The sequence below is a fragment of the Eubacterium sp. BIOML-A2 genome (assembly GCF_009680135.1).
In the GTDB taxonomy this organism is placed as follows: Bacteria; Bacillota; Clostridia; order Lachnospirales; family Lachnospiraceae; genus Faecalicatena; species Faecalicatena contortus_B.
The window spans coordinates 1-57,671 of record NZ_WKZK01000008.1 but is presented as its reverse complement, the minus strand read 5'-3'; the positions used below and the strand labels follow the sequence as shown (position 1 = coordinate 57,671).

54 protein-coding genes and 1 pseudogene (1 of these 55 running past the window's edge) are annotated in these 57,671 nt (G+C 47.5%); 43 read left to right on the top strand and 12 right to left on the bottom strand.

Annotated elements, in window-relative coordinates:
* The 5 genes from GKG43_RS04770 to GKG43_RS23660 all read right to left on the bottom strand — a co-directional run.
* A protein-coding gene (locus tag GKG43_RS04770) for a diol dehydratase reactivase subunit alpha (RefSeq protein ID WP_129878794.1) crosses the window boundary here: on the bottom strand, positions 1 to 423 show its 5' end (the start). The gene continues 1,395 nt to the left of window position 1, outside the view; 423 of the gene's 1,818 nt are visible here — the first part of the coding sequence; it begins with the start codon at positions 421 to 423; the stop codon falls past the left edge of the window.
* Positions 420 to 812, bottom strand: coding sequence for a diol dehydratase small subunit (locus GKG43_RS04765; RefSeq protein WP_025654177.1), 393 nt, complete (start codon positions 810 to 812; stop codon positions 420 to 422). The genes GKG43_RS04770 and GKG43_RS04765 overlap by 4 nt, the downstream gene beginning before the upstream one ends.
* Positions 813 to 1,484 carry a propanediol/glycerol family dehydratase medium subunit gene (locus GKG43_RS04760; RefSeq protein ID WP_050639427.1) on the bottom strand — a complete coding sequence of 224 codons (672 nt, stop codon included), beginning with the start codon at positions 1,482 to 1,484 and terminating at the stop codon, positions 813 to 815.
* Between the two features lie 11 nt (positions 1,485 to 1,495).
* A complete protein-coding gene (locus tag GKG43_RS04755; protein ID WP_050639428.1) occupies positions 1,496 to 3,160 on the bottom strand; it encodes a propanediol/glycerol family dehydratase large subunit in 1,665 nt (554 codons plus the stop codon).
* Positions 3,161 to 3,552: 392 nt separating this feature from the next.
* The gene (locus GKG43_RS23660) at positions 3,553 to 3,741 is read right to left on the bottom strand and encodes a Fic family protein (RefSeq protein ID WP_334291933.1); all 189 of its coding nucleotides are present in this window, start codon (positions 3,739 to 3,741) and stop codon (positions 3,553 to 3,555) included.
* 75 nt (positions 3,742 to 3,816) lie between these two features.
* On the opposite strand from GKG43_RS23660, the gene GKG43_RS04745 reads away from it, so the two are divergent.
* From GKG43_RS04745 to GKG43_RS04715, 7 genes are all read left to right on the top strand, one after another.
* Complete coding sequence (locus tag GKG43_RS04745) at positions 3,817 to 5,703, top strand: AAA family ATPase (protein ID WP_055151606.1); 1,887 nt, start codon at positions 3,817 to 3,819, stop codon at positions 5,701 to 5,703.
* Between the two features lie 75 nt (positions 5,704 to 5,778).
* Positions 5,779 to 5,958, top strand: coding sequence for a hypothetical protein (locus GKG43_RS04740; RefSeq protein WP_055151603.1), 180 nt, complete (start codon positions 5,779 to 5,781; stop codon positions 5,956 to 5,958).
* Positions 5,959 to 6,168: 210 nt separating this feature from the next.
* Positions 6,169 to 7,479, top strand: a complete 1,311-nt coding sequence (locus GKG43_RS04735; RefSeq protein ID WP_050639431.1) for an amidohydrolase — start codon at positions 6,169 to 6,171, stop codon at positions 7,477 to 7,479.
* A gap of 95 nt (positions 7,480 to 7,574) precedes the next feature.
* Positions 7,575 to 8,960, top strand: a complete 1,386-nt coding sequence (gene amrA / locus GKG43_RS04730; RefSeq protein ID WP_055151600.1) for an AmmeMemoRadiSam system protein A — start codon at positions 7,575 to 7,577, stop codon at positions 8,958 to 8,960.
* Positions 8,953 to 9,780: an AmmeMemoRadiSam system radical SAM enzyme gene (gene amrS, locus GKG43_RS04725; RefSeq protein ID WP_055151597.1), complete on the top strand. Its 828-nt coding sequence runs from the start codon at positions 8,953 to 8,955 to the stop codon at positions 9,778 to 9,780. Before amrA ends, amrS begins: the two co-directional genes overlap by 8 nt.
* Before the next feature lies 1 nt (position 9,781).
* Positions 9,782 to 10,246 (top strand): YaiI/YqxD family protein, encoded by a 465-nt coding sequence (locus tag GKG43_RS04720; RefSeq protein ID WP_055151595.1) that lies wholly within the window; start codon positions 9,782 to 9,784, stop codon positions 10,244 to 10,246.
* The gene (locus GKG43_RS04715; RefSeq protein ID WP_055151593.1) at positions 10,243 to 10,818 is read left to right on the top strand and encodes a cyclase family protein; all 576 of its coding nucleotides are present in this window, start codon (positions 10,243 to 10,245) and stop codon (positions 10,816 to 10,818) included. Before GKG43_RS04720 ends, GKG43_RS04715 begins: the two co-directional genes overlap by 4 nt.
* A gap of 11 nt (positions 10,819 to 10,829) precedes the next feature.
* Here the strand turns inward: GKG43_RS04715 and yaaA are convergent, their stop codons facing one another.
* The gene (gene yaaA / locus GKG43_RS04710; RefSeq protein WP_055151591.1) at positions 10,830 to 11,627 is read right to left on the bottom strand and encodes a peroxide stress protein YaaA; all 798 of its coding nucleotides are present in this window, start codon (positions 11,625 to 11,627) and stop codon (positions 10,830 to 10,832) included.
* 681 nt (positions 11,628 to 12,308) lie between these two features.
* Here yaaA and GKG43_RS04705 point away from each other — a divergent pair.
* Positions 12,309 to 14,351, top strand: coding sequence for a histidine kinase (locus GKG43_RS04705; protein ID WP_055151589.1), 2,043 nt, complete (start codon positions 12,309 to 12,311; stop codon positions 14,349 to 14,351).
* The gene (locus GKG43_RS04700) at positions 14,326 to 15,072 is read left to right on the top strand and encodes a response regulator (RefSeq protein WP_055151586.1); all 747 of its coding nucleotides are present in this window, start codon (positions 14,326 to 14,328) and stop codon (positions 15,070 to 15,072) included. Before GKG43_RS04705 ends, GKG43_RS04700 begins: the two co-directional genes overlap by 26 nt.
* Before the next feature lie 36 nt (positions 15,073 to 15,108).
* On the opposite strand, the pseudogene rhuM reads toward GKG43_RS04700, so the two are convergent.
* Positions 15,109 to 15,390: pseudogene (gene rhuM, locus GKG43_RS04695) on the bottom strand (RhuM family protein); the annotation flags it as partial.
* 193 nt (positions 15,391 to 15,583) lie between these two features.
* A complete protein-coding gene (locus GKG43_RS04690; RefSeq protein WP_055151583.1) occupies positions 15,584 to 15,931 on the bottom strand; it encodes a hypothetical protein in 348 nt (115 codons plus the stop codon).
* 251 nt (positions 15,932 to 16,182) lie between these two features.
* Between GKG43_RS04690 and GKG43_RS04685 the strand changes: the two genes are divergently transcribed.
* The 7 genes from GKG43_RS04685 to GKG43_RS04655 all read left to right on the top strand — a co-directional run bounded on the left by GKG43_RS04685 (position 16,183) and on the right by GKG43_RS04655 (position 24,565).
* The gene (locus GKG43_RS04685; protein ID WP_050639442.1) at positions 16,183 to 17,499 is read left to right on the top strand and encodes an extracellular solute-binding protein; all 1,317 of its coding nucleotides are present in this window, start codon (positions 16,183 to 16,185) and stop codon (positions 17,497 to 17,499) included.
* Between the two features lie 127 nt (positions 17,500 to 17,626).
* Positions 17,627 to 18,571, top strand: coding sequence for a sugar ABC transporter permease (locus GKG43_RS04680; protein ID WP_050639443.1), 945 nt, complete (start codon positions 17,627 to 17,629; stop codon positions 18,569 to 18,571).
* A complete protein-coding gene (locus GKG43_RS04675) occupies positions 18,571 to 19,401 on the top strand; it encodes a carbohydrate ABC transporter permease (protein ID WP_050639444.1) in 831 nt (276 codons plus the stop codon). Before GKG43_RS04680 ends, GKG43_RS04675 begins: the two co-directional genes overlap by 1 nt.
* 6 nt (positions 19,402 to 19,407) lie before the next feature.
* Positions 19,408 to 21,297 (top strand): beta-L-arabinofuranosidase domain-containing protein, encoded by a 1,890-nt coding sequence (locus GKG43_RS04670; protein ID WP_055151580.1) that lies wholly within the window; start codon positions 19,408 to 19,410, stop codon positions 21,295 to 21,297.
* A gap of 9 nt (positions 21,298 to 21,306) precedes the next feature.
* Positions 21,307 to 23,211, top strand: a complete 1,905-nt coding sequence (locus tag GKG43_RS04665) for a beta-L-arabinofuranosidase domain-containing protein (protein ID WP_129878792.1) — start codon at positions 21,307 to 21,309, stop codon at positions 23,209 to 23,211.
* A 570-nt stretch (positions 23,212 to 23,781) separates the two neighbouring features.
* Positions 23,782 to 24,384, top strand: a complete 603-nt coding sequence (locus GKG43_RS04660; protein WP_055151574.1) for a Maf family protein — start codon at positions 23,782 to 23,784, stop codon at positions 24,382 to 24,384.
* Entirely contained in the window at positions 24,377 to 24,565 is a 189-nt protein-coding gene (locus GKG43_RS04655; RefSeq protein WP_050639448.1) for a DUF6472 family protein, read from the top strand. The genes GKG43_RS04660 and GKG43_RS04655 overlap by 8 nt, the downstream gene beginning before the upstream one ends.
* Positions 24,566 to 24,613: 48 nt before the next feature.
* Here GKG43_RS04655 and GKG43_RS04650 read toward each other — a convergent pair whose 3' ends face one another.
* Complete coding sequence (locus tag GKG43_RS04650) at positions 24,614 to 25,180, bottom strand: SprT family zinc-dependent metalloprotease (RefSeq protein ID WP_347562929.1); 567 nt, start codon at positions 25,178 to 25,180, stop codon at positions 24,614 to 24,616.
* Positions 25,181 to 25,241: 61 nt separating this feature from the next.
* Here GKG43_RS04650 and GKG43_RS23655 point away from each other — a divergent pair, with 61 nt between their 5' ends.
* The 5 genes from GKG43_RS23655 to GKG43_RS04625 all read left to right on the top strand — a co-directional run bounded on the left by GKG43_RS23655 (position 25,242) and on the right by GKG43_RS04625 (position 31,689).
* A complete protein-coding gene (locus GKG43_RS23655; protein WP_129879536.1) occupies positions 25,242 to 25,934 on the top strand; it encodes a response regulator transcription factor in 693 nt (230 codons plus the stop codon).
* Positions 25,927 to 26,916, top strand: a complete 990-nt coding sequence (locus GKG43_RS04640; protein WP_050639451.1) for a HAMP domain-containing sensor histidine kinase — start codon at positions 25,927 to 25,929, stop codon at positions 26,914 to 26,916. Before GKG43_RS23655 ends, GKG43_RS04640 begins: the two co-directional genes overlap by 8 nt.
* 310 nt (positions 26,917 to 27,226) lie before the next feature.
* Positions 27,227 to 27,907, top strand: coding sequence for an ABC transporter ATP-binding protein (locus GKG43_RS04635; RefSeq protein WP_050639452.1), 681 nt, complete (start codon positions 27,227 to 27,229; stop codon positions 27,905 to 27,907).
* Complete coding sequence (locus GKG43_RS04630; protein ID WP_129879538.1) at positions 27,904 to 30,396, top strand: ABC transporter permease; 2,493 nt, start codon at positions 27,904 to 27,906, stop codon at positions 30,394 to 30,396. Before GKG43_RS04635 ends, GKG43_RS04630 begins: the two co-directional genes overlap by 4 nt.
* A 354-nt stretch (positions 30,397 to 30,750) precedes the next feature.
* Positions 30,751 to 31,689: a hypothetical protein gene (locus GKG43_RS04625; RefSeq protein ID WP_055151565.1), complete on the top strand. Its 939-nt coding sequence runs from the start codon at positions 30,751 to 30,753 to the stop codon at positions 31,687 to 31,689.
* Positions 31,690 to 31,849: 160 nt separating this feature from the next.
* Here GKG43_RS04625 and GKG43_RS04620 read toward each other — a convergent pair whose 3' ends face one another.
* The gene (locus tag GKG43_RS04620; RefSeq protein WP_055151562.1) at positions 31,850 to 32,626 is read right to left on the bottom strand and encodes an IclR family transcriptional regulator; all 777 of its coding nucleotides are present in this window, start codon (positions 32,624 to 32,626) and stop codon (positions 31,850 to 31,852) included.
* 555 nt (positions 32,627 to 33,181) lie between these two features.
* Here GKG43_RS04620 and GKG43_RS04615 point away from each other — a divergent pair.
* The 8 genes from GKG43_RS04615 to GKG43_RS04580 all read left to right on the top strand — a co-directional run bounded on the left by GKG43_RS04615 (position 33,182) and on the right by GKG43_RS04580 (position 41,881).
* Complete coding sequence (locus GKG43_RS04615) at positions 33,182 to 34,099, top strand: dihydrodipicolinate synthase family protein (RefSeq protein ID WP_050639466.1); 918 nt, start codon at positions 33,182 to 33,184, stop codon at positions 34,097 to 34,099.
* 118 nt (positions 34,100 to 34,217) lie between these two features.
* Positions 34,218 to 35,573, top strand: coding sequence for an extracellular solute-binding protein (locus tag GKG43_RS04610; RefSeq protein WP_173020076.1), 1,356 nt, complete (start codon positions 34,218 to 34,220; stop codon positions 35,571 to 35,573).
* Positions 35,574 to 35,765: 192 nt separating this feature from the next.
* A complete protein-coding gene (locus GKG43_RS04605; protein ID WP_050639469.1) occupies positions 35,766 to 36,629 on the top strand; it encodes a sugar ABC transporter permease in 864 nt (287 codons plus the stop codon).
* Complete coding sequence (locus GKG43_RS04600; protein ID WP_173020075.1) at positions 36,626 to 37,450, top strand: carbohydrate ABC transporter permease; 825 nt, start codon at positions 36,626 to 36,628, stop codon at positions 37,448 to 37,450. Before GKG43_RS04605 ends, GKG43_RS04600 begins: the two co-directional genes overlap by 4 nt.
* Before the next feature lie 101 nt (positions 37,451 to 37,551).
* On the top strand, positions 37,552 to 38,820 hold the full coding sequence (locus tag GKG43_RS04595; protein ID WP_129879544.1) for a lactate racemase domain-containing protein: 1,269 nt from the start codon (positions 37,552 to 37,554) through the stop codon (positions 38,818 to 38,820).
* Between the two features lie 2 nt (positions 38,821 to 38,822).
* On the top strand, positions 38,823 to 40,277 hold the full coding sequence (locus GKG43_RS04590) for an NAD(P)/FAD-dependent oxidoreductase (RefSeq protein ID WP_055151548.1): 1,455 nt from the start codon (positions 38,823 to 38,825) through the stop codon (positions 40,275 to 40,277).
* Between the two features lies 1 nt (position 40,278).
* The gene (locus GKG43_RS04585) at positions 40,279 to 41,517 is read left to right on the top strand and encodes an FAD-dependent oxidoreductase (RefSeq protein WP_129879546.1); all 1,239 of its coding nucleotides are present in this window, start codon (positions 40,279 to 40,281) and stop codon (positions 41,515 to 41,517) included.
* Positions 41,507 to 41,881 carry a DUF1667 domain-containing protein gene (locus tag GKG43_RS04580; protein ID WP_050639474.1) on the top strand — a complete coding sequence of 125 codons (375 nt, stop codon included), beginning with the start codon at positions 41,507 to 41,509 and terminating at the stop codon, positions 41,879 to 41,881. The genes GKG43_RS04585 and GKG43_RS04580 overlap by 11 nt, the downstream gene beginning before the upstream one ends.
* A 252-nt stretch (positions 41,882 to 42,133) precedes the next feature.
* On the opposite strand, the gene GKG43_RS23650 is transcribed toward GKG43_RS04580, so the two are convergent.
* Positions 42,134 to 42,355: a hypothetical protein gene (locus GKG43_RS23650; RefSeq protein WP_050639475.1), complete on the bottom strand. Its 222-nt coding sequence runs from the start codon at positions 42,353 to 42,355 to the stop codon at positions 42,134 to 42,136.
* A complete protein-coding gene (locus GKG43_RS04575; RefSeq protein WP_083487019.1) occupies positions 42,346 to 43,005 on the bottom strand; it encodes a YwaF family protein in 660 nt (219 codons plus the stop codon). Before GKG43_RS04575 ends, GKG43_RS23650 begins: the two co-directional genes overlap by 10 nt.
* 830 nt (positions 43,006 to 43,835) lie before the next feature.
* Between GKG43_RS04575 and GKG43_RS04570 the strand changes: the two genes are divergently transcribed.
* The 14 genes from GKG43_RS04570 to GKG43_RS04505 all read left to right on the top strand — a co-directional run bounded on the left by GKG43_RS04570 (position 43,836) and on the right by GKG43_RS04505 (position 57,585).
* Positions 43,836 to 44,546, top strand: coding sequence for a F0F1 ATP synthase subunit A (locus GKG43_RS04570; protein ID WP_129879548.1), 711 nt, complete (start codon positions 43,836 to 43,838; stop codon positions 44,544 to 44,546).
* 74 nt (positions 44,547 to 44,620) lie between these two features.
* Positions 44,621 to 44,845: an ATP synthase F0 subunit C gene (atpE, locus tag GKG43_RS04565; RefSeq protein WP_025654373.1), complete on the top strand. Its 225-nt coding sequence runs from the start codon at positions 44,621 to 44,623 to the stop codon at positions 44,843 to 44,845.
* 21 nt (positions 44,846 to 44,866) lie between these two features.
* Entirely contained in the window at positions 44,867 to 45,370 is a 504-nt protein-coding gene (gene atpF / locus GKG43_RS04560) for a F0F1 ATP synthase subunit B (RefSeq protein WP_050639517.1), read from the top strand.
* A complete protein-coding gene (gene atpH, locus GKG43_RS04555; RefSeq protein ID WP_330377533.1) occupies positions 45,348 to 46,016 on the top strand; it encodes an ATP synthase F1 subunit delta in 669 nt (222 codons plus the stop codon). Before atpF ends, atpH begins: the two co-directional genes overlap by 23 nt.
* Positions 46,013 to 47,530, top strand: coding sequence for a F0F1 ATP synthase subunit alpha (gene atpA / locus GKG43_RS04550; protein WP_050639478.1), 1,518 nt, complete (start codon positions 46,013 to 46,015; stop codon positions 47,528 to 47,530). Before atpH ends, atpA begins: the two co-directional genes overlap by 4 nt.
* A gap of 1 nt (position 47,531) precedes the next feature.
* Complete coding sequence (atpG, locus tag GKG43_RS04545; protein ID WP_055151533.1) at positions 47,532 to 48,422, top strand: ATP synthase F1 subunit gamma; 891 nt, start codon at positions 47,532 to 47,534, stop codon at positions 48,420 to 48,422.
* Positions 48,423 to 48,479: 57 nt separating this feature from the next.
* Entirely contained in the window at positions 48,480 to 49,862 is a 1,383-nt protein-coding gene (gene atpD / locus GKG43_RS04540) for a F0F1 ATP synthase subunit beta (protein WP_129879550.1), read from the top strand.
* A 21-nt stretch (positions 49,863 to 49,883) separates the two neighbouring features.
* Positions 49,884 to 50,306: an ATP synthase F1 subunit epsilon gene (gene atpC / locus GKG43_RS04535; protein ID WP_347562108.1), complete on the top strand. Its 423-nt coding sequence runs from the start codon at positions 49,884 to 49,886 to the stop codon at positions 50,304 to 50,306.
* Between the two features lie 545 nt (positions 50,307 to 50,851).
* Positions 50,852 to 52,471, top strand: coding sequence for an EAL domain-containing protein (locus GKG43_RS04530; RefSeq protein ID WP_050639481.1), 1,620 nt, complete (start codon positions 50,852 to 50,854; stop codon positions 52,469 to 52,471).
* 15 nt (positions 52,472 to 52,486) lie between these two features.
* A complete protein-coding gene (locus GKG43_RS04525; RefSeq protein WP_055151522.1) occupies positions 52,487 to 53,116 on the top strand; it encodes a 4'-phosphopantetheinyl transferase superfamily protein in 630 nt (209 codons plus the stop codon).
* On the top strand, positions 53,113 to 53,901 hold the full coding sequence (locus GKG43_RS04520) for a M15 family metallopeptidase (protein WP_050639483.1): 789 nt from the start codon (positions 53,113 to 53,115) through the stop codon (positions 53,899 to 53,901). The genes GKG43_RS04525 and GKG43_RS04520 overlap by 4 nt, the downstream gene beginning before the upstream one ends.
* A gap of 350 nt (positions 53,902 to 54,251) precedes the next feature.
* The gene (locus GKG43_RS04515; RefSeq protein ID WP_050639484.1) at positions 54,252 to 54,590 is read left to right on the top strand and encodes a P-II family nitrogen regulator; all 339 of its coding nucleotides are present in this window, start codon (positions 54,252 to 54,254) and stop codon (positions 54,588 to 54,590) included.
* A 139-nt stretch (positions 54,591 to 54,729) separates the two neighbouring features.
* Positions 54,730 to 55,980: an ammonium transporter gene (locus GKG43_RS04510; RefSeq protein WP_129879552.1), complete on the top strand. Its 1,251-nt coding sequence runs from the start codon at positions 54,730 to 54,732 to the stop codon at positions 55,978 to 55,980.
* A gap of 567 nt (positions 55,981 to 56,547) precedes the next feature.
* On the top strand, positions 56,548 to 57,585 hold the full coding sequence (locus tag GKG43_RS04505) for a hypothetical protein (RefSeq protein WP_082202799.1): 1,038 nt from the start codon (positions 56,548 to 56,550) through the stop codon (positions 57,583 to 57,585).
* Positions 57,586 to 57,671: the final 86 nt, after the last annotated feature.

The following is a 57,671-nucleotide window of genomic DNA, read 5'->3' as shown; positions in this document are numbered from 1 at the left end:
ATAAGAATAGGTTTGGGGAGCCGCGACAATATATTGTGTACCGGGTATCCCGCGGGACAGGTTCTCAATCAGGAGAATCTCCCCTACTGCCTGTCCGGCTCCTGCAGGAGTGGAAGGATTGTGCCCGATCATGGAGGAATCCGTTATGATAGTCTCTGTCAAAGTCTCCATCGCAGTATCACCGATCACGGGCGCGGCCTCGTTCAGCCGGATCAAAGAAATGTCGCTGATCTCCCTTCCGATCCTGCCCATGGCCTGCTTCAGAGCCGCTTTGATGGCATGGGTATTCGCGACAGTTCCCTTCGTCCCGGTGGTGGGGCAGGAGGCGCTTGTCAGAAAGTGAATCGTGCCGTCGGACGCACTTTCCCCGACGCAGACTTCAGTTGTAGAATTCCCAATGTCAACTCCAGCGATATAACTCAAAGCAGAATCCCTCTTTTCTCATAAACTTCTGCGGCCTCCATAACGAGGCGCGCACAGTTTCTTGCGTTATATTTTTCAAGAAGCTCCTGTGCCATCAGAACCAGTTCTAACTTTGTAGAACGGTTGGGGCGCAGCTTATCATACATTTTCAAAATCACATCATCCGGTACATCGACCAGTTCGGCCGCGCGCTCAAAATTCTTTTCCATGGGATCATTGCCGGCCTCCCGAGCAACCTGTCCCTGTGCTTTTAACACCTCTTTTGATATCTTGATGTCATCGGCGGAAACGCGGTTTTTCATCACTTCATCCAGCGTAATATCAGTCAGCTTTTTACCGGTCCTGGATGTAATCTTTTCTTTTTCGTGTTCTCCTAATGGGTATTGCATCTACTTTACCTCCCATTCGATTATTCCGACTTCAGGGTCCAGCTGTTCCGTCTCGGCTATGTGCATCAGGGCAGCCTTGACCTGGTATTTAGGACGGGACATTGGATCGTTGGTGCAGGGGATGGGAACAACCTGTTCCCCTTTTACATATTTGGCGGCATTTTTACCGATCTTTCTGTAAGTGTCCAGATCCATCAGAGGCGCCTGGGGGAAAAGCTCCAGATTGGAGAGCGGGTACAAATCCTTCTGGTGGATGACGGTGGTTCCTTTTGACTGGATACCGATGCCAATGCCGGAGCCGGACAGTTTTGCGGCCTCCAGGGCCATGAAACATACATCCGAGGTGTCCAGGATCTTTACTACCCTTGGCACCATGCCTTCCTCTTCAATCCCTGCCTTCACGTTCTTCAATACATCGTCCAGCGGGATGCCGCAGATCGTCTTCAAAATTTCTTTTTGAAATGCAGCGCCGACCCCGATGACGACTTCCTTGGGGTCTGACCCCTTTGCGGCCCTTGGGTAAGACGCATAGGATGTCTTTATTTCATTGATTCTTTCGCGTCCTGCCATAGAGGGCACGGCAGCCGGTGCAGGCGCGGCGTCCTTTTTCTGCTTTATCTCAGCGAGGACAGCATCTGTTATCTGTTTTACTAAATCTTCATTCATCTGCATGCTCTTTCCTCCTATATATCCTGCGGATTGATAATATGAGGAATCTTTTTGATTTCCTCCCAGCGTTTGCCCTCGACACGGTAGCCTGTACCGGGGCCCATGTAGTCATTCGGTGTATTAACGCCGGAGAGCACATGGAAATCTCTGTCCAGGATCGCAGCGGTCTGCATATAGTCGCCCGCAACGCGCTGTTTCAGCATATTCAGGACGCTCTCCGCAAGATCCCGATAGCCGGATTCTGCAAGGGCCTTTACCACATCTACGCCGGTAATGCCGCGCTTGAGTACGTCCTCGGCGGACATCAGGTCTGCCGTTACGTCCCGGGGGAGCGTGTCTTTACTTCCGTGGGCATAGGTGACCGCCTCCACCTGTTCGTCGGAGACAGGCGTAAGCCCCAGCTGTTTGAACACGGCCTGTACGGCCTTTCCGGCTTTGCGTCTGACCTGGATGACTTCTTCCTCCGTGACCGGGCGGAGTCCGCCGTCAACCTGCATATCTCTCTGCAAAACGTTATAGTCATCAAAATCCTCTGCATCAAAGTTAGAACCCGCAAACATATTGTCGTAGTTGGGCTCTGCCGCATAGCCGGAAAATATAAAATCGGTTCCCGGCAGGAACTGGAGCATAGTTCTTGCGGTTCTGCGCATATCCGAATTGGAAAAGCTCTGGTCATTGGAGGATGCACATTCCAGGCCCAGCAGTGCAGCAACCAGGTTCTCGCTCATCACCTCCCGGATTCCTCCCGGAACAGCTCCGGGTACCCCGATACAGCTGACAGAACCATTCTGGATCCCCTGACTGCCAGCACCTTTTGTGGCGTAAAGACAGCGGCATTCCAGATACAACATGGATTTTTTCTCACTGTTACCCATCAGCACCTCGGAGCCGGAGCCGGAAGTAAAGCGTACTTTCAGACCGCGGGAAGCGTATGCCGAGTTCAAAAATGCTTTGGAGTAAGGAGTGTCGTCCCCGTCAATAAATACTTTTTCTGTCCCATACACAGAAAGTGTCTCCGCATATGTAGTCAGTCCTCTGATACCAAGTTCCAGTTCGGTGGCTTCCTCGGCGGAGCACTGCGTCAGAACACCGGGGCGTCCGGCCTGGGATCCGATCAGGAGCGCCATAGCGCTTAAGGGTGCATATCTGGCAACACCCATGGTGGTCTCTTCCTCTGCAAATCCTCTCAGGGCTCCTTCTGCGGCGTCCGCTGCGATCTGAACCGGGTCGTCCTTCAGATTGGTAATATGGGCCTGATTGCCGGGAGTTCTGCGCGCGCGCATCTTCTGCATACCCATCATCAGCTCTACAACGTTGAGGCAGTTCAGCACCTCGACCATCTTGGCGGGGGTGATGCCGCTTACAATCTCCAGAATCTCTTTTCTGGATACATGGATGTCCACAATCATTCTGGCGATATCCAGGGACGGGATAGTCATAGACATCTCGGCTCTCTGGATGCTGATGGCATAATCCGCAATAAACTGGTCTATAAAATCGAAATCTTCTCTTTTCTTTCCGTCCAGTTCTATAATTCTGCCATTTTCAATCTTAATGGAAGGCTTGGGATCATACGGGCTGTTCATCGCTGCAAAACCCATCTCCGGCCATTCGTTAATATAACCGTCCATATTAACCGGACGGCGGTCCAGTGTTTCAATACGTTTTGATCTCTTCATTTTCTCTTCTCCTAAGGAATTAGATTCCAGATAGTCTACAGTGCCTTTATTATACAACAATCACAGGGAATTAGCAATGAAATATTGAGAAAAATCCATGAAAAGCCACAAAAAAACAATGAAAACCACAAGAATCAACAAGGAGATGGCTAAGTTATGATATTTAGTAGGTGGAACTCATGACGGGAGTAACTTCGTTACTTTGAGCAGGGAGTGCTATGCAAGGCTTCATGTCCAGAGCGTGTCCAAGGGCATAAAAATAGCCACTCTTACGAGTGGCTATTTTATTAAAGCTGGTGATCCAGTATCCATTTTAATAATCCTTCAAAGGATAGTTCGCTTGAAGCAATTTTCAAAATCGTATCGGACAGCTCTCCCTGCGTGTACTCCAGCTAAATTCGGTTGAGGGCAAGGAACACGAGCATGGCATGTGCGCCAATTCGTTTATTTCCATCAACGAAAGCGTGATTTTTTACAAGGTCAAAGCCGAGGCGTGCAGCTTTCTGCTGAATCGATCCCGTTGAATGCGCAGGCCCTAAGAAGGTAAGTAGATTTATAGGAATGAATGTGCTAAAATACAATCATATAAATTGCAGAAAACTTAAGCACATATTAGTAGCATATATATAATAAATTGTGGAAGGGAGGTGCCTGAAATGCGGATTACCAGTCTGCGGATCAGAAATTTTAAATCCATCCGCAACATGTACATCGAGAATATTGACAATGCCCTGATTCTGGTGGGGCAGAATAATACCGGGAAGACAGCCGTGCTGGATGCTGTCCGCGCGGTGGGAGGCTCCTACCGGATCCAGCCGGAAGATTTTCAGGAGAACAACTCGAATATCGAAGTGTTTGTCTCTCTGGAATTTCTGGAAGAAGATCTGATCCGCCTGCAGAAAAATGGGGTGGTCAGCCAGTACAGGCGCTTCGGAGCATGGGAGGCGGATTTTAGGAGGAAGCTGCCTTCCTTCGATGATAAGGGCATCCTGACCTTTGAGTTTGTGGCCAATAAAGACGGGCGTATCCGCTACAGTGACGGCGTAAAAAAGAACAACCCATATATAAAGGAAGTATTTCCACAGATATATTACATGGACACACAGAGAGACCTGAATCAGCTTCAGGGGGACCTGCTGATGCTGCAGGAGGATGCGCTTTTGAAAAGAATGCGGTCGGGCTGCTGCATTTTCGACCAGGCAAAGCTCTGCAGCCACTGTTTTGCGTGCATCGGTCTGATTAACCAGAAAAAACCGGAAGAGCTGGATGCCTTTGAGGCGGCAAAGCTGCTGGATTACAAACTTTATCAGCTGAATCTGAATGATTTCGCGGGGAAGGTGAATGAGAACTTCCGGAAAAACGGCGGGCAGGATGAGATTATCTATTCTATGAACAGGGACGTAGAAAGGATGCTTCTGGTGACCGCAGAGATCCGGGGCAGGGAGAAGAGAGCGAACCGGCCGGTATCGCAGATGGGGAAGGGCATGCGCAGCGTCTATATGCTGTCTCTTCTGGAAACTTATGCGGAAGGGGCGGACCGGGTTCCCAGCATTGTGATGGTGGAGGAGCCGGAGATTTTCCTGCATCCGAAGCTGCAAAAGGTATCGGGTGAGATCCTGTACAGACTGTCCCGGAAAAATCAGGTGATGTTCTCCACCCACTCCCCGAATCTGCTTCCGAACTTCAGCAGCAGGCAGATTCGGCAGATAGTGCTGGGGGAAGACGGCTGTTCAGCAATCAGGGAGAAGACCGATATCAGCGCAATACTGGACGATCTGGGCTATACGGCCAATGACCTGATGAATGTGAACTTTGTATTTATCGTGGAGGGCAAACAGGACAAAAGCCGGCTGCCCCTGCTGATTAAAAAATATTATTCAGAGACATACGACGAGGAAGGAAATCTCTCCAGAATCGCCATTATCACAACGAACAGCTGTACGAACATCAAGACCTATGCGAACCTGAAGTATATGAACCAAATCTATCTGAAAGATCAGTTTCTGATGATCCGGGACGGGGACGGCCAGGATCCGGAAAAGCTGAAACGGCAGCTCTGCCGCTACTATGAAGAGAGAAATACGGAGGACGCGGATAAGCTCCCCCGGGTTACCCCGCGGAATGTACTGATTCTGCACTACTATTCATTTGAAAATTATTTTCTGAATCCAAAGATCATGGCAAAACTTGGCGTCATAGAATCAGAAGAGGCATTCTATGAGATATTTCTGGAAAAATGGAAAGAATATCTCTACAGAATCCGGAGCGGGAGGAAACTCACGGAGGTACTGGGAAGAGAGATAGCCTGTGTGGATGATGTGAAAAACCATATGGAAGAAATCCGTGTATACATGCGGGGCCACAATCTGTATGACATTTTTTACGGTAGATACCGGGAGCAGGAACAGGAGCTGCTGACCAGATATATCGAGCTGGCCCCAAGAGAGGACTTCCGGGATATCCTGGACGCCATTGACCGGTTTATCTATTTTGAGAGCAGAAAGAAAAATTTACAGGGCCCTGTGGGGGCGAACCGTGTTTGAAACAAAAAATCACGTTAAGTTCCTGCAGTAGCTCAAATATACTCAAAGGGAAACGTACAACAGGAGGAGGAAACGATGCTGACATGTTTTTATATCGTAGAGAAAATCGACGGAGATTATGCAATGCTTAGAAGAATTGACGAGACAGACCCGGCGGCGGAGCCAAAGATGGTGGCCAGGGCACTTCTCCCGCCGGAGATTCGGGAAGGGAGCCGGCTGCTGTACGAATATCTGCAGTACAGCATTGCGGAGTAAATGTAACAGTTCAAAGAGGTCTGCGCATTTACTGCGCAGATCGTACGAAAACATAGTGGCTGCAGGCATCCAGCCCCTCGCCGCAGGCGAATTTAAATGGGCTGGATGCGTAACAGTTCGGGCTTGCCTGAACTGTTACGAGTAAATACCACGTAAACTGGGACAACATCTTGCAGCAAGCAGTTTTATGACACACTCAAGGGAGGCAGAATGAAAAGCGCAGAAGCATGGGAAGTATGGTTTGAACAGAATAAAGAGGAAATGATACAGACAGCGGATGATATTTTCCGCCATCCGGAACTGTCCGGGCAGGAGGTCTATTCTTCAGGGCGGCTGGCCGCTTTTCTGGAAAAACAGGGATTTTCCATTCAGTGGAAGATCGCAGGATTTGAAACCGCTTTTATAGCACAGTGGGGTAGCAATAAGCCGGTCATCGGATATCTGGCGGAGTACGATGCCCTGCCGGGGCTTGGACAGGAACCGGTTTCGGAGTGCCGCACCGACGGCGGTCCGGGGCATGGATGCGGGCATAATCTTCTGGGAACGGCCTGTGCGGCAGCAGCCTGTGCACTGAAGGCGCAGATGGAAGCTGCGGGCGTGGAAGGGACGATCCGGGTATACGGCTGCCCTGCAGAAGAGATTGTCATCGGGAAAATCAAAATGAATGAGGCGGGTGTCTTTGACGATCTGTCCGCTGCTGTCACATGGCACCCTTTTGACAGAAACCGGGTAAGCTACGATATCTGGCAGGCCCAGGACGTGAAGAACTATGCGTTTTACGGTACGGCAGCCCATGCCGCCAAACATCCCGAACTGGGGCGCTCTGCCCTGGACGCCGCGGAGCTGATGAATGTGGGGGTCAATTATCTGAGGGAGCATGTGGCGGATGATGTGCGGATGCATTATACTTACACAAATACTGACGGTCCGGCAAATATTGTGCCTGACTATGCATCCACCAATTATTTTATCCGTTCCGGCCGCAGGGACCGGACGGAGGATGCTTCCCGCAGGGTGGATGACTGCGCACGCGGGGCGGCTCTGATGACAGGGACGAGAGTCGAGATTGAGCTTGTGACCTCCAACAGGGAGATGAAGGTGAACCGGGCGCTGGCAGAACTGTTTTACGAGGCCATGGAACAGATTCCCCTTCCGGAGCATACGGAGGAAGAGCTGGAGTTTGCCCGTAACATAAGCGAAGCGGCAGGACTAAAAAACGACGGCGTTTATTTTACAGAGCTGGAGCCTCTGGAGGAGGAACCGGTACTTCTGAACATCGGAACTGACGTATCGGATGTGAGCCACACCGTGCCCACGGTGATGCTCAGTGCGGCGGTGATGTGTAAAGGTACGCCGCTTCACCATTGGACCACAACGGCCCAGGCGGGGATGAGTATCGGGCAGAAAGGGATGCTGTACGTGGCAGAGTGCATGGCGCTTGGCGGCTGGATGCTGATGAGAGAACCCGGGCGGCTGGAACAGGTATGGAGGGATTTTTCGGATGATAAGGCCGGGGAATAAATAGGAATATCGTAACGGAAAAAAGAGAAAGCAGACAAATGGAAACGGTTCAGGCCCGCCTGAACTGTTTCGACAAATCAGAAGGAGGGAGCGCTATGGGAATTATGGCGGCATTTATGGTTCCGCATCCGCCGCTGATCGTACCGGACATCGGCAGAGGTGAGGAGCATAAGATTCAAAGCACGGTGGATGCATATGAGAAGGTCGCCCGGCGGATCGGGGAACTGCAGCCGGAGACGATCGTATTGATTTCGCCCCATCAGGTCATGTATGCGGATTACTTTCATATTTCACCCGGAGAGGGGGCGAAAGGGGACTTTGGCCAGTTTGGGGCAGGCCAGGTGAAGCTGGAAGCTGCATATGATACAGAGTTCACAGCGTATCTGGGCAGCCTGGCTAAGGCTGGAAAACTGCCGGCAGGAACCTTGGGAGAGCGGGATAAGTGCCTGGATCATGGTACTATGGTGCCCCTGTATTTTGTGAACCGGTACTGGACAGGATACAAACTGGTAAGAATAGGGCTTTCGGGATTCCCGCTGATCAGACATTATGAGCTGGGGCAATATATCGGCAGGACCATAGAACACCTGGGCAGAAAGACGGTACTGATTGCCAGCGGAGATCTGTCACACCGGCTGAAGGCGGACGGGCCTTATGGCTATCAAAAGGAAGGCCCGGAGTACGACGCCCGGATCATGGATGTGATGGGCAGAGGCGCATTTGAGGAGCTGCTGGAGTTTTCCGAAGACTTTTGTGAAAATGCGGGAGAATGCGGACACCGAGCATTTACAATTATGGCCGGGGCTCTGGATGGGATGGCGGTCGCGGCAGAGCGGCTTTCTTACGAGGGGCCTTTCGGCGTCGGCTACGGTGTGTGCGCTTATGTGCCCTTCGGGCAGGATTCTGAGCGGAAGTTTAAAGCGCAGTTTGAGGCAGAGGAAAAAGCCCGGATTCTGGAAAAGCGGGAACAGGAGGATGCCTATGTGCAGCTTGCGAGGCGTACGATAGAGGAATATGTGCGCACAGGCAGAAAGATACAGGCGCCAAAAGGGCTGCCCCGGGAACTGTACAGCCAGCGGGCCGGCGCTTTTGTGTCAATCAAGGAAGACGGGCAGCTTCGGGGCTGTATCGGAACCATTCAGGCAGTACGCAGCTCGCTTGCTGAGGAAATCATAGACAATGCAATCAGCGCTTCCTCCAGGGATCCCAGATTTCCTGCGGTGGAGCCGGAAGAACTGGACAGGCTTGTAATCAGCGTGGACGTACTGGGGGAGACAGAGCCGGTGGCTGCCCCGGATGAGCTGGATGTAAAACGATATGGGGTTATCGTGTCAAAAGGGCAAAAGCGGGGGCTTCTGCTTCCGAATCTGGAAGGCGTGGATACCGTGGAGGAGCAGATTGATATCGCAAAGAGAAAGGCCGGCATCGGCAGGGACGAAGAGGTACGCCTGGAGCGGTTTGAGGTGGTTCGGCATGAATAAAGCTTGTCAGGTATGTATGCACCATTGCAGTCTGGGGCCGGGGCAGACCGGATTCTGTCTGGCCAGAAAAAATGAAAATGGAGCGGTCATATGCGGTAACTACGGCCGGGTAACCTCCATGGCCCTGGATCCGATCGAGAAAAAACCGCTGAAAATGTTCCGCCCGGGGAGCAGGATTTTATCGGTGGGCAGCTATGGATGCAACCTGCGGTGCCCTTTCTGCCAGAATTACGAGATATCCATGGCGGATGAGGCCGCTGCGGGCGCATTGTATATTTCACCGAAGGAGCTGGCCCAAAAAGCGTTGGAGTATAAAGCTGCCGGCAATATCGGCGTGGCGTTCACCTACAATGAACCGCTGGTCGGCTGGGAGTATGTGAGGGACACGGCAAAGCTGGTGAGAGAAGCGGGGATGGTGATCGTTCTTGTCACCAATGGCTCTGCAACTCTGGAAGTGCTGGAAGAGCTGCTGCCGTTTACGGATGCCATGAATATTGACCTGAAGGGGTTTCGTGCGGACTATTACCGGAAGCTGGGGGGCGATCTGGAGACGGTGAAGGCGTTTATCCGGCATGCGGCAGCATCCTGTCATGTAGAGATCACAACGCTGATTGTGCCGGAAGAAAATGACAGCCTGGAGGAAATGGAAGAGGAAGCGCAGTGGATCGCATCTTTAGACGGGGAGATTCCTCTGCACGTAACCCGTTTCTTTCCACGATATCATATGGAAAACAGAGGGCCCACGGATATAGGCCGGGTGTACCTTCTTGCAGAAACGGCGCGTAAGTATCTGAAAAATGTATTTGTGGGGAATTGTTAATATGAAAATAATAGTAGATGCAGATGCCTGTCCGGTGATCGGGATCGTGGAAGCCGAAGCGCGGCAGAATGAGCTTCCGGTCATTTTGGTCTGTGACACGGCACACCTGTTCCATTCAGATTACAGCCAGGTTGTAACGGTGGAAAAAGGCGCGGACTCCGCTGATTTTAAAATTGTTACTATGGCGGAAAAAGGAGATATTGTAGTGACGCAGGATTATGGTGTGGCCTCCATGTGCCTCGGAAAGGGCGTATTCCCGATCCACCAGAGCGGAAAATGGTATACAGCGGAGAATATCGATCAGATGATGTTTGAGCGGCATATAGCCAAAGAGGTCAGGAGAAAGACCAGGAAGAATCATCTCAAAGGGCCGAAAAAGCGGACGCAGGAGGATGATGACCGCTTCCGGGCGTCCCTCAAACGGCTGATTGTGAAAGGAAAGAAGGAGGCGGGAGAAACAGAATGAAGTTCTATGACATTTCGAGGGAATTATTTGGCTCCGCCGTATATCCCGGAGACCCGGCGCCTGAATATGAGCGTCTGATGCAGGTGAGAACCGGAGACGCGTGTAATCTCACATACCTGAAAATGTGTGTACACAACGGAACCCATATGGATGCCCCCAGACATTTTCTGGATGAGGGCAGGGCAGTTGACGAGCTTCTGCTGGAGCAGGTTATGGGCCCGTGCAGTGTCGTAGAATATGACGGCATACTGGACGCAGAGCAGGCGGGGAAGATCATAGCCGGGAAAGAGAAAAAGGTATTATGGAAAGGCAGCGTTGTTTTCACGGAGGATGCGGCCAGAGTATTTGCGGAGGCGGGCATGGAGCTGACAGGTGTAGAAAGCCTGACCGTGGGCCCCGAAGATTCGCCGGCCGGAGTGCATAAAATCCTGCTGGGTGCAGGAATGGCCATACTGGAAGGCCTGTATTTGTGTGACGTGGAGTGCGACGAATACTTTCTGTGCGCCCAGCCGTTAAAGCTGGGCGGATGCGACGGAGCCCCGTGCCGGGCGGTGCTGATAGAAGGTATTTGAATAGCAGGCTTTTATATCATCATATCATCTGTCTGGCATTCAGGTGCCGGATTCTTCAGAAAAACATATTCCGTCTCCGAGGAAAGTTCCGGATGAAAACGATAATCCAATCGATCAAACCTGCGTATCTCGGAAATATTTTCTATGTACTGTTCAGACATCCAGCGGACCATCTCTCCGCGCGCCATCTTCGCCTGAGTACCTTTCATCTTTACTTTCCCATTTATAATCTCACCAAAAATGCAGGTCACCTGAGAATGCGGCGCTCTGACGTATGGCAGAATCGTTTTACTATATTCGGCAGAAGCCAGATTCAGGATCTGAACAGAATCAGATTCCCCGTCTTTCCCGGTCAATAAGTCATACATCCTGCTGCCCCAGAACCGATAAAGATCCCGTGCTTCCTCTGTTTCTAATTTAGCCTGCATCTCGAGGCGGTAAGGGATCACCCGGTCGGCAGGCTTCAGAATTCCATAGAACCCGGATAAAATATAAAGATGATCAGAAACATAATCCCACTGCGAATCCGAAAAAACCTGTGGAGCCATATACTGATACTGGATTCCTTCGTAAGCAAGCAGTGCAGGGCTGGAAGCACGATTCGGAGAGAAAGAATGAAGACGTTCATAATTCTGTTTGGCAAGCCTGTCGCTGCAATGCCACAATGTCTGCAGTTCTTCCAGCGGCATCCCCTTCAAAAGCGTATGTAGATATCCGGTTTCCTCCAGAAAGACCGGATCCGTAAGCTTAAAACTAAATTCATCTATAAGGTTCATTTTTTTAGCAGGTGAAATAATAATCTTTAACATTTCAATAACCTCGTATGAGCTATATTCTCCTTTATTCATCCACGGTGCGGGTGGTTTGGAATAAGCGGAAGATATATAATTGACAGAATCCGTAATATTGACTATAATATACTTAACAAGACAGCCGGAGGGTGAATGCACCTCACCCACCCCGGCGAAAGATATTAAGAAATAGCCGTTTACTTTCTGAGGGTAGGACGGCTATTTTTTATGTTTGTCATAGAAACTTTTTACAAGGGTGATAATTGCAATAATCATCAGCACAAATGTAAAGAGGTTATCATATGTAACGTACATAAGCACCACCCCTTCCTCAAGACTCGGAACAGGTGGGAGCACGTCCCCGGCTGCCTTATTAAGTATATTATTGTCAATGTGCTGTATTAGAACAAATGATCCGATCAGGATATTTCTCCCCAGTCCTGTGGTGTGTAAAAACTTGGCTGTTCTTTTAGAGAATGTTATTTAGAACAGACCGATTCTTTGTCTTGTCTTTTGCTCTTTATAAATTCAATATACCGCACAATATGTTCTTAATATCTCCCATATTTTTTACCTTCTCAAAAAAGTTTAACATTTTAAAGTTAGAAACTCAATGCTAAAATATCCTTTTCCCCCAGACTCGCTTTTCAAAAAGTTTTCTGCTAAAATATGATTCAGAGATCCACAGGAGGTGAGGTCATGTTAAGCAAAGCCAAGGAGCTGTATCTCCGTTTAATCAAAGGCAAACTAGTCAACCAGATTATTTTCGTAATAGGAATCATCTGTTTCATACAGATCATCATAGTCTGTCTGATGTATTTATACATGTATCATTCCAGAGAAGAAGAAATTATATCAAATAATATGCAGATATTACATCAGGCAAACACAAATTACTTTTCCGGGATCGTGGATGATTTATCTGTTGCATCAAAAGAAATGTTTTATGATAAAATATTCTGGGAAAGCGGCGGAGAGGAATCGGTCAGCGAAGATAACCAGATATACAATATTCTTGCAAGTAAATATAATTCGGCAAGCGATATCGACAGTATTTATTTATATTCCAGTGCATCAAACAAATTTTATATAATGGATGAAGTTTCGTTTAACCATATTCCTATTAAATCAACGGAGAATACGCTGTACATATTAAACGGTCATGATCTGGAAGAGATGCCCTGGTATACTGCGGCGGAAACGAGTAATGCATTGGCGGTAACGGTGTCAAAAGAAATCCGGTACGATGAGAAAGATATCATTTGCTTTTCCAGATATATACAGTATCCTTTAAAGAATGACGATTATTATTTTGTTATCTCCGTAAATATCAATAAGAGCAGGCTCGATACACTTTACAGACAGTTTAACAGCGAGGAGGAAGAGTTATTAATATTTGATAATGACCTTCAGTTAATCTACGACAGCGAAGAGCGGGAGGAGAAAGCGCTGAACAGCTTAAAGGATGCAGTCAGTATTCATGACGAATCCGGATATTGGTTCAGACAGAAGATCGATAATAAAAAATGCATTGTAATCGCGGATAAATCCCAAAATGAAGGCTGGACAATGGTAAAGATTGTGCCGGAAGACCAGATTATGAAAGGGATTAAAACACAGTTTATCAGCAACTGCATACTTGTGCTTATGATTTTCGGCCTGGGAATCCTGGTTTTATACTATATAATCAATCGTACTATGAAGCCGATAGAGAATCTTGCAGGTACCATGCGGCATTATAAACAGGGGGAAAGCTACGAGGAGCCGCTGCTGGCAAAGAGAAGCGATGAAGTGGGAACCCTTTATTCCAGCTTTGAGAAAATGAATCTGAGAATCAATACCCTGATCGAATCGGAATATCAGAGCCAGATTCAGGAAAAGCAGGCCAAATTAGAGGCGCTGCAGGCGCAGTTAGACCCGCATTTTTTATATAATACTTTGCAGACAATCAGCGGAATTGCAATTGAGAATAATGTCTTGGAGATCGAGGAGATTAACAATGCACTAAGCGGGATTTTAAGATACAGTCTTAACAACAGCAAGAGCATTGTGAAGGTATCCGAAGAAGTCAGAATTGTCCGGGATTATATGGACATTCAAAAATACCGGTTTGGTGATAAGATCAGCCTGGAGATTAAACTCTCGGAAAAGGCTCTGGATATGCTGGTTCCGGTGTTTACATTACAGCTTCCTGTAGAAAATGCCATCAAGCATGGGATGGAAAAAACTACAAAAGCAGTTCATATCTGTATTTATGATATAATTAGAGAAGACGTATACCCAAGGACATACCGTAACACAAGCCCTGCGGGCGGTGTATCAGCAAAGTTGAAAAATAAGGTATACCCAAGGGCACCCCGTATTTCATACCCCTGCGGGGCGAATTTTCGGCTAAAGCTAAAAAATAAGGTATCCCCAAGGGCACCTCGTATCTCAGGCCCCTGCGGGGCGGATTTTCAGCTAAAGCTGAAAAATAAGGTGTGTGAATTTTATATTGAAGACAACGGCGATGGCGTTGAGACTGAACGGTTAAAGGAAATTCAGAATATGCTGAATAGCAAAGGAGGGGCGCCAGCGAATGGATACGAGCAAAAAGGGCTGGTGAACCTTAACGAACGTATCCGGCAGCAATTTGGCCCGGCATATGGGGTAAGTATTGAACAGCGGGACGGAGGCGGTATTCGAGTGAAGATTAAGGTGCCAGGAGGGAAGGCAGATGCTGAGAGTAGTAATTGCAGATGATGAACGGATTATCCGTCGGACAATACGCCTGATTGGTAATTGGGAAGAAAACAATATGGAGATTGTTGGAGAGGCACAGAATGGGCTAGAGGCTGTTGAATTAATCAAGACTAAGACCCCGGATGTGATCCTGCTGGACATGAAAATGCCCGGCTGTTCCGGAGACCAGGTTCTGAAGTTTATAGCGGAGGAAAAGATGAATCCGTCGGTTATCGTCATCAGCGGTTATGATGACTTTCAATATGCCAGAATCGCTTTAAAATATGGCGCGGTAGATTATATCTTAAAACCAATTAACCGGAATGAACTGAACCAGGCACTGAAAAAGATCTGTGAGCAGCACGCAGACGAGAGCGGCGGAGCAGGTATTGAGCGCAGGAAAGATATTGTCGGGCAGATAAGGGAACGGATCGATGCGGAATATGCCCGGGATATTTCACTGAGCAGCCTGGCTCAGGAGTACTACATGAATAAGGATGTATTGTCCAGGCTATTTAAGAAAAAGTATGGAGTAAATATTACCAGTTACATAAACGAGGTAAGGCTTGCACAGGCAAAGGCATATCTGGCGGCAGGCTATAACATTGCGGAGGCAGCAGAGCTTGTTGGCTATCACGATTGCAGCTATTTCAGCCGGGTATTTAAAAAATACTGCGGGGTATCTCCAAAGCAGTTTATTCTTGAAGGGGATAAGGCTCCTATATCTATGGATGGCGGGTAAGCAATAATTTTCACTCTTTGTTGTATTAACGCCTGCTTTTTTCAAAAGATCGTCATTCATGGCAACGCCTTTGAGCAAATATTCCTTCAGAACGGAATTTGCCAATATGCGAAACTGTGTACCGCGCAGAGATTTTATCTTATATCCGACAGAAATAATGAAATACAGATTATAGTAATCCACATGATAGGTTTTACCATCTTCCGCAGTATGGGCAAATTTTGCCCATACTGATTCTTTTCGTAATTCACCCTTATTAAAAATGTTTCTTATATGCTTGCCAATTACACTTCTGTCTCTTTGAAACAGTTCAGCCATCTGTTCTCTGGTGAGCCAGACAGTTTCAGTGCTCATCTGTACATCTATTTTTGTTAAACCATCTACCGTCTGATACATAATAATGTCGGAATCTTGAGGTTGTATCATTCATTGCTCATTTATATGCCTCTTTTGTTATCATTCTTAAAATATAACTCTCATTCTCAAATTCGGGACAATTCTAAGTTATATGTTAGACGACATTCTCGCCCAGAATTATTTTAGGCATTGTGGTTAGGCATCGATTCCAACGTTTATAAAATTTCTCTATACCAAGCTTAGATACCCTTGCATGAACTTCTTCATTTTCCAATACCCAGTATAAAACATATGTCACCTTACCTACATTTCTTGTAAGACGAATAGGCAATTCCCCCTCTTTAACCGAATTAAAATCTTTTTGGCGGTGAGTGCGTTTTATGTAATGAACATCAATTACACCGTCTTGTTTCAGATAGAATTCAGCTACTTCCTTCATAAGCGTCTCTATTTCATCTAACTTGGTTAATTTAGCTTCATAGATACATATTTCATTAAACATAACTCACCTCTGCAATTTCTAATGTTTTTTCAATTAGTTATCATTCGCTTGAAGTATAAAGAATCCCCACATTGCCTGCCTTCAATAAATTCAGTATACCAAATTATCAACAAAAAATGATGAATGATTTGATAATTTTTTGCATTGTCAGTTTTGTCCTAAAAACAGTCGATATTGTCTATGTATTTCATAAGGAGTTAAATATATGATAATAATAACAAAACAAAGCGAAACCAAAAGGAGGAGGACAAATGAGGAAAAAGAAATTATTATCATTGGGAATTGCACTCGCGATGATCACGGGGCTGGCTGCAGGCGGATGCGCCCAAAAGGGAAGCGGCAGTACATCAGACAGCAGCGGCGCCCAGAAACAGGAATCAAGTGAACCGGTAGAGCTTGAATTTTTATTCGGGGATCCGAACAGGACGGAGATATTCAGCCGTATTGTTGAAGACTTCAATAACAGCCAGGATGGGGTTCACGTTACATTCAATGCAACCGGCACAAACCATCTCGAGGAGTTGATGACCCGGCTGGCGGCCGACGATGCGCCGGATCTGACAAGCCAGCTGCAGGGATTTGAACTTGCCAGTTATGTAGATGCAGGATATATCAAAGATATCAAGGATGAGCCTTTCATGAAATACATCCGGGACACAGAACTGGATACGGTCACGATTGAGGACGGGGTATATGGAATCCCGATGGATACGCAGGCATGGGGCGTTTTCTACAATAAGGAGTTATTTGAACAAGCAGGCATTGCGGACGTTCCGGTGACAGTTTCGGAATTAAAAGACTGCGTAGAGAAGTTAAAAGCATCCGGGATCACTCCGTTTGCCGCGGGCTATGCAACAGAATGGACCATTGGCCAGTTCCTGGGATATGGGGCATCCTCCATCCTGACGCCGGCTGCGGTAGAGTTAGGGGATGACTATAAGAAAGGAAACTGGACCTTTGACCAGCCGGGTATCGATCAGGCGTTTGACGTATTGGATCTGGTAGCAGACAATACACAGGACAGGCCGTTTGATACAGATGTGTCGGGACAATACGCCGCTTTTGCGAAAGGGGATGCAGCCATGATGCTGCAGGGCAACTGGTCGATTCTCCAGATCAGAGAACTGAATCCGGATATCAAAATGGGGATGTTCCCACTTCCGATTTCCGAGGATAAAGAAGACTTGTTGTTCCCGAAACAGTACGGATTTGTAATCAATGTATTAGCGGCATCCGAGGAGGATCCGGCAAAAGCTGATGCGATCAATCAGTTTATGGAATATTTTCTGAACCCGGAAAACGGCGGCGGCTACTATTATGATGAAATCGGTGTTCCAACAGCTAATGCTACAGCGGAGCCTGAATTAGATGAAGCATCCGAGATTCTGCAGACATATCTGCAGGATGAGAAAACAGTCTTTACTTATTATGCATATGAGCCGGCCGGATTTGATGCGGAATCATGGAAAGTTACTGTACAGTACCTGAATTCCGGTACAAAAGACCACAAGAAATTAATTGAGGATTTTGACAATGCATTTAACAAGTATGCGGATGCATTAGATTAGTTGATGATTCGTGACAGTTTAGGCTTGCGTGAACGGTTACGTCGATTCAGAGGCTGCAAAATTGGGCTTACGTAAAACCGTACAATTTTGCAGCCTTTTGATAACGAACGGAGGAGATGTGCAAGACATGAGGAGCAGAAAGAGGAAAAAAAGAGAGGTATACCAAAGGGCACCCCGTAATTCATGCCCCTGCGGGACGAATTTTCAGCGAAAGCTGAAAAAAGAGGTTTTAGATTTTATCAGATTTGTTTTTCCTATGTTAATACTATATGTACTTTTTTTTATACTTCCGTTATTTCAGACTATTGGTTATTCATTTACGAACTATAACGGAATTAATCCAAACAAAGAGTTTACGGGATTATCGAATTATGCAGATATATTGAAAGACGAACTTTTTTATAATGCCATGGGTTTTACTGTGAAATCGGCTGTTCTGCTGATTGTTCTGGCCAACATCGCAGGTTTTCTGTTCGCCCTGGCGTTGAATCGGAAAATCAAAAGCAGGAATGTTCTGAGGGCCATCATTTTCTGCCCTTTTATTTTTAATAATGTAACGGTCGGTTTTATCTGGCAGTTTTTATTGGGTAGATTTATGACGGATTTATATCCGCTGACCGGCTGGGGAATATTTAATACGGGCTGGCTGTCCGATGAACGGCTTGTATTGTACTCGGCTGCGGCTGTTAAGTTGTGGCAGTGTATTGGATATTTTATGGTAATTTATCTTGCCGGGCTGCAGCTTCTTCCGCAGGATCCGGTAGAGGCTGCGGTGATTGACGGGTGCAGCGGCGCTAAGATGATCCGGTACATTACGCTTCCTTTAATGAAGCCGACGATTTTTGTCTGCTTATTCTTGTCTGTCACGGAGAGCCTGAATATGTTCCCGCTGCTTATGAGCCTGACAAACGGCGGGCCGGGACATGCATCGGAGAATATTGCCTTATACATATACAACGAGGCGTTCAAGAGCCACCGGATGGGATACGCTTCTGCATTAGCGGTTGTATTGACGATTGTAATGGCGGTCATTGCCGGCCTGCAGATGAGACTGACAAAGGAGGAAGACTGATGGCAGAAAAAAAACGTACGAATAGGATGATTGCAGTGATTCTCTGGTTGATCTGCGCAGCGATGTTTCTTCCCATGGTTTTTGTAATCATGAATTCTTTTAAAACATTCGGGCAGGTTGTCATGGAGCCGCTTGCTTTGCCGGAATCCTGGAACCTGGATAACTTTAAAGAGGTTATGAACACCGGCCATTACGCAAAAATATTTGGGAATACGATCTATTTCGCGGTGTTAAGCGGGGTTATTGTCATAGGGCTTGGAGCAATGGCCGGATATAAGCTTGCGAGAATGAATAATAAAATCGGACACATTACGTCGGTTGTATTTATGATTGCCATGATGCTTCCATTTCCGGTCATTATGATTCCTCTGGCCGTGACAGCTTCAGATCTTCATATTACCAATAACCTGACGCTGATCTCAGTACTGAATGCCGGTTTCTCCTGTTCGCTGGCGGTGATTATGTACACCCAGGCCGTAAAATCCATACCGAGAGAACTGGATGAGTGTGCCTATATGGATGGCTGCAGCGGATATCGTTTCTTTTTCCAGATCATCTTCCCGCTGTTAAAACCGATCAACGGAACCGTGGCAGTACTCTATTTTATCCGATATTGGAATGATCTGATGCTGCCTATGATTCTGATCTCGAAGAAAGAATTATATACGATTCCACTGTCACAGTTAGCATTTTATAACCAGTTTACTCAAAATAGATGGAATCTTCTGCTGGCCTCCGGGCTGATGGCGATTATACCGGTTGTCATCATATATTTATTTGCACAGAAAACGATCATAAACGGCATAGCAGCCGGGGCTGTGAAAGGATAGGTGCGTATGTATAAAGAGACAAGTATAAAAGATGTTAAAATAACAGGCGGTTTACTGCATGAAAAAAGAATGCTGGCTGCCGGTAAAACCATCCCGTATATTAAAAAAGCACTGAACGATGAGATAGAGGGGATAGAACCAAGCGGGGCATTTGAAAACTTCAGAATTGCGGCCGGTGAGTCTGACCGGGAATTCTACGGGCTTGTATCCCAGGACAGCGATGTCTATAAATGGATGGAGGCGGCCGCATTGGCCCTTCAATATGAAAATCAGGAGACGCTGGCTGCTTTTGATGAGGCCGCGGATCTTTTAAAGAGAGCGCAGCAAAAAAACGGATATTTAAATACATACTATATTATTCATGGTTTGAAGGACAAATGGCATTATCTGAAAGAGTCCTGCCAGTTATACTGTGCAGGCCATTTAATCGAAGCGGCGGTATCGGCGCATCAAGTGCTGGGACGGACAGATTTACTGGAGATAGCAGAAGCGTATGCGGATTATATTGATCATTGTTTTGGACCGGAGGCCGGGAAAATCAGAGGCTATGACGGTCATGCCGAAATTGAGCCTGCACTTTACCGGCTGTATGAGGATACAGGAATTGACAGATATAAGAGACTGGCGGATTTTTTTGTGGAGGAGCGCGGCAGGAAACCATACTTTTTTTCGGAAGAACCGCGGAATACGAACGTGGGGAACAACCTGGTATATGAGCTGGATGAAAGCGATTACAGGCATTCCCAGTCACATTTGCCGATACGTGAACAAAATGAGGCGGTCGGACATGCTGTAAAGGCAATGTATTTTTATACTGCTGCGGCAGATAAGGCAAGGCTGGATCACGATATGGATTTGTTTCAGCATGTAAAGAAGCTGTGGCGGAATGTGACAGAGGAAAAGATGTATTTGACAGGAGCTATTGGGTCATCTGCGTATGGGGAAAGCTTTACATATCCATATGACCTGCCCTCTGATTTGATGTATGGGGAGACCTGTGCATCGATCGGGTTGTTTCTGCTGTCTTATCATTTGCTGCTGATAGAAAATGACTCCCAATACGGTGATATTATGGAAAAAACTCTTTATAACGGCATCCTGGCAGGGATCTCGGAGAGCGGCACTGAGTTCTTCTATACAAATGCACTGGAAATCGATCCGGAAAGATGTGAGAAGAGGCAGGATTACTCGCATCTGAAATATGAGCGCCAGCCATGGTTTGACTGCCCTTGTTGTCCGCCGAACATTGCCAGGCTTTTAATGGGACTTAATAAATATATTTATACGGGTGATGAGCACAATTTTAATATCCATCTTTTCATAAACAGTGAGGCGGATATGAATGGCTGGACCGTAACACAAGATACCGTATACCCCAGAGCGGGGGAGATCAGGATCCGGGTGAGAAAGGCGGACAGCACGCCCGGAGTTCTGAGAATCAGGGTGCCGTCCTGGTGCGGGAAGATACGGATTAAAAAGAACCGGCAGGAAATACACCCGGTGATCAACAGAGGATACGCTGAAATCGAGCAGGAATGCTGGATGGAAGAGACTGAAATTCAAGTAGATATGGAAATGCTGCCCCGGAAAGTGTATGCGTCCCTGCAGGTACATTCTTTGATTGGGAAGGCGGCTGTGATGCGGGGGCCTGTGGTATATTGTGCCGAAGAAGCTGATAACGGGGATCTGAGCGGGCTGTTTTTTAAGAGAAAGGGAAACTTGTCGGGAGACGTGGATTTAATTTATGCGGAGGGATACCGGTGTACGAAAAAAGAGACCGGATTATATGGATGTGAGCCCCCGCAGTTTGAAGATAATGCTATTTGTCTGGTTCCTTATTACCATTGGGGAAACAGGGGAAAGGGCGGAATGTGTGTATTTATGAAAGAAAGGTGATTTGATGTTATGAAGCAGACAAAAATGGAAATCAGGGACGTTTTCTGGAGCGGGCAGATTGAAAAAATGTGCGAAAGCATCATACCCTATCAATATGAAGTACTAAGCGATGCTGTCCCAGGGATACCCAAGAGCCATGCAATTGAGAATTTTAGAATTGCGGCAAAGCTGGCGGATGGTGAGTATGCAGGCATGTTATTTCAGGACAGTGATGTGGCCAAATGGATAGAGGGCGCGGCATATTCCCTTAGAATAAAGGAGAATCCCAAGCTGGAATCCGAGATTGATGAACTGATTGAAATCATAGGACGGGCGCAGCAAAGCGATGGTTATCTTAATACATATTACACTTGCGTGAGAAAGGGGGAACGGCTTACCAATATCGCACACGGTCATGAAATGTACTGCGCGGGCCATCTGGCGGAGGCCGCGGCCGCGTATGCAGAAGCGACGGGAAAAGAACGGCTGCTGCAGATTGCAGAGCGTTATATGGATTGGTTTATGGAAAGAATCGGTCCGGAAGAGGGGAAACTGCATATCTACCCCGGGCACCCGGAATTGGAACTGGCGCTGTACAGGCTTTATCAATATACCCAAAAAGAAACATATTTGGATTTTATGAAATACCTGTTATTAGAACGGGGAAAGCAGCCCTCTTTCTTATTAAACGATTCCGGATTCGGTGAACAATTTAAGGATAAATGGTTTGGACTGGAGTATCACCAGGCACAGAAACCAGTGCAGGAGCAGCGCGAGGCGGTGGGGCATGCCGTCAGGGCCATGTATTTGTATTCCGGTTTAGCGGATCTGGCATACGAAACAGGAGATGAAAAGACCATCCGGGCACTGGATGCGCTGTGGCAGGATGTGACAAAGCGAAAGATGTATATTACGGGAGCAGTGGGAGCGGATGAGCATGGAGAGGCATTTTCGGTTCCATACGATCTTCCAAATGACCGGGCATATGCAGAAACCTGTGCGTCAATCGGCCTGGTGTTCTGGGCAAGACGGATGCTCCGTCTGAAGCTGGACAGCCAGTATTCGGATATTATGGAACTGGCATTGTACAATGGGGTATTGAGCGGTATGTCTGACAATGGCAAAGAGTATTTTTATGTAAACCCTCTTATGCTGAATCCCCGTGAAGCCGATCAGAGATACGACCTGAGGCATGTGAAAACAAGCAGGGTAACCTGGTTCGGATGTGCGTGCTGTCCGCCAAACGCGGCAAGAACCATCACGTCATTAGACAAATATGTTTATGATTATAATCAGGAAGAAAATCAGTTAGCCATTCACCTCTATATTGGCGGAAAAATATATTTGGAAGAGGGGGGCCTGTGGGAGATCACGGGAGATTATCTGGGAGTCGGAAGACTGGAAATAAAGTATTCCGGCCAACAGAAAGAAATGTCTGTAAGACTCAGGAAACCTGGCTGGAGTAAGAGCATTGGCGTATTGGTCAATGGAGAAGAAATACAACCGGAAGAAGTTACAGGATATATGGGAATAAACAAGGCGTGGCGTGATGGTGACGTCATTCAACTTCAATTTGACATTCAAAGCCGGTTTGTATATGCAAATCCCAAGGTATCTGCTGACAGCGGCAGAGCAGCGATATTGCGGGGCCCCATTGTTTACTGCCTGGAGGAAGCTGACAATGGAGAAGACCTGAATGCGCTGATCGCAGAATCGATTTGCGGGACACAGGAAATGGGACAGGAAAGAGAAGGCAGAGAAGAGATTTACCCGCCTGTTTATATACGGGGGTATCGGGAATATCAGAATTCGGGCAATCATGAACTGTATTCATTTGAACAGCCGGAGAGAAAAAAAGTCACCATGAAGGCGGTTCCTTATGCACGGTGGGGGAACCGGGGGATTGGGGAAATGCTGGTTTGGGTTAGGCGTTGACTAGCTTTGGGTTGGGCGATGGATGGGGGCGCAAAATGAAGGGCTAGCCGAAAGCCTGCCAAATGCACATATGCCGCCTCGAAGTGCGGACACGAACCTAAGAAATTCTAGGAAGCCGGCAGCCGAAAAAGCGGGGTACAGGCGGCACATCACGAGAAATCCGATGATTTCTCGCGCTGGGCCGCCTAATTTTGTGATTCGGTGATCACAAAATTTCCCCGCTTTTTCGGCTGTCGGCTTCCAAGAATTTCTAAGGATCGTTTTAGCACTTTGAGGCGGCATATATGCATTTGGCAGGCTTTCGGCTAGCCCTTCATTTTGCTGGGTTCATCCAATCGGGAGGAAAGCTTGTCTACTGGGGGGCTCCTTAAGTGGGGCGGCGTATTGATTCGTTTGGTGGAACATATTGTACTCATTCATTTACTATAAAATAAGCGTATTCTATTTGCACCAGGGAATATTATAAACAAAGGGCGTACTGTAACGAAGGGCGTACCGTAACAAAGGGGTTTCGCAGAGTATTTGTACGTGATACAATGGTGCTATTGAAAGTTATGGGAGGCATATGTTATGAAGAGGATTGTACTGGGCTCTGCATCACCCCGGCGAAGGGAGCTGATGACGCAGATTGGGCTGGAGTTTGAAGTCGTGGTAAGTGATAAAGAGGAGCGTTATGATAGTACGGTTCCCCAGGAGATTGTGAAGGAACTGGCTTTGATGAAAGCGGAGAATGTGGCGGCTGAACTTGGTGCAGAACATGGATTGAGGGATACGGTTATTATTGGGGCGGATACGATCGTGGCTGTGGACGATAAGATATTGGGGAAGCCAAAGGATGAAGCTGAGGCATTTGAGATGCTGACGGAACTGCAGGGCAGGGCGCATCAGGTGTTTACCGGGACGGCCATTTTGGATTATGATGAGGACGGAGTGTGTCAGACTTTGAATCATGTGGTTGAGACCAAGGTTTATGTACATGCTATGGAACGGGACGAGATTCTGTCATATATCAAGAGCGGGGAGCCCTTGGATAAGGCAGGCGCATACGGGATACAGGGGGCATTTGCGGCTTATATTGATAGGATAGAAGGGGATTATTATAATGTAGTGGGTCTGCCGGTTTCTTGTTTGTACCAGCAATTGAAACAGATCGGAGGGGGTTACGTTGAATAAGCGTGAGGCATCAAACTGCGAATACTGTATGAACTATGAATATGATGAGGATTATGAGTGTTACGTCTGCATACAGAATCTGGATGAAGACGAAATGGTTCGGTTTGTAAAAGGGGATTTTCATGAGTGCCCGTATTACAGGCATGGGGATGAGTATAAAATCGTAAGAAAACAGATGTAAAGGGGGGCTGGCCCTTCTGTAAAAGGAACAGCTTCCTCCGCAAAGGGGTCAGACCCCTTTGCTCCAGAGCATGGCTCCGTTATCGCGCAGCCATTTCTGGCAGCTTTTGTAATTAGGAAGTATCTCTTCTACGATGTTATAAAATGCGGCTGAATGATTCATCTCTTTTCTATGCGCCAGCTCATGGACTACAATATAATCGAGCACATCTTCGGGGGCAAAGATCAGCCGCCAGTTGTAGTTGAGATTTCCTTGGCTGGAGCAGCTTCCCCATCGCGTTTTTTGTTCCCGGATGGAGATGCGTCCGTAGGAGACGTGCATGATGGATGCATAGTAAGCGGTTTTTTGTGTGAAAATATCTCTTGCTATTTTAATGTAACGGCTGCGCTGCTGTGTGGTAAGCGGCTGCGGGGCAGGCTGTGGAGTTTGCTTCGCTTTCTCGACGTATTTGAGTACCCAGGCTTCTTTTTCTTTGAGAAAACGGTCGATGGAGGATCTGGGGCAGTTTTTGGGGGCGCGGACTTTGACGCTGCCCTCCGTTGTGATTTGTATGGCCAGTGTTTTCCGGCCGCTGTATATAACTTCATATGAAAATGGATGTTTCAATTTGATCACCTCCACAACAGTTTAGCAGGGATACCATTAGAGTTCAAGATAGAAAAGGAGTCTTTTAAGAGTGGAAAAACAGAAGATTTTAATAGTGGAAGATGACCTTGCCCTTGCAGAAGGGCTTCGGATAAATATGGAAGCGGCGGGATTTTTGGCAGAGGCAGTGTATAACGTACAGGATGCGTTTCTGCATCTGGAGACGGCCCAGGCGGATCTGCTTTTGCTGGATATCAATCTGCCGGATGGAAATGGAGTTGAATTTGCGGAAAAGGTGCGCCGTATGCTGAATGTCCCCATCATATTTCTGACAGCCAGGGATATGGATGAGGATATGATTGCCGGATTCCGGGCAGGGGCGGACGACTATATTACAAAGCCGTTCCATATTCAGGTGCTGGTAGAGCGTGTCCGGGCTGTGCTGCGGAGATATCAGCCTTCTATGGAAGTGAAAAATCAGATGCAGACAGGGAATCTGATGATCGACTTTGAAAGCTATACCGTATTGAAAAGCGGAAAGCCGCTGTCCCTGACTCCCACGGAGTTTAAGCTGCTTGAGAAGTTCTTAAGAAACCCCGGAATCGTCCTGACAAGGCAGGTGCTGATTGACGAGCTGTGGGATAATGATGGAAATTTTGTGGATGAGCATACGCTGACGATTTTTGTGAGCCGGCTTAGGTCAAAGATAGCAGATAACGAGTTTACGTATATTAAGACCGTATACGGGACCGGATACCGTTGGACAGGAGCTGAAAATGGATAAATGGACAATAGCCGCCGCCGTGGCTGCCGTCGTCGTCAGTGCACTAGGCACGGGACTGATTATGTGGATTAATATGCGGAAAAAATATATTGCATTTGCAGAGGACATTTGTGAATCTATAGACACGATCCTGCGGGGGGAGTCTGTGGAGAACTTTGTTTTGGAAGACGAAACCCTGTCTTCAAGGGTACAGATGAGATTGAAGCGGCTTTCTGATATTACGGAAGCTGCGGCAAAGAAAAATGAGGACCAGAAAAAGGAAGTGCAGAGCATAGTATCCGATATTTCCCATCAGCTGAAGACACCCATTGCGAATATCACCATGTATTGCGATACGGTTCGTCAGAAAGAATTGCCGGAAGAAACCAGGGAGAAGTGCCTTGAGGTGCTGGGCAGGCAGGTTGGAAAACTCGAATTTCTGGTACAGTCTCTATTGAAAATGTCCCGTCTGGAGACCCATATGATCTCCATCCACCCCGAAAGAAACAGCCTTAGGAATACGTTGTATGAAGTGTCTGAAAGCATCCGGGTGAAGGCGGAACAAAAAGGGCTGCAAATAGAAGTTGAGTGCCCGGATGACATCTATCTGTATTACGATGCCAAATGGACCGCTGAAGCAATCTTTAATATTGTGGATAACTCTGTAAAATATACAGCGGAAGGTGGAAAAATCCGTATTCATGCTGAACCCATGGAAATTTATACGAAGATTGTCATTGAAGATAACGGCATGGGAATTGCAGCGGAGCATGTCAATGATGTGTGCAAACGTTTTTTTAGAGAGGGAAAAGCGAACAGCACGGAAGGGGTCGGGATTGGCCTGTACCTTACCAGAGAGATTATCACAAAACAAGATGGATATCTGAAAATACAGTCCCGGGAGGGGGCCGGGACTAAAGTGGCGGTCTATATTCTTAACAAAATAAGTGAAGATTCTCCCACCTCTATCGGTGGAGAGCTGAGACACGAAAAACAAGATTAAGAAGGCGGGCGGAGCGGATTCAGTATCCCCAACTGACATGATGTCAATCTACACATCTATAAGCTGCAGCATACTGATTGAAATTACCGAGCGTGTATTGAAACAATAAGGAAACGGGGACTGACCCTCTGTGGGGGTCAGAACTCCGTTTTTGTTTGTACTATGATGCAATAGAAAGTAAACTTGACGGCAAAGTGGGAGTGATTAAAATAAAACCTACAAAATTCTTATGTTTTTCGAGAGGTTTTTGAAACATTTCTTTGATATTCTTATTACAGACCAAAAAACGGTGTTCAAAGGAGTGTTTAAAATGAGTATACTGAAAACAGAAAATCTGAAGAAATATTATGGGAAAGAACCCAATGTCGTGCGCGCGCTGGACGGCGTATCCCTGGAAATAGAAGACGGCGAATTTGTGGCGGTAGTCGGGACATCCGGCAGCGGCAAGTCGACCCTTCTGAATATGATGGGCGGCCTGGATGTTCCCTCATCGGGAAAGGTCATCATAGCGGGCAAAGACCTGTCGGGAATGGATGACGACCGCCTGACTATATTCCGCCGCAGGAGGATCGGATTCGTATTCCAGAACTACAATCTGATCCCCATACTGAATGTGTACGAAAATATCGTGCTGCCGGTCTCTCTGGATGGAGAGAAGCCGGATGAGACCTATCTGAAAAAAATCATTTCGCTTCTGGGCCTGGAGCAAAAGCTGATGGAAATGCCGAATAACCTATCCGGCGGCCAGCAGCAGAGAGTGGCAATTGCCAGGGCGCTGGCTTCAAAACCGGCAATCATACTGGCGGATGAACCCACCGGGAATCTGGATTCCAAAACCAGCCAGGATGTGCTGGGGCTGATTAAAATGACGAGCAGACAGTTTCACCAGACAGTTGTCATGATCACTCACAATGAGGAGATTGCACAGCTTGCCGACAGAACCATCCGCATCGAAGACGGAAAGATCAGGGAAAGCAGGTGGAATGCATGAGCCGGAAGTCATCAGGGAAAATTGCTGTAAATAATAATGGCAGGACGGTAAGAAGTCTGGCTGCCAGCAGCATAAAAAGCAGCAAAATGCGTAACTTTTTTATTGTAGTTACGATCATCCTTTCCGTCAGCCTGCTCATGGTCATGGCCTTGTTTTACGCGGGTATGGACACGGAAAGGGCGCGCCAGGTTGAAAAAATGCAGCATGTTATTTATTACAAGCTGGACAGACAGCAGCTGGAGGAACTTTCACAAGATAAACGGACAGAGTATGTCCTGGGGATGAAAAGCGGCCAGGGTATGGAAGTGGACGGCAAAATGGTCCAGCCCGTGGCATATGACAGTGAACCGCTGAAGGCAGACGGGGTTGAGATTGATACAGTAACTCCGGTCAAAGGAAAAGCGCCGTCAGAGATAAACGAAGTGATGCTGTCGGATGCACACTGCAAGGCGCTGGGGCTTCAGGGGGAACCGGGCGAAAAGGTATCCTTTACCTTTTTAGACGGAACAACCGAAGAATTCATTCTTTCGGGTGTCTTTCATTTGGATAGCCCGCCAAAAATATATAGCGTTATGCTTTCCCAGAAATATGCGGAACAGGGATCACAGCTGAAAGATGTGGCATACGACGGTATCGTGCGTATTCATGATGCAAGAGAAATGAAGCAGCAGAAATTTTTAGATACCATACGCACCATAGCGTCAGATTATGGTATTGCCAGAAAAAACGTCAATGAAAATAATTTTTACCTGGATACATTATCCGGCGGCGACCGGCAGGCCCAGCAAAACATGTTGTTGATTGGTGTAGGCATCGGGATCCTGTTTGTCAGCGTATTGGTAATCTACAGTGTATTTTATCTCTCAGTGGTTGGCCGCATCCGGCAGTTCGGGCAGCTTAGGACCATCGGAATGACAAAGCGCCAGATCCGCAGAATGGTTCGCTACGAGGGGCTGATATTATGTGGAATCGGAATCCCCGTGGGACTTTTGATTGGCGGAGTAATCAGTTACTTCCTGAAACCGGGCGGCTGGAGCTGGAAGAACACGCTGCTGATCGGGGCAGCCGTCATTGCGGCTGACATTATAACGGTGCTTCTGTCAATCCGTAAACCGGCATCCATTGCCTCTGCAATTGCGCCTGTGGAAGCAAGTAAATTTTCCGGTGTTGAGACGGAAAAACCGAAAAAAGGCAAAAAGAACCGGCGCGCGGAGGGAAGACGTCAGGATGGCGGACACAACGACAGAAGTAAAAAAATGTACCGGAATCTTACGCCTATGAATCTGGCCTCCATGAACCGCACGAGAAACAAGAAAAAAACAGCTATGACAATGGCATCACTTGGCATTGGCGGCGTTTTGTTTATGCTGGCAGCGTGTTTCATCACATGTACCAGTCTGGAAGGATATGCGAGCCAGGGCCCGTACCGTTTGGGGGAATTTGTCATTAACCTTTCCTACAACGTATCGGAAACAGCGGAACACGGACAGACATCCATTCAGGAGAATAATCCGATCAATGAGGAGCTGATCAGGCAGCTTGAGTCTATTGACGGGGTGGAAAAGGTCCAGACATTCCAGGAATTACACGCCCGCTGGGAATCCCATGATGAAACAGACGAGGAGAATATGGTGTCCTTTGCTGAAAATGAGGTGGAAAAACTGAAAACCATGCTGGAAGAAGGCGACATTAACTATGACAGCATGGTACAGGAAGATCAGCTGCTTATACAGCATAATGATTCAAACAAAGAAATATATGGCTGGAAGTATGAAGTCGGGGACAAGGTAAAACTGTCTTGGTATGACGGCGCAAATGAGGTAGAAAAAGAGTTTACAGTTGCAGGAATCCTGGATACGAATGACTATATAAACTACAGCAATAATTATGGGAACTTTATCCTGCCGGAGGAAACATTAAACCAGATGGCGAACGGCCTGAACCTTAACAGTCAGATCGTTGTGAAGGTTGACCGTGAAAAAGAATCCCAGATTGAAAAGCAGCTGAATGCGGTAATGGATGAAAATCCGATGCTGACAATGGGGACGTTCAGAGAAATGCTGGAAGAGAGTGAAAAATCCTTTAGTATTCTGTTTTCGGTCATGCTGGGGTTAAGTCTTTTCATCGTGGCATTCAGCATTCTGAATATGATCAACACATTAATCACGAATATTCTTACTAGAAAGCATGAATTTGCTATGATGCAGTCCGTGGGAATGACGACAAAACAACTGTCCCGTATGATACAGACGGAGGGCCTGATGCTGACAGCCGGGAACCTGGTCATCACACTGGTTTTTGGAACGGCGGCAGGGTATGGTATGGTTAAGATATTTGAATACTTTGGGGTCGACTATATGAGTTTCCGGTTCCCGGGGTGGCTGTTCCTGGGGTATGCGGTGTTTACGGCAATTGTTCCTATGATTGTATCCGCGGTTATGATACGCGGGTTTCAGAAAGAGGCTTTGGTGGATCGCTTGAGGGAGTAGGGGTGTACGCATTGAATAGGCAGGGCGGAATTTATGTTGTGCCTGATCCCCATCCGCCGCCGTCCTGAGATTCACCCCCCGGGAAAAGCATCTTTCCTACAGTTTGTATGGGCCAGCCAAGGGGAGTGTAAGCAGCAGGCATCCAGGCTTTCAGGCGTTTTAAACCGCCCGAAAAGTCTGGAAGGCCTGCAGCTTACACTCCCCTTGGCGTCCGCCCAATCAGCAATTAGCGTTTCCCAAAGATATCACTTGCAATTATGCCGGTTTCTTTTTATAATGAGGAAATGTATAGTTTGCTTGTTTATGAGGACATTGATGTGCAGCAAAGATGGATTCTGAAGGGATGAAGGTAAGATGAAGGATAGTGATAAGAAGGAAAAACACCGCTTCCGCAATATGTGGAAGGCGTTAAGTATGGAACTGAGGGAGCACAAAAGTTCTTTTATGGTATATTTTGTGCTGCGTCTGCTTGTGATTATAGTGATGATTCTGCAGATATTTAATAAGAATTATGAGAATGTGTTTCTATGTATCCTCACTCTGCTGCTTCTGGTTATCCCCAGCCTGGTCCAGGTGACGATGAAGATAGAACTGCCGACTACTCTCGAGATTATTATTCTTGTTTTTATATTTGCTGCGGAAATTCTGGGTGAGATACGGGAGTTCTATATCGTATTTCCTTTCTGGGATACCGTCCTGCATACGCTGAACGGATTTCTTGCGGCGGCAATTGGATTTTCGTTAGTGGATCTCCTCAACCGCAGTGAAAAAATGGTGTTCAAACTGTCGCCGCTGTTCACAGCCATTGTGGCTTTTTGCTTTTCTATGACGATCGGGGTCATCTGGGAATTTTTTGAATTTGGCATGGACCATATTCTGGGGTTTGACATGCAGAAGGATACGATTATTCATACCATCCGATCGGTTATGCTGGATCCGGCAGGCGGTAATAATGTTGCTGAGATTGGAAATATTACCAGTGTCGCTGTCCAGGGGAAGGATCTCGGCCTGGGAGGCTATCTGGATATTGGCCTGATCGATACCATGAAAGACCTGATGGTAAATTTTATCGGGGCAGTAGTATTCTCTGTCATCGGTTACTTCTATGTGAAAAATAGGGGAAGAGGACGGATGGTAGGACGATTCGTTCCACGGAAAAAGAAGGAGGAACGGGACTTCCTCAAAATCGTGGAAGCGCAGGACGAGAAGGAGCAGGAACAGCAGGAGCATGAACAGGAACAACAGGAACGTCCCGGCAAAACAGACCGGACGGAGAACTCCGGGGTAAAATAATACGGATTCTCAAAACTGTAACAGTTCAGGACGGCCTGGTTTGTTATCAAAAACAGGCTGTCCGGCCTGTCATATTTAAACGCGGAAAAGCCGCATCTTATGGAAGATACCATAAGGTGCGGCTTTTCCGCAGTTAGAAATCGTACGATACGCTGCGGGCTTACCTGCCCCAGCATTGGAATAGGTTACGGGTAATTTCTTCGGATGCTTCTTTGAGTACCGGCAGATAGGGCAGCAGTTCGTCGGTGTCTTTTATACCGACAAATCCGCTGAATGACAGTGCAGCTATGATATTTCCTTCACTGTCCCGGACAGGAACGGATATGCAGCTGCCGTTATCAGAGGACTCTCTGTGGTCAAAGGCATATCCTCTCTTTGCGGTCTTTCGGACTTCCAGCCAGAATTCGTCCGGATCAATGATGGTATAAGGGGTGAGCGGTTCCATATCGCAGGAATCGACCAGCTTTTCTACCAGGCTGATCGGCAGCTCGGACATTAGAACCTTTCCTCCCGCACATGCGTAAAAGGGAAGCTCGGAGTACAATGCCGGTACATAGTTTACAATGCTCTTAGTGCGGGACTGCTGCAGTACGTAGCAGCGGTGCCCTTCGCGTACGATCAGATTCATGGGCTGGCCGTGTTCTGCTGTGCAGCGGATCATAGTCAGTTCCGCCACTTCTTTTAAGGCCAGATAGAGGTTATTTTTCTCGATGACAAAACTGATCTTCTGGCCGGTTATGTAACGCCCATCGTTACACTGGTATACCCAGCCATTTACTTCTAAAGTCTTTAAAATGCGGAAAGCAGTTGACGGATTAAGCTCACAGCTTTTTGCAATCTCGTTCACTCCAAGCGGAGAGCGTTCCTTGCGGAGGATGTCCAGTACCTCTAAGGCACGGTCCACCATCTTGATGGTTTCTACGTTTTGTTTTTCCATGATGCGTACCTCCTTACTATATACTATGATATCTTGCTAAAGGGATATCAAGTGTTCCATCCGGCAAGTTATTATTGGAATATTTATTTCATCATAGTGTAAAGCGAATATATACTACATTTATACCATTTTAAAAAATGTATGTCAATATGTTGAAAGAAAATGGGAGAATTAGATGAAATACTTATTCCGAAAAAACAAAATCCATGAGGGGACGCGTTATACCTATGTGAGCGGACAATAATAATTTAGTGATATTAATTGGGTTAAATGAATTAAATTGAAATAAAAACTATAATTATGGAATATAATCAAAAATATCTGAAAATATAATGAAAAATTTAAAATATAAAAAGTAGAAAAATGTAGTTGACAGACCATAAAAATCGTTGTATATTGAAGTTACGGAATAGCCATTCCGAAAAATGAAATAATTCCACGGGAATGAGAATCAAGAAAATCATTCTAAATGGAATAAGACCATATTTTACATATTGGAATGACTATTTTAAATCTAATCAATTATAATTTTTAGAGTAAAGGAGAACGAGAACAATGGCAAAAGAAAAACTGAACGGCATCTACATCCCAATGGTGACACCTTTTCATGAAGATGAATCCATCAACTTTGCAGGAATCAAAGAATGCACGGATTTTCTGGCTGACAATGGCGTTACCGGCATTATTCCCTCCGGCAGTACCGGCGAGATGGTTGCGATGACTCCTGACGAGCAGATTGCAGTGAATGATGCGGCGGTGAAAGCCGCAGACGGAAGGATTAAAGTCGTTTGCTCAACCGGCGCATACCGGACAAAAGACGTAGTTAAAATGTCTCAGGCAGCCGAGGCAGCGGGTGCAGACGGCGTTATGGCAGTAACACCGTGGTACATGGCTCCGAATGAGAACGAACTGTTAAAGCACTATGAGACAATCCGTAAAGCCATTGATATTCCGATTATGGTATATCACAACCCCTACTATTCAACTTGCCTGATGAGCGATGAATTTATGGCAAAGCTGTACAACGAAGGTTTTATCGACGCGGTGAAGGAGCGTCAGGCGGATGTGTACAGACAACAGGATCTGAGATACCTTACAGACGATGATTTTGCGATCTTCTATGGTTACGATATATGCCCTGTTGAAAGCGTGAGCTGCTGGGCAGACGGATGGGTATGCGGTACAGGAAACCTTTTCCCCAAGGAGAATACGGAAGTATTCAACCTTGCAAAAGAGCGGAAGATGGAAGAAGCGATGACTGCCCACTTCGAAAAGATCCGCCCCTATCTTCCGTTATTTACGAAACCGACAGCAGACGGCATGCCGACGCCTTGGCTTCAGATTATTAAAGAAGGCCTTAAACTCCGCGGCGTAGATGCCGGATACTGCCGCAAACCGGTTATTTCAGAGCTTCCGGCCGATGTTATGGAGACCCTTAAGGCAGTTCTGAAAGAATACGGGTATCTTGCTTAGCCTCCAGGAACAGGATCTGGTGCTTTCACGTGGAGAAACTTAAAAAAGGTGGATGAGATTTTGCTGAATTGCAGGCTCTGACAAGCCTGCAATTCAGCGGGAAGGAATGGATAGAGTTATGAAAAAGAAAATAATTAGTTTGATCTTATTGTGTACCCTTGTATTTAGTACGACACTGTGGGGCTGCGGTTCATCTAAGGATACTGCTGCAGACAGCGCAGATACGTCGAAGGAAGCTTCGGATGAAACAGAAACCACTGACGGCAAAGGCGGCAAAACAAAGATCACAGTTCTAAGGCCCGGTGACCAGGAAAAGGTGGAAGCCTTTATGGAGCCGGCGATTGAACAGTTTGAAAAAGACAACCCGGATATTGATGTGGAAATCATGTATGAATCCTGGACTGGCTGGATCCAGAAGTATCCGACCTCTTTTGAGGCGGGAACCCAGCCTGACGTCATCTTCTGGTGGGACAATAAGATGAATGATTCCTCTGCGCATGAACATCTGGTGAAGCTCGATGACTATCTGAGCGAAGACTTTTTCAGCCAGATACCCGACAGCATCTGGAGTCTGGTAAATACCAGCGGACTTGACGGTACATATTATGTTCCAAGCAGTGTAGATACATTGGTACTTTACTATAATAAAGAGGTATTTGAGGCCGCAGGCCTGGATCCGGAGGCACCGCCAGCAACGTGGGATGAGCTTCTGGCAGCTGCAAAAGACATTAAGGAAAAGGCCGGCGTACCCGGTATCGGCGTACCCGCCATAACCGGCGCTGAAGTACTGGAAGAATTTGTTGGAATGTTCATAAATCAAGCGACCGATGCACCGATCCTGGATGATAAGAGCATGCCGCTGTTTGATACGGATGAAGGCCTTGAAGCAGTCAAATTTGTAGAACAGCTCGTTCCTTATGTACAGGATTCACCTACCGAGTATGGCCGGGGAGAATTACGCCCGTTGTTAAGAGACGGCGGAGTGGGCATGCTGATAGACGGTCCGTGGGGCGTTGCGGCATATACAGCTGCATTCGGTGAAAACCTGGATGAAAGTAAGATCGGGATTGCTAAGATTCCGCTTGCTCCAAATGGCAAGGAAATTGCATGGGCGGGCACCAATGGCTGGATTGCTACGCGTGACGAGACGGCAGAGGCATCTGCAAAACTGATTGAATATCTGATGTCCCCGGAAGTAATTATCGAACACCACCTGGCATACGGTTCTGCTCCTCTGTACGAGTCGGAATTTGATAACCCTTCATTCCAGTATGATTTCTGGAAAGTATTCTACGACGAAGCGCAGGATTATAAGCTGTACGGCATGATTGGAAAGGACAGTGCGACGCCGGCGGCTTACTACACGGCATTGGAAGAAGTGTGGCAGCAGCTCATACTGGGCCAGCTGGGGGCGGAAGATGCGCTCAAAGCGGCAGCTGAGGCTGCAGAAGGCGTCACTTCAAGAAACCAGTAAATCTGCAGTGCCGCAGCTCACGTATCAGTCAAGGGGGTTGCTGAAAGGTACGGGGAAGATCTTAAAAGTATCAGACCTGGGATTTGCTGAGAGATAAGGGTTAAGGCGTTAAACATAAGTCTATTATCCAGGCCGGCGGAGTATCCGGCCTGGATAACAGCAATATTTGTTTCGAGAAAGGGGGCGCCCTGTTTGAAAAAGAGCCAGAGAAAAAGAGTCATCTGTTCGCTGCTTCCGCTGATTGTCCTGTTGGTTTTTATATACGGATACCCGTTGTTTAAGGTCTGTACCAGCGCCTTTATGGGATTTAGCGGCGCTTCGGCAGGCCAGTTTGTAGGCTTTGGAAATTTCTCTATTATTAAGGATGAGATTCCGAAAACTGTTGTAACTACGTTAATCTGGACGTTTGGTTCTGTAATTCCCGCAATGATCCTGGGCCTTGCCGTTGCATTGATCTGCAACCGTTCTTTTGCGGGAAAGAAAGTAGTCGTGGCATTCAATCTGCTGCCCTACGCTATTCCTTTGATTATAGTTGCCTCTTGCTGGCGTTTTGTATATAATTCTGACTTCGGTATCATCAATGTTCTTCTGAAAAATATAGGCCTGATTGAGGAGCCGATCAGTTTCCTGGGCCTGGATCTGGCTCTCACCTCCGTCATCCTGGCCCGAATCTGGCGAGCCATGCCATTTGCGTTTATGAATTATTATTCGGCGCTTACGACGATTCCGGCTGAACAGTATGAAGCGGCATGTATTGACGGCGCCGGTCCGGTGCAGAGATTCTGTTATATTACCATGCCTAATCTGAAGGCAATAACAGGAAGTACTCTGATTGTGCTGACGGTCTGGACATTCCTTGTATTTGATATCATTTTCGGTATGACGGGCGGCGGGCCGGTCAATGCGACCAAGACCATTTCGATGCACATCTATCAGGAGATGTTCAGTATGAAGAACCTTGGTACAGCATCTGCATGGTCATTGATCGCGATATTGGTACTGGTAATTATTACGGTATTTTACTGGAAACTGATGGAAAGGGAGGATGCGGCATGAGAAATAATAAATCAATTGCCGGGAAAGTTTTCCGGATTATCCTTTGTATTTTATTCTGTATGTTTGCGGCGATCCCAATCTATGAAGCGCTGATCGTGTCGCTGACTCCATATTCCCACCTTCTGGAAGCGCAGCTGGTACCTCATTATTTTGAACTGTCCAACTTTACATCGGCCTTTAGATTGATCGCCGGCAATGTGCTGAACAGCTTTTTCTATGCGTGCTGTGCAACGGTTCTGACGGCGCTGATCTCCATTCCGGCAGCTTATGTGCTATCCAGATACCGCTTCAAGCTGCGCCAGGGAATGCTTTTTGTTCTGCTTCTGACGCAGATGATGGCGGGGATTGTTATCCTGCCTACTTTATACAGGATGTTCCAGTCGCTTGGCATTCTGAATTCCCGGGGGGCGCTGGTTCTTGTGCTTACAGGCATCAACCTGGCGTTGGTTGTAACTATCCTTCACGGATATTTTTCAACCCTGCCGGCAGAGCTGGAGGAGGCGGCGGCACTGGATGGCTGCAGTTATATACAGCTGCTGGCCCGCGTCATTTTCCCGATCAGCGGACCGGGTATTGCGGTGGGGGCAATCTTTGTGTTCATTAACAGTTATAATGAATTTGTTGTACCGCTGTTCCTGCTGTCAGATGCAAATAAATATCCTTTGACGCTGGTGCTATACAGCCTGCTCAGCGATACAACAATCCGCTGGCATATCATGGCTGCTGCCTCCCTGATTGGGATTATCCCGCCGGTTGTGATTTTTACATTTTTCCAGAAATATATCATACAGGGGGTTACCTCGGGGGCGGTGAAAGGATAAGCTGGTATGGGGTCAGACCCCTTTTCAAAGGGGTCTGACCCCTCTGCGGAATCGACAGGGCCCTTCCTTAGGAGGGCAATAAAATCTTGGAGGGACAGATTATGCAGGAATTTAAGATCCCATGGGGGCAATGGTACGAACAGTCCTATAGAAAACTAACTTTTCCCGACGAGTGGGAGATCCACTATCAGGGAATGCAGGAGCATCCCTCTCTGAGAAGCGGGGACGTTCTGGCTAGAATAGACAATCCGGTGGGGACAGAGCGGCTGGAGACTCTGGCTGCGGGGAAGAGGAGTGCATGTATCATTATTGATGATATTTCACGTCCCACCCCGGGCGCTTTCTTGCTTCCGCTCGTGATTCGGAAACTGCTGGATGCAGGTATGGACGGCAGTAATATTAAGGTTTTGATTGCGCTCGGCGGACACCGCCCTATGACAAAGCAGGAAATGGAGATCAAAGTGGGAAAATGGGTATTGGATCACGTTCAGGTACTGAATCACTTCCCATTCTCAACAGACCTGATAACTATTCCGGACGACAACCAGGTGATAAAGATTAATAAAAACTATGTGGATGCTGAGCTGCGAATAGCCGTTGGGTGCATTGTACCCCATACTCTTGCAGGGTTCTCCGGGGGCGCCAAGGCGGTCATCCCGGGAATCGGCGGTATCGAGACACTGAAAAGCAACCATATGCTTGTCTATGAAGATGCGAGTAAAAACATGTCATTTAAGACCAGCACATGCAATCCCGACAATCCTATGCGCACCAATATGGAGCGGATCGTCAGCAAAGTAGGGCTGGACTTTATTGTGAATGTCGTGCTCAACGATAAGATGGGAGTTGCAGATGTTTTTGCAGGCCATTTCATAAAGGCACACCGGGCTGCATGCAGACGGGCAATGGAATGTCTGCAGACGGAATTGGTCAGGGATGCGGATATCCTGGTCCTCTCTGCCTATCCCAAGGACACGGAGTACTCCCAGATCGGAACTTGTTTTGCTGTCCTGGGACACTACAAGGAAATGTGCGTAAAGCCTGACAGCACTCTGGTTGCGGTGACGGCGGCAAGCGAAGGGGCGGGATTCCACGCGCTTTTTGGCCCCGGAATGAGCCTGTTTTCCCCGCACGACGATAATGTGCCTCCTCCGGAACTGAAAGGGAAAGAAATCCTGATTTATTCCGAGGGTGTTAATTCTATCGACATCAGACAGTTTTACAGAGATGAGACACCGGACCTGAACAGGGAGTGGGAAGACATACGGAAACGGCTGGAAGAAAAATATGCAGGGAAAAATCCGGTGGTTGCCATTTACCCAATGGGGGCGATACAGATCGGCTGCATGAATACGGAAGGTGGAGAATGACTATGGACACACAGTATGATATTGCCGTGATTGGCGGCGGTGTGATTGGAAGTGCGGTTGCCAGGGAACTGTCACGCTATCAATTAAAGATTTGTGTTTTAGAAAAAGAGCTGGATGTCTGCAATGGCGTAAGCGGGCGCAATACCGGACTTCTGCACTCAGGTATACTAAATGAAAAGAATCTCCTGCGTACGGAGTGCTGTATGGAGGGGAATGCGGAGTTCGAACGGGTTGCCGGGGAACTGGACATACCGTTTCGAAGATGCGGAAAGCTGATTGTTGGATTTGGCGAAGAGGAAAGGAAACGGCTGGAAGGTCTGTATCAGCGCGGGCTTGATAACGGGGTACCCGGAATCAGAATGATTGGCCGTGATGAGATCAAACGGCTGGATCCCAATGTGGATGGCGAGTTTGCCATTTACGTGCCTTCGGCAGGCATTTTATGTCCGTTTACCTATACAATCGCATTAGCGGAAAATGCAGTTGAAAACGGTGCAGCGTATTATCTGGATCACGAGGTGACAGGAATCGAGAGAGAGGAAACGGGGGTGTACCGCATCCTCACGAAGGGCGGGGAATTTGTCAGCCGCTGGGTCATCAACTGTGCAGGGCTATATGCCTGCCGCATTTCTGAAATGCTTGGGTTTGAATCCTATATACCGAACCGCGTCAAAGGCGAGTACGAGATTCTGGATAAGAAAGCAGGAAATTACCTGTCTCTGCCGGTGTATCCGACTCCCAATGAGTACGGTGCATTTGATGTCCACGTAACTCCGACGATTGATGGAAATGTCCTGGTAGGTCCTACCATCGAGACGATCGGTGCGAAGGTCGATTATGCGGCAACGCAAAAGATGATAGACGTTTTGGTTGAGCAGGGGTCCAGAATGTTCCCCCGGATGAAACGGGATTACTATATCCGCAACTATGTGGGGGTGTTTCCGACCATAGAAGATCCGGCGACCCATAGGGAGCTGGACTTTCAGATTCAGACAAAGAAAAGCGTTCCCCATGCTGTAAATCTGCTGGCTATTACTTCTCCTGGGCTGACCAGTGCGCTTCCGATTGCGCGGAGAGTGGCTGCAAAGATCAAGGAGCAGGAGGAACTGTTGGTAAATGAGAAGTTTAACCCCATCCGCAGGGGGATCGTGAAGTTTTCGGAACAGGATGAGGAAGGCAAAAAGCGGCTGATTGAGCAGGACCCGGATTACGGGGAGATATACTGCAGATGTGAATGCGTTACCAGGGCAGAGGTGAAACAGGCGCTTCATAATGTGCTGGGCGTTTCCACCGTCAGCGGAATCAAATACCGGACGAGAGCCACGATGGGACGATGCCAGGGCGGCTACTGTGAGACGAGGCTGACCCGGTTAATCCAGGAGGAGCTGGGCAGGCAGAAGACAGAAATACTGCTGAATAAGAAGGGCGCCTATATGTTTACCGGGGAGGTGAAATGACATGCACAAGCGCGATGTTGTGATTATAGGAGGCGGGCCGGCCGGGCTTGCCGCTGCTGTGGAACTGAAAAAACGGGGAGTGGACGATATCTTAATCATCGAGCGTGAGAAACAGCCCGGAGGCATCCTCCGCCAGTGCATTCATGACGGATTCGGCCTGACCCGTTTTGGGCAGACCCTGAGCGGACCGGAATATTCCCAGAGATTTATTGACGAGGTTGAAGAACTGCAGATCGAGGTTATCACCAATGCAACGGTCATTGACCTGACGGGAGACAAAATCGTAACGGCGGCTGCAAGGGACGGGCTTATCCAGGTACAGGCAGGAGCGGTCATTCTGACCATGGGCTGCAGGGAGCGCACCCGGGGAGCGCTGGCGATCCCGGGCCAGAGACCGTCGGGCATTTACAATGCCGGCGTAGCGCAGAGCTACATGAATTTGTACAATACCATGGTGGGAAAAGAAGTCATCATCATGGGTTCAGGTGATATCGGGCTGATCATGGCAAGGCGGATGACGCTGGAGGGAGCCCATGTAAAGGCCGTATTTGAAGTGCTGCCGTATCCAAGCGGCCTTCCCAGAAATATTGAGCAGTGCCTGAACGACTACAACATCCCGCTTTACCTCAGTCATTCCGTAATCAATATCAAAGGAGATACACGGATTGAGGGCGTAACGGTGGCAGAGGTGGGGACGGATATGAAGCCGGTTCCCGGAACCGAAAAAGATTTCCCATGTGATACGCTGATATTGTCGGTCGGGCTGATTCCTGAAAATGAGCTGTCTCTTGCGGCTGGAGTCACGCTGGATGGCCGGACGAAGGGCGCATTTGTGGATGAAAATTACCAGACAGACGTCCCGGGTGTTTTTGCGGCGGGAAATGTCCTGCATGTGCACGACCTGGTAGACTTCGTATCTCTTGAGGCCGAGGCTCTGGCGGCCGGAGTTGAAGAATATCTGAACTGCGAGGGGCTTCCGCCCTGTGATATAGAGATTGGAACAGACTGCAACATCGGGCACATCATCCCCCAGAGCGTGAGCGGGGAGAAGAACTTCAGGATGTCCATGAGGGTGAAACGCCCTATGGGCAGGTGCAGGGTTGTTGTCAGCCAGGGGGATACAACTGTAAGATCAACGGTTGTGCCAAATGCTATCCCGGCAGAGATGATACAGTTTGATGTTGATGCCGGTAACATTATATCTAAGGAGAAAATCGAGGTGTCAGTGTATGAACAGTAGGACCTTTGTCTGTATCGTCTGCCCAAACGGGTGCACGATCGAGGCTAAGTATGAAGATGATAAGATATACAGCATTACCGGAAATAAATGCAAGAAGGGGGTGGATTATGTCCGCCAGGAACTGATCGACCCGCGCAGGACGATTTCGAGTTCTGTGCGCATTGAGGGGGCGGTGCTTCCGCTGTGCAGTGTGAGGCTAACGAATGCAATCCCCAAAAAAGAGCTCTTCCGGGTGATGGAGGAGATCAATAAAATCACACTGGCTGCGCCTGTTGAGATCGGGCAGGTAGTCATAAAAAATGTCTGCGGACTGGAGAGTGACGTAATCGTTACGAAGAATATGGGAGGAGGGAGCCTGCCGTAAGGATGCCCGGGGATGACCTTCGGGCTGGGATACAGACGGGGGCTTTGGTGCAGGCCATCTGCTGACTCTCTCTAATATCAAAACGGACTCCCGCATGGAACCGCCGGCATTCGGGGGCTGTCGGTTTATTTTTTCGACAGCCTTAGGAATTTGTAAAAAACTGGAATCTACAGTCTGTTCATATATAAAAGGGGATAAGGATTTCCCTGTTCGTCATTTGCAGTTCTTTTGTAAACTTTGAAACCCATGTGTTCAGAGATGCATTGCCTTAACAGCACTTTCCCACACGTCTAGTAACTGTTGTACCAATATCGGATTTCTGTCTTTTATTTCAATAACTTTCATTTTCAGCCCCCATAAACTTAAATTTCTAAAGTCGTCAAATCCATTCAAATCGACATATGCTATTGAGCCATCGATAATTGTCCCGATTGCTCCAAACAGTTTCTTCGCCTTGTACTGCTTCAGATACATGCGGCAAGGCTCCAGATGTGGAACAGGATGGCGGCTCCCAGGATGGTTGACAGGATATAGATTAGGATCGCGGGAGTGTTTCCTATATAGGGGATCAGGGCGGAGAAGCCTATTTGCTGCATGAGGTAGTCGGGGTTGATGTAGAACATGTTAATGGTTCCAAAGGTATCCAGGAGGAGATTGAGGAGTGTGGCGGCTGCGCAGCAAATAAGGTAGAGCAGGGTGCCGTCTCTGAAATGGCGCAGGCGCAGGCGCCGGGGCGCCGGAGTTTTCGTGTATGAGAGCCCGGCGGTCAGGCCTATGACGATGAGGAGGATGTGCCATAGGTAGGAATGGATTGTAAGGAGGGGGGCATCGTAATGGAGGCCGCTTGTGTCGGCGAATACGGCGATTCCCCCGAGGAGGCTGTAGTTCATCAGGAAGGAAAGCAGGGCCTGGCGGAAACGGGAGGGTTTGAGCCAAGGGATGACCAGAAGGAGGTACATGGCTATGCTGCAAAGCTGAAATGGGAAGTACCACCATTGATAGACGCCATGATTGAGGCGGAAGGTGAGATACCATTGTTTCCAAAGCTCGCTGGCAGACATGAGGAGGCCGCAGGCAAGAAAAAAGTGATTCAGTTTTTTGGGAGCGGGAATCTGTCTTTTCATGTTGACCTCCTGTTGTATTGCTGGGGTGAACCTGTTTTTCTTACAATTATTGTATGACAGAAGTGCATTCTGTAACACAGGCCTTAATAAATGGTTACTGTTTACGGTCCCTTGGACAGTAACTATGTATGTAAAGTTCCTGGGATTTTGTGTTACCTTTAGTATGAATTATAAAGGATATAAACCAAAAATGCACGCGTTGTGAAGGCATATTTTCAGCCGTTTTCGGGTTACTGTTCAAGCCGTGCCGTGCACCTTGCTGCACGGCATCGGAGCCGGTGAAGTAACGTTTTCGGTGGTTTGGGACGTGCGGCAGATCGGTGATAAAGCGCATAAAAAGGCCGCTTATCATAAAGAAGTTGCTAAAGTTTCCTTAACCTTTGTGAAAATATTGACATACTTATGGCTAAAACGACGAAATGTGAAGGTCTCGAAACATTTCGGTTTGGTTAATTTGTATTTAACAAATTTTTACAAATATAAATTGTACAAAAATAAAGATTAAATTTAAATAAAAATCCGTAAACCAGGGAATTAAATCACTGGAAAATTTGATGAAAATTTTAAAAAAAGGAGGATAAATGCCGACATTTTGAAATCGTTGACAAACAAAAACTTTGGGCGTAATCTTTAGTTTAACTTTTAGGAGGAAGTGCTCCTGGAAGGGTGTGGAGGGAAGGGAATTTCGGCTTTGAAGTTCTTTTTTTATTTCAAAGGATCTGCATCTTATGAAATAAATAAGCTCTCCCGGCGGGGTGCGCACTGCGGTGTAAGAAGCAGCTGCCGCAGGCGTGAGTTTCGTAAGTGAAACTCCATTTTAAAAGCAAAATATGAAAAGAAAGGGAGGGAGCGATACGGAAAGTTTGACAGAGAAGCTGCTTGAAGAGCTGAACTGCAAGACCGTGTTTACGATTCCGGTATTCGGGGGAATCGGCGTGGCGGAGTCGGTAGTCGTGACCTGGATTATCATGGCCGTCCTGGTCGGGGTGTCATTTATCTTTGTCCGGAATCTAAAGGTCGAGAATCCGGGAAAGAAACAGCTGGTGCTGGAGTCGGCCATCGGCTGGGCGCAGAACTTCTTCGAGGGCATCATAGGGAAGGAAAACAAGCGTTATATTCCTTATTTGATCACAATCATTCTCTATCTGGGTGTTTCCAATATGATCAGTCTGTTTGGATTTAAACCGCCTACTAAGGATTTGAATGTGACAGCAGCGCTCGCGATTATGAGCATGTTCCTGATTGAATATTCAGGCATACGTAAAAATGGGGTAAAGCATTGGGTAAAACATTTTGCCGATCCGGTGCCGATTGTTGCACCGATTATGGTTCTGGAAATTGTAATCCGTCCGTTGTCTCTTTGTATGCGGTTGTTTGGTAACGTGCTGGGTGCATTTGTTATTATGGAACTTTTAAAAGCGATTATACCGGTCATTGTACCAATACCATTTAGTTTTTATTTTGATATATTTGACGGGCTGCTGCAGGCATATGTGTTTGTCTTTCTGACGGCACTGTTTATGAATGAGGAACAGGAGTAAAAAAGACAGAATTATTTCGTAACTGTTTATGGTTCTGGACAGAGACATTATTTTGAAAAAAGGAGATTTGTACTATGGGAACAATTATAGCTATTGGAGCAGGTATTGCAGTTTTAACTGGTGTGGGAGCTGGAATTGGCATCGGAATTGCAACGGGCAAGGCAGCAGACGCAATCGCAAGACAGCCGGAAGCTGACGGCAAGATCAGCAAGACGCTGATTCTTGGATGTGCGCTGGCAGAGGCTACAGCTATTTATGGTTTTATTATCGGGTTATTGATTATTATACTTTTGAAATAACAGGAAAGGCAGGTGGAACAGGTGCTGCAATTAAATGTGAACCTTTTCTTTACCATAATAAACCTTGTTGTTCTTTATCTTTTGTTGAAAAAGTTTTTAATCAAACCGGTTACGAATGTGATAGAGGCGCGCGAAAGGATGATTGCGGACGGCCTGAGTCAGGCCAGCAGTGCCAGGGAAGAGGCGGAGGAACTTAAAAACCAATACGAAGCCGCTCTGTCCTGTGCCAGACAAGAATCTGAGAAGATTGTGGAGAAGGCTCAGGTACAGGCAAAAGCGGAGTATGAGCGTATTGTGAAGGATGCCGGAACCAAGGCCGGAGATTTGCTGGATTCCGCGAAGGCCAGTATTATGCTTGAGCGGGAACAGACAAGGAAAGAGCTGCAGTCAGAGATTGCGGGGCTTGCGATGACGGCGGCAGCTAAGATCGTAGGTGAAAGGACAGAGAATCAAGGAAATCAAGGGATATATAATCAGTTTCTGGGAGAAGTAGGTGACGCTCATGATGACACAGAAGACCACTAACCGTCAGAACTGCCCGGAAAAGGCAGTGACGGACACCCGGGAACACCATACGGTGAACGCTGTTTATGCAGGAAAACAGCCAGTCTGCAGCATGGGGGATACCCAGAGGGCGTCCCGTAACTCATGCCCTGCGGGCGGGGCCGCAGTAAACTGCGGAATAAGGTATGCAAAAGTGTTGTATGAGCTGAATATGAACAGGGAAGCCATACAGAAAACAGAAGAGATATTCGCAGAGGTTCCTCAGCTGAGGGATGTGTTTAGTAATCCAACGATCCGTGAGGAGAAAAAGTTCAAAGTGATTGACCGTGTATTTCCTGAGGAAATCAGAAATTTTCTAAAAGTGGCATGCAGACACCACAGAATGGATCTCATCGGGGATATTTTCAAGGCATATCATCAATATTGCGATGAACAGAATAAGATCCTGAATGCGGTATTGACGTGTGTGGAACCTCCAAGCGAGGTACAGCTGAATAAAATGAAGGCGTTTCTTTGTGAAAAATATGATGCGGTAAAGGCAGATATTGAAATCATTCAGGACAAAGCGCTGCTCGGTGGTTTTGTGCTCCGCGTGGGCTGTGATGAATTTGACTGGAGCCTGCAGGGACGCCTGAATCGATTGGAACAAAAATTGACCAGGAGGTGAATAGGGTGAGTGTAATCATTTCAGATGAAATTATTTCTATTTTAAAAGAAGAGATAGAAAATTTTGACGCAGCCAGCCATGACAGCGAGGTGGGCACCGTAATATCAGTTGGCGACGGAATCGCCACGGTTTATGGGATTAACCATGCTATGTATGGGGAGATCGTGACTTTTCATAATGGGATCAGAGGTATGGTGCAGGATATCCGGAGAGATGTGATCGGATGTATCCTTTTCGGGCACGATACGGGGATTAAAGAAGGTACAAAGGTAACACGCACGAAAAAAAGGGCCGGCGTTCCGGTTGGAGATAAATATATTGGCAGGGTTGTAGATGCGCTGGGTGTGCCGGTTGACGGTAAGGGAGAGATTCCTGCAGATGACTATAGGCCGATCGAACAGGAGGCTCCTGGTATTATTGACAGGAAGTCGGTCAGTGTCCCGCTGGAGACAGGAATCCTGGCTATTGACGCGATGTTTCCAATCGGGCGGGGGCAGCGTGAATTGATTATCGGAGACAGGCAGACGGGAAAGACTTCCATTGCTTTAGACACGATTATCAATCAAAAGGGGAAAGACGTAATCTGTATCTATGTAGCAATCGGTCAAAAGGCCTCCACGGTTGCAAAAGTAGTGAATACGCTGATCGCAAACGGAGCTATGGATTATACGATTGTGGTTGCCTCTACGGCAAGTGACTGTGCGCCGCTGCAGTATATTGCGCCTTATGCGGGAACCGCGATGGCGGAGCATTTTATGCATCAGGGCAGAGACGTGCTGATTGTGTATGATGATTTATCCAAACATGCGGTGGCGTACCGTTCTTTATCCCTGCTGCTGGGACGCTCGCCGGGACGTGAGGCCTATCCGGGGGATGTTTTCTATCTGCACTCCAGACTGCTGGAGCGTTCCAGCCGTCTGAACGACGAGCTCGGCGGCGGATCGATTACGGCACTTCCGATCATTGAGACACAGGCGGGGGATGTATCCGCATACATTCCGACCAATGTGATTTCCATTACGGACGGACAGATTTTCCTGGAGAGTGATTTGTTCTTTTCCGGCATGCGTCCGGCAGTGAATGTAGGACTGTCCGTATCACGTGTGGGCGGGGCCGCGCAGACGAAGGCGATGAAAAAGGCGTCGGGAAGTATCCGAATCGACCTGGCGCAGTTTAGGGAAATGGAAATATTTACCCAATTCAGTTCCGACCTGGATGATTCGACGAAAGAGCAGCTGGATTATGGCAGCGGGCTGATGGAGCTGTTGAAGCAGCCGCTTTGCCAGCCACTGAGCCTGCATGAAAAAGTGATTACCCTATGTGCGGCGACGAACCGGGTGCTGCTCGGGGTAAAAAAGGCTGATGTGAAACAATTTCAGGCAGATATGCTGAGCTTCATGGACACACAATACCCGGAAATCGGGAAAGAGATTGAAGAAACCGGGGATCTTACCGATGAGCTGGCTGATAAGATCGTGGAGGCCGCAAAGGAATTCAAGAAGAGCAGGTGTTAATATGGCAAATATCAGAGAAATACAGACCCGTATAAACAGTGTGAAGGATACCATGAAGATTACGAATGCGATGTATATGATCTCTTCTTCCAAGATGAAACAGGCAAAGAAGAAGCTGGAAGATACAGAGCCGTATTTCTATGGACTGCAGGGGGAGATTTCCAGAATTCTGCGCCATGTCCCTGATATCGAACATCCGTACTTTGACCTGAGGGAACATATTCCGGCGGGGGAGCGGAAGATCGGTTCCATTGTTATTACGGCAGACAAGGGACTGGCAGGGGCATACAACCACAATATCATTAAGCTGGAAGAAGAACTGCAAAGCGGGCCTGGAATACACAAACTATTTGTAGTCGGTGAGCTGGGGAGGCATTATTTTTCAAAGCACAATGTGGAAATAGACACCAGCTTCCAATATACGGTCCAAAAACCGACGATGCACCGGGCCAGGAATATTTCGTCCGCGATCATCGACAAATTTGAACGTGGAGAGCTGGATGAAGTATACATGATATACACCCGTATGGAGAATTCTGTGAAGTCAGATGCCGAGAAGGTTCGGCTGCTCCCCCTGGAGAGAGCTTCCTTCAGCGATATGGTCATGCCGCTGAACATGTACCGGGAAGAAATCGAGCTCTATCCATCTGCGCAAAGCGTCATGGACAGCATCATACCCAACTATATCACAGGTATGATATACGGCTGCCTGGTAGAAGCATACGCCAGTGAGCACAATGCCCGCATGATGGCGATGCAGACAGCCACAGACAGTGCAGAAAGTATTATCAAAGAGTTATCTACCTTATATAACCGTGCAAGACAGGCTGCGATTACCCAGGAAATTACCGAGGTATGCAGTGGAGCAAACGCACAGAAACGAGAAAAGTGAGAATATTCTGAATATGGTGTTCAAAGGGGTCAGACCCCTTAGGAAGTGAGATCTATTATGAATGAAGGACGAATCATACAGGTTATGGGACCTGTTGTCGACGTAGTATTTGAAGACGGCAATCTTCCTTTTATTAAGGATGCACTTGAAGTTGAGAATAATGGAAAGAAGTGCGTTATGGAGGTTGCGCAGCACTTGGGAAACAACGAGGTGCGCTGCCTGATGCTTGCCGCCAGCGAAGGGCTGCATAAGGATATGGAGGTAACTGCCACCGGGGAGGGGATTAAGGTTCCGGTGGGAGAGCAGACTTTGGGAAGATTATTCAATGTTTTGGGTGAAACCATTGACGATGGGGAGCCGGTCCAGTGCGATAAGAAATGGGTTATCCACAGGGATCCCCCCTGTTTTGAGGATCAGAGCCCGGTGATTGAGATTCTGGAGACCGGAATCAAGGTGATTGACCTGCTGGCGCCTTATGCCAAGGGCGGAAAGATCGGCTTATTCGGCGGCGCCGGGGTTGGAAAAACCGTCCTGATCCAGGAATTGATCCGCAATATCGCGACAGAACACGGCGGGTATTCTATTTTTACCGGGGTTGGTGAACGTTCACGAGAGGGAAATGACCTGTGGACGGAGATGAAGGCTTCCGGTGTACTGGAGAAGACGGCGCTGGTATTCGGGCAGATGAACGAGCCGCCGGGAGCGCGTATGCGGGTGGCCGAGACCGGGCTGACAATGGCCGAATATTTCAGGGATGAAGAGCATCAGAATGTGCTTTTGTTTATAGATAATATTTTCCGTTTTACCCAGGCAGGGTCGGAGGTGTCCGCACTTCTTGGCCGTATGCCGTCGGCCGTAGGTTATCAGCCTACGCTTGCCACGGAAATGGGGGAACTGCAGGAGCGGATCGCGTCTACCAGAAACGGTTCCGTAACTTCAGTGCAGGCGGTATATGTACCTGCCGATGATCTGACGGACCCGGCTCCGGCCACCACGTTTGCACATCTGGATGCGACCACTGTATTATCCAGAAAGATCGTGGAACAGGGGATTTATCCGGCTGTGGATCCGCTGGAATCCAATTCCCGTATACTGGAAGAGGACATCGTAGGCGAAGAGCACTACAGAGTGGCAAACCAGGTGACCGAGATCCTGCAGAAATACAAAGAACTGCAGGATATCATTGCAATCCTGGGAATGGAAGAACTCTCGGATGATGATAAAGCAGTGGTAATGCGTGCGAGAAAAATTCAAAGATTTTTATCACAGCCATTTTTTGTGGCTGAGACGTTTACCGGAATACCCGGCAGATATGTACCGCTGAAAGAAACCATACGCGGATTCAAGATGATTGTGGACGGAGAAATGGACCAGTATCCGGAGTCCGCATTCTTTAATGTAGGAACGATCGATGATGTGATCGAAAAAGCAAAAGCATGAAATGCGGCAGAATAGAGGTGTATGTATATGGATACATTTGGCCTGAAAATAATAGCAAGTGACAGAGTCTTCTATATAGGACGCTGCAGGAAACTGATTCTTCCGGCTCCGGACGGAAAAATGGGTATTCTGCCGGACCATGAGAACATGGTAATCGCGATCAGCGTAGGCGATGCCAGGATGGAGATTGAAGAAGGCAGCTGGGTTGACATAGCCGTTGGCGCAGGTTTTGCAGAAGTCGTGAATAACCGTGTCACCATTCTGGTAGACACCGCTGAACGGCCCGAAGAAATCGATGTGCGCCGTGCCGAGGAAGCCAAAGAGCGCGCGGAAGAGCAGCTTCGCCAGAAGCAGAGCCTTCAGGAGTATTACCGTACCCAGGCTTCTCTTGCCCGGGCGATGAACCGATTGAAAGTATCCCAGGGGAAACGCTGGAATTTGTAAACAATTTTTTGATTTGCGGACGGATGAGGACGCCGAAAAACCGGGAAGCCAGCCCCACACGGGGAGCATCTATGCCATTTTAAAAGTCCACACCGTTTACGTAAGAGGCCCTAAAGGAAAAAACGCAGAAAATGGAGGTCCAGCGGCATGCAGCCCGAAATTTGATAATTTTGGGCCTTAGGACGCTTCAGACTTTGACGTGAGACGTCAAAGTCTGCCCACCATTTTCTGTGTTTTTTCCTTAAGGGCCTCTAACGTAAACTCTAGGACCTTTAAAATGGCATAGATGCTCCCCGTGTGGGACTGGCTTCCCGGTTTTTCGGCTGACGCATCCGGTCGGTAGGAAAAATTTGGCCCCAAATTTATTCCCTCATCGCATCTTGCTTTTTATGAGAGATTATACTACAATATTTATATCTGTACGTTACCAAAACTACAGTGCATAAAAGCTAATAGTTATCAAGTACTGCATTGCGCAGGTTTCAGGCATTCTAATCACCAAAACATACACAAAGCAGTACTGTAAGATCAGGGGAGAGAAGTCCATGAGTGAGAAATATAGACAGCGTTCTATAATAGAAATCATGAATGACGTACTGGGCACCATACGTGATTATTATGATTCCGAATATGTTTATTATATAGAAAAAGAGGATGACGATATCATCACGATCTATGAATGGTGTGCGGAAAACGTTCCATGGCAGAGGGACCGCATTAAGATGCTGGATGCGGATCAGATGCCCAAGTGGCTGCGCCAGGAGATTACGGACACTACCGAGGCTGATTATAGCGTATTCCAGCCGCTGGATGATGAGGTGGTGGCGGTTCTGGCTGCGGTGGGCGTACACCGGGGCGGGTGCGACCTTTCACTTATGCGTGCGGTGATCCCATATATTTCACAGGCGATTGTCCTGCAGAAGATGCAGAAGCAGCAGGAATACCTCAGCTATCACGATGACCTGACCGGGCTTTTGAACCGGAACAGTTTTGTCGGCTATCTGGCGGAAGTGAAGCAGGAAGAACTGAAGTCATTGGGGGCGCTGTCCGTAGACATCAACGGCCTGAAGAACTTTAATAAAGAGTTCGGGCGTGAGTATGGGGACGAGGTGGTCATTCGTGTCGGGGAAGTCCTGGAGGAGTACTTCAGAGGCGCTATGGTATTCCGCCTGACGGGGGACGAATACCTGGCAATCATGGAGAACGTGGATTATGAGGACTTCATGAAAAATGTACATGGTGCACACAGCAAGCTGGAGAATATCAGCCTGGGCCTGACTACGATGGGATATGCCTGGGAAAAGGTAGACATTGATGTGGACAGCCTTGTGGCACATGCTGAGGGCATGATGCGGGAAGAGAAGCAGAAGTATTATAAGAACCTGAAGAAAGGGCATCATGAGCCGATTATTAAGCAGGATCTTCTGGAGGATATAGAACAGGGGAATTTTATTGTGTGTTTTGTCCCCAAGGTAGATGTTCTGACGGAGGAAGTGGTGGGAGCCGAAGCAGTCGTACGTTATCACCACAAGGATCTGGGCATTGTGGACCCGGGCAAATACATTACACTGCTGGAGGAGACAAAGCTGTCTCATCATCTGGATCTGTATGTATTCGAGGAGGTCTGCAAGACACTGAGGAGATGGGAGCTGGATGATATGCCGATGCTGCCTGTGTCCGTGAATTTTGCCGGTGCAACTCTGCGGCAGGAGAGCGTTGCGGAGAAGATGCTTGCCCTGGTAGAGAAGTACCATGTTTCCTGTGAATATCTGGAAGTGGAAGTTTCCGAATCCTACACAGATATGAATCAGGAGATGCTTGCAGAGACAAGCAACAAGATCAGGAAGGAAAACGTACGAGTCATTCTGGATCATTTTGGCGCAAAGGATTCCAGTTTTGCCATTCTATCTATTATGGAATTTGATGGTCTGAAGCTGGATCGGAGCCTGGTGGCTAACATTGTCGGAAACAGCCGCAGCCAGATTGTGGCAAAGGCAGTGATTGATGTATGCAGGCAGCTCGGTGTCCATGTGGCGGCCGCAGGGGTGGAAACACAGGATCAGCTGAATGTATTAAAAGAGTTGGGATGTGATTATGCACAGGGGACTTTGTTCAATAAACCGATTACGATAGACACTTTTGAAGTGCGCTATTTGAAGAATTAGAAAGCAGGCATATCTATGATCAGGACGTGGCTTTCGGATATCCGCCCTTTATATGAGGAGCATAGATACCGGAGATATTACGATACGCTTCCGGCTTTTAGAAAAGAAAAGGCGGACAGGCTGCGATTCCAAAAGGACAGGGCACAGAGCGCAGGAGCCTGGATATTGCTGGAAAAGATACGAAAGAAATACAGAATTACAGAAAAAGCAGCATTTAATCTCTCGCATTCGGGGGATTATGTGCTGTGTTCTGTTGATATGGAATGTAATGAGCAAACTCAGGTGGGATGTGACATTGAGACTGTCAAAGAGGCGGATCTGAAGGTGGCAAAAAGGTTTTTCTGCCCATCGGAGTACGAGGCAATTTTGAGGGAGGACAATCAAAAACTGCAGAGGGATATGTTTTACAGGTTCTGGGTGCTGAAGGAAAGTTTTATGAAGGCCACCAGGGAGGGAATGGCGCTGGATATGTCGAGTTTCGAGATCCGGCTTTCCTCGCCGCCTGTACTGCTTGAGAAGCCGGAACGTTTTCCGCGGGACTATTATTACCGGGAATACGTGCTGCCTGGGTGTCCCTGTAAAATAGCAGTCTGTTCCACTGACGACGAAATTGATTCTGAACTACGGATGGAGTTTAAATTATGAAGATGAACCGGAAGATAAAAAAAGCGCTCATATTGGGTGCAGTGTGCGGCGCAGTGCTTGGAATGGCGCTGACATTTGCCGCGGCCAGTAAGGCATTAGACAAGAAAGAAGATACCATGGCTAAAACGCACGAGAAGTTAAAAGCGGAGAATAAAGATCTGCAGTCAAAGCTGAAACAACAGAAATCTGTGGAGGCTGCGGCTGTTCTGTCCAAGGAGGAACCAGAGAATTGGGAGCTTGTGCTGGTAAATGACGATTATCCGCTGGACCAGGAATACCAGCCTGAATTAGCAGAGGTTATAGAGGGGCGTTCAGTAGATTCACGGATTGTCGAAGATACGAAGCAGATGCTGGAGGATGCCCAGGCGGGCGGACTCAAGATGTATATCTGTTCCGCTTACCGTTCCTACGAAGATCAGAAGACCGTTTTTAATGAGACTATGCAGAACTGGGTCAACCAGGGAAGCAGTTTACTGGATGCTTACAATGAAACGAAGAAATCTGTTGCAGTGCCGGGATACAGCGAGCACGCGACCGGGCTGTCACTTGACATTACATCCGAGGAGTATCAGAACCTGGACGAGAAACAGGCGGATACGGCTGAGTCCAAATGGCTGGCGGAAAACTGTTATAAATATGGATTTATACTTCGTTATCCTCCGGAAAAAGCGGATATAACCGGTATCATATATGAGCCGTGGCATTACCGCTATGTAGGGAAAGAGGCGGCGAAAGAGATCAAAGAGAAGGGGATCACACTGGAGGAATACCTGGGTGTCAAGTAATTTCGTGCAAATAAGAGATCTTTTCTTCTGCTGAAGGGAAAATAATGACATTTTTAACAAATATAAATTTATTATAAAATAATATTTGACTTTCAAATCTGCGCGAGTATAATAAGTTATATCAAAACGAGGGCGTTTTCCACAGGGAAGACGCCCTTTTTGTATAATAGGACAGTGCTTTGCACTGTCCTATTATACAAAACCCTCCGGGGGATGCACATTCCGCGATAAGGTATATAGCCGCAAAGCGGCATCGCGGCGGCGCCAAAGTGTGCAAGCCCCTCATGAGTGAGGGGGTGGAGATCTGAGGTGGGCTTGCCCGCTTTGTTATATTAAAAGGAGGTCATAATATGAAGAAACTCGAAATTATTATTCAGCCGGAGAAGCTGGAAGACTTGAAAACAATTCTCGACAGCTGTTCTGCTAACGGACTTATGATTACAAATATCATGGGATACGGCAATCAGAAAGGACACAGGAAGATATACCGCGGTGCAGAATATCGTGTAAATCTGCTTCCGAAGATCAAGGTAGAAACAATCGTTGAGCCTGAGACGGCCGAAGAAATCATTGAAAAAGTTGTCTCAGAAATTCAGACGGGTACATACGGAGACGGAAAGATATTTGTTTACGAAGTACAGGATGCGGTCAGGATCAGAACCGGGGAGCGCGGACACGATGCTCTCTAAACTACAGGCAGGAATGAAAAATTGTTATCAAAGGGGATAGCTGTAAGAAACATAGAGATGTGTTTCGTTACAGGTATCTCCTTTTTATATGCCCGGCACGTGAGCAGTCCGGGCTGCAAAATGAGAAGGAGGAGTCATTATGGGATTAGCAGATTTAATTGCAGGCGGTATGGAATCAAGTGAGGCGGTATCCCTGCTGATTAATATCATGTGGACGATGCTGGGGGCATTTTTGGTTTACTTTATGCAGGCGGGATTTGCCATGTGTGAGGCAGGATTTACACGAGCAAAGAACACGGGAAATATTCTGATGAAAAATATGATGGACTTTGTGCTGGGAAGTCTATTTTTCTTTATTTTTGGATTTGCAATTATGCATGGTACGGACTGGAACGGCATCATAGGAATCAGAGGATTCTTCAATCCGGTTTCTCTGGCAGATGCAGATGGCTTAATGAACGGCCTGCCAGTAGGCGTATTCATGATCTTCCATACGGTGTTCTGTGCAACCGCAGCCACAATCGTTTCCGGTTCCATGGCAGAGCGGACCAAGTTTGCAGCTTACCTTGCATACAGTGCGGCGATCAGTATCTTTATTTACCCGGTTTCCGGACACTGGATCTGGGGAGGCGGATGGCTGGCAGAGCTGGGATTCCATGATTTTGCCGGTTCCGCGGCGGTACATATGGTCGGCGGTATCTGCGCACTGGTCGGGGCAAAAATACTGGGTCCTCGTATCGGAAAGTATGACAAAGAAGGAAAAGTCAGAGCCATACCCGGACATAACCTGCCGATTGCAGCGCTTGGTGTCTTTATCCTGTGGTTCTGCTGGTTTGGTTTCAACTGCGGTTCCACAACAGCCGCAACTACGAACCTCGGAGATATTGCCATGACGACAAACCTTGCAGCAGCTGCAGCCACACTTCTGGCAATGACCGTAACTTGGCTCAGATATGGAAAGCCGGATGTGTCTATGACCTTCAACGGATCTCTGGCGGGTCTCGTGGCAATTACAGCGGGCTGTGATACAGTCAGCAACTGGTCAGCAATCATAATCGGTGCAATAGCCGGTATCGTGGTAGTATTTTCAGTAGAATTCTTTGATAAAGCAGCAAAGATCGATGACCCGGTGGGGGCAATCAGCGTACACGGCGTATGCGGTGCGCTCGGCACAATCCTGACAGGAGTATTCTCACCAGATTATTCAGTAGTAACACAGCTGATAGGCGTAGCATCCGTCATGGCCTTTGTAGGTATCATGGCAGTAATCATCTTTACAATCATAAACAAAACAATAGGACTGCGGGTTAACAAGACCGAAGAAACCGAAGGTCTGGATGTACATGAGCATGGTTCAACCGCATATGCAGATTTCAACTTCAGATTGTAAAACAAATGTTTTACAACCTCCCTGCACTTTTAAGCTCCACCAATCGAATTAATACGCTGCTGCCGTCTCGACGCCTCCCAATGTACGCATATTACCAACCGATTGGATGCACCAGCTGGAAAACAGGGAAGTCTGGCGACTGGGGGGAGTCTCTATGCCATTTTAAAAGTCCTAAAAGTCTGCGTTAGAGGCCCTTAAGGAAAAAACATAGAAAATGGTGGGCAGGATTTGACGTTTCACGTCAAATCCTGAAGCGGCCTAAGGCCCGAAATTATCAAATTTCGGGCTGCATGCCGCTGTACCGCCATTTTCTATGTTTTTCCCTTTAGGGCCTCTTACGCAGACGGCGCGGATTTTTAAAATGGCATAGAGACTCCCCCCAGTCGCCAGACTTCCCTGTTTTCCAGCGTCCCCCTCCATCCTATCACATAAATTGAACATTGACGTCCCCGTATGTATTTGCTAAAATGGAAAAAGGGAAAATGATGGGTTTATGAAGCAACTATTATGTTTCTATCCATCAGGGTATAATACAATACAGTATCACAATTAATAAGGAGGAAGATCATGGAAGACCTTACATTTGGAGAACAAGTCAAAATTATTCTTGGCCGTAAAGGCATGACTATTAAGGAACTGGCAGAGATAATCGAGGAACGTACCGGCAAGAAGATGTCCAGGCAGAATCTGACCCAGCGTCTGGGAAGAGATAATTTTCAGGAACAGGACATGCGCACAATTGCAAATATTCTGGGCTGTCCTTTCCATTTAAGTATACTTTCAAGAGAAACTCCTGCGGCTGCGACAGCTGTAACCGAATCAGGAGAATCCGTTCCAACGGAAAAGGAGTGGAGGAAGCTGGAGAAGAAGCGCCAACAGAAGGCAGCGGAGAGAAAACACGCATTAGCATCAGAGGAAGGTATGCGGGAAACTGATGATATACTGGATGAAGACGATGCGGAAGATATTGAAGAGACAGCACCGGATGCCGGCCTGACAGGCGTAATAGAAGCGGAAAGCGCTCAAGGACAGGCTGCTGGTATTGCTGCGGCAGCTGAATCAGCCATTGGGGATGAAAGTGAGACTGAAGAAGTAGATATGACGATCGGTGAACTCTATGAGATCCATGAGGAGCTTTCTGAATTAGAGGAGAATGTTCAGGCCGGTGAGCCGATTGAGACAATAAAAGAAGAGTTAGAACAGAAAAAAGAAGTCAAGACGGAGAAGAAGGAAAAGTTCCGCACCGGCGGTATTTTCCTCAGGAAGAAAGGAAATCCGGCCCCTGCGGAAGAATCTGTGCCGCAGAAAGAAGAGAAGACTGATCCACCCGTTCAGGACGAGGAAGAGCCCGAGGATTTCGAGCCGGTTATCAAACACGATGATGTAGAAGAGGACAGGGAACTGGGCGAGGTGAATCCCTACACCGGGCGTGAATATCAGACCAACAGTGTGCGCATGCATCCGAGCAGAATCGGATATGTGCAGGTTTATGATCGATCTACACATAAATGGACAGATATGACCGAGTGGGCTTTTTTAGGGTATCAGGAACGCAAGAAAGCACTGCTTGGCAAAGAATATGAACCTCCGATTTATCTTGACTAGTATCGAAAAGATAGTGTCAAATGATGTATGGAAAAACGAGTCAAATAAATAAGGCTCAATTGAACCTTGAAAACTGTAGATATTGA

Bases quoted from the DNA above. Each gene is read 5' to 3' on its own strand.
- GKG43_RS04765 (WP_025654177.1), bottom strand. From the start codon at position 812: ATGCAATACCCATTAGGAGAACACGAAAAAGAAAAGATTACATCCAGG.
- GKG43_RS04760 (WP_050639427.1), bottom strand. From the start codon at position 1,484: ATGCAGATGAATGAAGATTTAGTAAAACAGATAACAGATGCTGTCCTC.
- GKG43_RS04755 (WP_050639428.1), bottom strand. From the start codon at position 3,160: ATGAAGAGATCAAAACGTATTGAAACACTGGACCGCCGTCCGGTTAAT.
- GKG43_RS04745 (WP_055151606.1), top strand. From the start codon at position 3,817: ATGCGGATTACCAGTCTGCGGATCAGAAATTTTAAATCCATCCGCAAC.
- GKG43_RS04740 (WP_055151603.1), top strand. From the start codon at position 5,779: ATGCTGACATGTTTTTATATCGTAGAGAAAATCGACGGAGATTATGCA.
- GKG43_RS04735 (WP_050639431.1), top strand. From the start codon at position 6,169: ATGAAAAGCGCAGAAGCATGGGAAGTATGGTTTGAACAGAATAAAGAG.
- amrA (WP_055151600.1), top strand. From the start codon at position 7,575: ATGGGAATTATGGCGGCATTTATGGTTCCGCATCCGCCGCTGATCGTA.
- amrS (WP_055151597.1), top strand. From the start codon at position 8,953: ATGAATAAAGCTTGTCAGGTATGTATGCACCATTGCAGTCTGGGGCCG.
- GKG43_RS04720 (WP_055151595.1), top strand. From the start codon at position 9,782: ATGAAAATAATAGTAGATGCAGATGCCTGTCCGGTGATCGGGATCGTG.
- GKG43_RS04715 (WP_055151593.1), top strand. From the start codon at position 10,243: ATGAAGTTCTATGACATTTCGAGGGAATTATTTGGCTCCGCCGTATAT.
- yaaA (WP_055151591.1), bottom strand. From the start codon at position 11,627: ATGTTAAAGATTATTATTTCACCTGCTAAAAAAATGAACCTTATAGAT.
- GKG43_RS04705 (WP_055151589.1), top strand. From the start codon at position 12,309: ATGTTAAGCAAAGCCAAGGAGCTGTATCTCCGTTTAATCAAAGGCAAA.
- GKG43_RS04700 (WP_055151586.1), top strand. From the start codon at position 14,326: ATGCTGAGAGTAGTAATTGCAGATGATGAACGGATTATCCGTCGGACA.
- GKG43_RS04690 (WP_055151583.1), bottom strand. From the start codon at position 15,931: ATGTTTAATGAAATATGTATCTATGAAGCTAAATTAACCAAGTTAGAT.
- GKG43_RS04685 (WP_050639442.1), top strand. From the start codon at position 16,183: ATGAGGAAAAAGAAATTATTATCATTGGGAATTGCACTCGCGATGATC.
- GKG43_RS04680 (WP_050639443.1), top strand. From the start codon at position 17,627: ATGAGGAGCAGAAAGAGGAAAAAAAGAGAGGTATACCAAAGGGCACCC.
- GKG43_RS04675 (WP_050639444.1), top strand. From the start codon at position 18,571: ATGGCAGAAAAAAAACGTACGAATAGGATGATTGCAGTGATTCTCTGG.
- GKG43_RS04670 (WP_055151580.1), top strand. From the start codon at position 19,408: ATGTATAAAGAGACAAGTATAAAAGATGTTAAAATAACAGGCGGTTTA.
- GKG43_RS04665 (WP_129878792.1), top strand. From the start codon at position 21,307: ATGAAGCAGACAAAAATGGAAATCAGGGACGTTTTCTGGAGCGGGCAG.
- GKG43_RS04660 (WP_055151574.1), top strand. From the start codon at position 23,782: ATGAAGAGGATTGTACTGGGCTCTGCATCACCCCGGCGAAGGGAGCTG.
- GKG43_RS04640 (WP_050639451.1), top strand. From the start codon at position 25,927: ATGGATAAATGGACAATAGCCGCCGCCGTGGCTGCCGTCGTCGTCAGT.
- GKG43_RS04635 (WP_050639452.1), top strand. From the start codon at position 27,227: ATGAGTATACTGAAAACAGAAAATCTGAAGAAATATTATGGGAAAGAA.
- GKG43_RS04630 (WP_129879538.1), top strand. From the start codon at position 27,904: ATGAGCCGGAAGTCATCAGGGAAAATTGCTGTAAATAATAATGGCAGG.
- GKG43_RS04625 (WP_055151565.1), top strand. From the start codon at position 30,751: ATGAAGGATAGTGATAAGAAGGAAAAACACCGCTTCCGCAATATGTGG.
- GKG43_RS04620 (WP_055151562.1), bottom strand. From the start codon at position 32,626: ATGGAAAAACAAAACGTAGAAACCATCAAGATGGTGGACCGTGCCTTA.
- GKG43_RS04615 (WP_050639466.1), top strand. From the start codon at position 33,182: ATGGCAAAAGAAAAACTGAACGGCATCTACATCCCAATGGTGACACCT.
- GKG43_RS04610 (WP_173020076.1), top strand. From the start codon at position 34,218: ATGAAAAAGAAAATAATTAGTTTGATCTTATTGTGTACCCTTGTATTT.
- GKG43_RS04600 (WP_173020075.1), top strand. From the start codon at position 36,626: ATGAGAAATAATAAATCAATTGCCGGGAAAGTTTTCCGGATTATCCTT.
- GKG43_RS04595 (WP_129879544.1), top strand. From the start codon at position 37,552: ATGCAGGAATTTAAGATCCCATGGGGGCAATGGTACGAACAGTCCTAT.
- GKG43_RS04590 (WP_055151548.1), top strand. From the start codon at position 38,823: ATGGACACACAGTATGATATTGCCGTGATTGGCGGCGGTGTGATTGGA.
- GKG43_RS04585 (WP_129879546.1), top strand. From the start codon at position 40,279: ATGCACAAGCGCGATGTTGTGATTATAGGAGGCGGGCCGGCCGGGCTT.
- GKG43_RS04580 (WP_050639474.1), top strand. From the start codon at position 41,507: ATGAACAGTAGGACCTTTGTCTGTATCGTCTGCCCAAACGGGTGCACG.
- GKG43_RS23650 (WP_050639475.1), bottom strand. From the start codon at position 42,355: ATGTATCTGAAGCAGTACAAGGCGAAGAAACTGTTTGGAGCAATCGGG.
- GKG43_RS04575 (WP_083487019.1), bottom strand. From the start codon at position 43,005: ATGAAAAGACAGATTCCCGCTCCCAAAAAACTGAATCACTTTTTTCTT.
- GKG43_RS04570 (WP_129879548.1), top strand. From the start codon at position 43,836: ATGAAAAGAAAGGGAGGGAGCGATACGGAAAGTTTGACAGAGAAGCTG.
- atpE (WP_025654373.1), top strand. From the start codon at position 44,621: ATGGGAACAATTATAGCTATTGGAGCAGGTATTGCAGTTTTAACTGGT.
- atpH (WP_330377533.1), top strand. From the start codon at position 45,348: ATGATGACACAGAAGACCACTAACCGTCAGAACTGCCCGGAAAAGGCA.
- atpG (WP_055151533.1), top strand. From the start codon at position 47,532: ATGGCAAATATCAGAGAAATACAGACCCGTATAAACAGTGTGAAGGAT.
- atpD (WP_129879550.1), top strand. From the start codon at position 48,480: ATGAATGAAGGACGAATCATACAGGTTATGGGACCTGTTGTCGACGTA.
- atpC (WP_347562108.1), top strand. From the start codon at position 49,884: ATGTATATGGATACATTTGGCCTGAAAATAATAGCAAGTGACAGAGTC.
- GKG43_RS04530 (WP_050639481.1), top strand. From the start codon at position 50,852: ATGAGTGAGAAATATAGACAGCGTTCTATAATAGAAATCATGAATGAC.
- GKG43_RS04525 (WP_055151522.1), top strand. From the start codon at position 52,487: ATGATCAGGACGTGGCTTTCGGATATCCGCCCTTTATATGAGGAGCAT.
- GKG43_RS04520 (WP_050639483.1), top strand. From the start codon at position 53,113: ATGAAGATGAACCGGAAGATAAAAAAAGCGCTCATATTGGGTGCAGTG.
- GKG43_RS04515 (WP_050639484.1), top strand. From the start codon at position 54,252: ATGAAGAAACTCGAAATTATTATTCAGCCGGAGAAGCTGGAAGACTTG.
- GKG43_RS04510 (WP_129879552.1), top strand. From the start codon at position 54,730: ATGGGATTAGCAGATTTAATTGCAGGCGGTATGGAATCAAGTGAGGCG.
- GKG43_RS04505 (WP_082202799.1), top strand. From the start codon at position 56,548: ATGGAAGACCTTACATTTGGAGAACAAGTCAAAATTATTCTTGGCCGT.